This window comes from Streptomyces noursei (genome assembly GCF_001646665.1).
Lineage (GTDB): Bacteria > Actinomycetota > Actinomycetes > Streptomycetales > Streptomycetaceae > Streptomyces > Streptomyces lavendulocolor.
Genome location: NZ_LWBU01000279.1, coordinates 368,431 through 426,101, shown reverse-complemented (window position 1 = coordinate 426,101; position 57,671 = coordinate 368,431). Strand labels below are relative to the sequence as shown.

Annotated in this window: 45 protein-coding genes and 1 pseudogene (1 of these 46 running past the window's edge); 25 read left to right on the top strand and 21 right to left on the bottom strand. The window is 75.1% G+C overall.

What is annotated here, in order from left to right:
• A protein-coding gene (locus A4V12_RS20555; protein ID WP_079137184.1) for a Moenomycin biosynthesis protein MoeN5 crosses the window boundary here: on the top strand, positions 1-252 show its end. 609 nt of this gene lie to the left of the window's left edge; 252 of the gene's 861 nt are visible here — the last part of the coding sequence; the start codon falls outside the window, past its left edge; the stop codon is at positions 250-252.
• On the opposite strand, the gene A4V12_RS20550 is transcribed toward A4V12_RS20555, so the two are convergent.
• The 7 genes from A4V12_RS20550 to A4V12_RS20520 are packed head-to-tail and all read right to left on the bottom strand — an operon-like array spanning position 253 to position 10,387.
• Positions 253-1,839: a carbamoyltransferase C-terminal domain-containing protein gene (locus tag A4V12_RS20550; protein WP_064070973.1), complete on the bottom strand. Its 1,587-nt coding sequence runs from the start codon at positions 1,837-1,839 to the stop codon at positions 253-255. It abuts the gene before it with no gap.
• Complete coding sequence (locus A4V12_RS20545) at positions 1,836-3,116, bottom strand: glycosyltransferase (protein WP_079137183.1); 1,281 nt, start codon at positions 3,114-3,116, stop codon at positions 1,836-1,838. Before A4V12_RS20545 ends, A4V12_RS20550 begins: the two co-directional genes overlap by 4 nt.
• Complete coding sequence (locus tag A4V12_RS20540; protein WP_064070796.1) at positions 3,106-4,638, bottom strand: B12-binding domain-containing radical SAM protein; 1,533 nt, start codon at positions 4,636-4,638, stop codon at positions 3,106-3,108. The genes A4V12_RS20545 and A4V12_RS20540 overlap by 11 nt, the downstream gene beginning before the upstream one ends.
• A gap of 35 nt (positions 4,639-4,673) precedes the next feature.
• Positions 4,674-6,191 (bottom strand): asparagine synthase-related protein, encoded by a 1,518-nt coding sequence (locus tag A4V12_RS20535; protein WP_234372260.1) that lies wholly within the window; start codon positions 6,189-6,191, stop codon positions 4,674-4,676.
• Positions 6,188-7,405 (bottom strand): hypothetical protein, encoded by a 1,218-nt coding sequence (locus tag A4V12_RS20530; RefSeq protein WP_064070795.1) that lies wholly within the window; start codon positions 7,403-7,405, stop codon positions 6,188-6,190. The genes A4V12_RS20535 and A4V12_RS20530 overlap by 4 nt, the downstream gene beginning before the upstream one ends.
• Positions 7,395-9,356, bottom strand: a complete 1,962-nt coding sequence (gene asnB, locus A4V12_RS20525; RefSeq protein WP_064070970.1) for an asparagine synthase (glutamine-hydrolyzing) — start codon at positions 9,354-9,356, stop codon at positions 7,395-7,397. Before asnB ends, A4V12_RS20530 begins: the two co-directional genes overlap by 11 nt.
• 5 nt (positions 9,357-9,361) lie before the next feature.
• On the bottom strand, positions 9,362-10,387 hold the full coding sequence (locus A4V12_RS20520) for an NAD-dependent epimerase/dehydratase family protein (RefSeq protein ID WP_199831331.1): 1,026 nt from the start codon (positions 10,385-10,387) through the stop codon (positions 9,362-9,364).
• 302 nt (positions 10,388-10,689) lie between these two features.
• Between A4V12_RS20520 and A4V12_RS20515 the strand changes: the two genes are divergently transcribed.
• Together A4V12_RS20515 and A4V12_RS20510 are read left to right on the top strand one after the other, a co-directional pair.
• Positions 10,690-12,486: an ABC transporter ATP-binding protein gene (locus A4V12_RS20515; RefSeq protein WP_064070794.1), complete on the top strand. Its 1,797-nt coding sequence runs from the start codon at positions 10,690-10,692 to the stop codon at positions 12,484-12,486.
• Positions 12,486-14,270 carry an ATP-binding cassette domain-containing protein gene (locus A4V12_RS20510; RefSeq protein WP_079137181.1) on the top strand — a complete coding sequence of 595 codons (1,785 nt, stop codon included), beginning with the start codon at positions 12,486-12,488 and terminating at the stop codon, positions 14,268-14,270. Before A4V12_RS20515 ends, A4V12_RS20510 begins: the two co-directional genes overlap by 1 nt.
• An 81-nt stretch (positions 14,271-14,351) precedes the next feature.
• Here A4V12_RS20510 and hemA read toward each other — a convergent pair whose 3' ends face one another.
• On the bottom strand, positions 14,352-15,563 hold the full coding sequence (gene hemA, locus A4V12_RS20505) for a 5-aminolevulinate synthase (protein ID WP_064070793.1): 1,212 nt from the start codon (positions 15,561-15,563) through the stop codon (positions 14,352-14,354).
• Between the two features lie 262 nt (positions 15,564-15,825).
• Here hemA and A4V12_RS20500 point away from each other — a divergent pair, with 262 nt between their 5' ends.
• From A4V12_RS20500 to A4V12_RS20490, 3 genes are all read left to right on the top strand, one after another.
• On the top strand, positions 15,826-17,439 hold the full coding sequence (locus A4V12_RS20500) for a long-chain-fatty-acid--CoA ligase (protein ID WP_064070792.1): 1,614 nt from the start codon (positions 15,826-15,828) through the stop codon (positions 17,437-17,439).
• Positions 17,440-17,650: 211 nt separating this feature from the next.
• The gene (locus A4V12_RS20495; protein WP_064070967.1) at positions 17,651-18,427 is read left to right on the top strand and encodes an alpha/beta fold hydrolase; all 777 of its coding nucleotides are present in this window, start codon (positions 17,651-17,653) and stop codon (positions 18,425-18,427) included.
• Positions 18,424-19,674, top strand: a complete 1,251-nt coding sequence (locus tag A4V12_RS20490; protein WP_064070791.1) for a cytochrome P450 — start codon at positions 18,424-18,426, stop codon at positions 19,672-19,674. Before A4V12_RS20495 ends, A4V12_RS20490 begins: the two co-directional genes overlap by 4 nt.
• Here A4V12_RS20490 and A4V12_RS20485 read toward each other — a convergent pair.
• The gene (locus tag A4V12_RS20485; protein WP_079137180.1) at positions 19,648-20,421 is read right to left on the bottom strand and encodes a class E sortase; all 774 of its coding nucleotides are present in this window, start codon (positions 20,419-20,421) and stop codon (positions 19,648-19,650) included. The genes A4V12_RS20490 and A4V12_RS20485 overlap by 27 nt on opposite strands.
• 190 nt (positions 20,422-20,611) lie before the next feature.
• Here A4V12_RS20485 and A4V12_RS20480 point away from each other — a divergent pair, with 190 nt between their 5' ends.
• Positions 20,612-21,895: a HEAT repeat domain-containing protein gene (locus A4V12_RS20480; protein ID WP_064070790.1), complete on the top strand. Its 1,284-nt coding sequence runs from the start codon at positions 20,612-20,614 to the stop codon at positions 21,893-21,895.
• 111 nt (positions 21,896-22,006) lie between these two features.
• Here the strand turns inward: A4V12_RS20480 and A4V12_RS20475 are convergent, their stop codons facing one another.
• The 4 genes from A4V12_RS20475 to A4V12_RS20460 all read right to left on the bottom strand — a co-directional run bounded on the left by A4V12_RS20475 (position 22,007) and on the right by A4V12_RS20460 (position 25,766).
• Positions 22,007-22,273, bottom strand: a complete 267-nt coding sequence (locus A4V12_RS20475) for a WhiB family transcriptional regulator (RefSeq protein WP_064070789.1) — start codon at positions 22,271-22,273, stop codon at positions 22,007-22,009.
• A gap of 84 nt (positions 22,274-22,357) precedes the next feature.
• On the bottom strand, positions 22,358-23,536 hold the full coding sequence (locus A4V12_RS20470) for an anhydro-N-acetylmuramic acid kinase (protein ID WP_064070788.1): 1,179 nt from the start codon (positions 23,534-23,536) through the stop codon (positions 22,358-22,360).
• A 13-nt stretch (positions 23,537-23,549) separates the two neighbouring features.
• Complete coding sequence (locus A4V12_RS20465) at positions 23,550-24,995, bottom strand: MFS transporter (protein ID WP_079137179.1); 1,446 nt, start codon at positions 24,993-24,995, stop codon at positions 23,550-23,552.
• A gap of 24 nt (positions 24,996-25,019) precedes the next feature.
• Positions 25,020-25,766: a TetR/AcrR family transcriptional regulator gene (locus A4V12_RS20460; protein WP_064070787.1), complete on the bottom strand. Its 747-nt coding sequence runs from the start codon at positions 25,764-25,766 to the stop codon at positions 25,020-25,022.
• A 184-nt stretch (positions 25,767-25,950) separates the two neighbouring features.
• Between A4V12_RS20460 and A4V12_RS20455 the strand changes: the two genes are divergently transcribed.
• Positions 25,951-30,699: an aminotransferase class I/II-fold pyridoxal phosphate-dependent enzyme gene (locus A4V12_RS20455; protein WP_234372259.1), complete on the top strand. Its 4,749-nt coding sequence runs from the start codon at positions 25,951-25,953 to the stop codon at positions 30,697-30,699.
• A 175-nt stretch (positions 30,700-30,874) separates the two neighbouring features.
• On the opposite strand, the gene A4V12_RS20450 is transcribed toward A4V12_RS20455, so the two are convergent.
• Positions 30,875-31,060 carry a hypothetical protein gene (locus tag A4V12_RS20450; protein ID WP_064070786.1) on the bottom strand — a complete coding sequence of 62 codons (186 nt, stop codon included), beginning with the start codon at positions 31,058-31,060 and terminating at the stop codon, positions 30,875-30,877.
• 199 nt (positions 31,061-31,259) lie between these two features.
• A complete protein-coding gene (locus A4V12_RS20445) occupies positions 31,260-32,360 on the bottom strand; it encodes a glycosyltransferase (RefSeq protein WP_064070785.1) in 1,101 nt (366 codons plus the stop codon).
• 1,257 nt (positions 32,361-33,617) lie between these two features.
• On the opposite strand from A4V12_RS20445, the gene A4V12_RS20435 reads away from it, so the two are divergent.
• Positions 33,618-35,492, top strand: a complete 1,875-nt coding sequence (locus tag A4V12_RS20435) for a glycoside hydrolase family 15 protein (protein WP_064070783.1) — start codon at positions 33,618-33,620, stop codon at positions 35,490-35,492.
• Positions 35,493-35,504: 12 nt separating this feature from the next.
• Here the strand turns inward: A4V12_RS20435 and A4V12_RS35360 are convergent, their stop codons facing one another.
• On the bottom strand, positions 35,505-37,253 hold the full coding sequence (locus tag A4V12_RS35360; protein ID WP_079137177.1) for a hypothetical protein: 1,749 nt from the start codon (positions 37,251-37,253) through the stop codon (positions 35,505-35,507).
• A gap of 286 nt (positions 37,254-37,539) precedes the next feature.
• Between A4V12_RS35360 and A4V12_RS20425 the strand changes: the two genes are divergently transcribed.
• The 8 genes from A4V12_RS20425 (at position 37,540) to A4V12_RS20390 (ending at position 44,162) form a co-directional block, all read left to right on the top strand.
• Positions 37,540-37,728 (top strand): hypothetical protein, encoded by a 189-nt coding sequence (locus A4V12_RS20425; protein ID WP_064070782.1) that lies wholly within the window; start codon positions 37,540-37,542, stop codon positions 37,726-37,728.
• Between the two features lie 268 nt (positions 37,729-37,996).
• Positions 37,997-38,185 carry a hypothetical protein gene (locus tag A4V12_RS20420; protein WP_064070781.1) on the top strand — a complete coding sequence of 63 codons (189 nt, stop codon included), beginning with the start codon at positions 37,997-37,999 and terminating at the stop codon, positions 38,183-38,185.
• 12 nt (positions 38,186-38,197) lie between these two features.
• Positions 38,198-38,908, top strand: a complete 711-nt coding sequence (locus A4V12_RS20415) for a hypothetical protein (RefSeq protein ID WP_064070780.1) — start codon at positions 38,198-38,200, stop codon at positions 38,906-38,908.
• 29 nt (positions 38,909-38,937) lie between these two features.
• Complete coding sequence (locus A4V12_RS20410) at positions 38,938-39,876, top strand: DUF6895 family protein (RefSeq protein WP_199831330.1); 939 nt, start codon at positions 38,938-38,940, stop codon at positions 39,874-39,876.
• Positions 39,873-40,802, top strand: a complete 930-nt coding sequence (locus tag A4V12_RS36965; RefSeq protein WP_064070778.1) for a DUF6895 family protein — start codon at positions 39,873-39,875, stop codon at positions 40,800-40,802. The genes A4V12_RS20410 and A4V12_RS36965 overlap by 4 nt, the downstream gene beginning before the upstream one ends.
• The gene (locus tag A4V12_RS36960) at positions 40,799-41,818 is read left to right on the top strand and encodes a serine hydrolase (protein WP_107415449.1); all 1,020 of its coding nucleotides are present in this window, start codon (positions 40,799-40,801) and stop codon (positions 41,816-41,818) included. The genes A4V12_RS36965 and A4V12_RS36960 overlap by 4 nt, the downstream gene beginning before the upstream one ends.
• Positions 41,812-42,612, top strand: a complete 801-nt coding sequence (locus A4V12_RS20395; protein WP_064070777.1) for a VOC family protein — start codon at positions 41,812-41,814, stop codon at positions 42,610-42,612. The genes A4V12_RS36960 and A4V12_RS20395 overlap by 7 nt, the downstream gene beginning before the upstream one ends.
• A 275-nt stretch (positions 42,613-42,887) precedes the next feature.
• Entirely contained in the window at positions 42,888-44,162 is a 1,275-nt protein-coding gene (locus A4V12_RS20390) for an arylamine N-acetyltransferase family protein (protein ID WP_199831329.1), read from the top strand.
• Between the two features lie 265 nt (positions 44,163-44,427).
• Here the strand turns inward: A4V12_RS20390 and A4V12_RS20385 are convergent.
• Positions 44,428-45,474: pseudogene (locus A4V12_RS20385) on the bottom strand (MGDG synthase family glycosyltransferase); the annotation flags it as partial.
• A 184-nt stretch (positions 45,475-45,658) separates the two neighbouring features.
• On the opposite strand from A4V12_RS20385, the gene A4V12_RS20380 reads away from it, so the two are divergent.
• Genes A4V12_RS20380 through A4V12_RS20365 form a run of 4 tightly spaced genes read left to right on the top strand, consistent with a single transcriptional unit; the run spans position 45,659 to position 48,785 of the window.
• Positions 45,659-46,486 (top strand): SDR family NAD(P)-dependent oxidoreductase, encoded by an 828-nt coding sequence (locus A4V12_RS20380; protein WP_079137176.1) that lies wholly within the window; start codon positions 45,659-45,661, stop codon positions 46,484-46,486.
• Between the two features lie 6 nt (positions 46,487-46,492).
• Positions 46,493-47,371, top strand: coding sequence for a DMT family transporter (locus tag A4V12_RS20375; protein WP_064070774.1), 879 nt, complete (start codon positions 46,493-46,495; stop codon positions 47,369-47,371).
• The gene (locus A4V12_RS20370) at positions 47,365-48,162 is read left to right on the top strand and encodes a polysaccharide deacetylase family protein (RefSeq protein ID WP_064070773.1); all 798 of its coding nucleotides are present in this window, start codon (positions 47,365-47,367) and stop codon (positions 48,160-48,162) included. Before A4V12_RS20375 ends, A4V12_RS20370 begins: the two co-directional genes overlap by 7 nt.
• Positions 48,159-48,785, top strand: coding sequence for an alpha-ketoglutarate-dependent dioxygenase AlkB (locus A4V12_RS20365; RefSeq protein ID WP_064070772.1), 627 nt, complete (start codon positions 48,159-48,161; stop codon positions 48,783-48,785). Before A4V12_RS20370 ends, A4V12_RS20365 begins: the two co-directional genes overlap by 4 nt.
• Positions 48,786-48,874: 89 nt before the next feature.
• Here A4V12_RS20365 and A4V12_RS20360 read toward each other — a convergent pair whose 3' ends face one another.
• On the bottom strand, positions 48,875-49,573 hold the full coding sequence (locus tag A4V12_RS20360; RefSeq protein WP_107415465.1) for a carbonic anhydrase: 699 nt from the start codon (positions 49,571-49,573) through the stop codon (positions 48,875-48,877).
• A gap of 247 nt (positions 49,574-49,820) precedes the next feature.
• Between A4V12_RS20360 and A4V12_RS20355 the strand changes: the two genes are divergently transcribed.
• The 3 genes from A4V12_RS20355 (at position 49,821) to A4V12_RS20345 (ending at position 55,126) form a co-directional block, all read left to right on the top strand.
• A complete protein-coding gene (locus A4V12_RS20355) occupies positions 49,821-52,691 on the top strand; it encodes a SpoIIE family protein phosphatase (RefSeq protein ID WP_079137174.1) in 2,871 nt (956 codons plus the stop codon).
• A 27-nt stretch (positions 52,692-52,718) separates the two neighbouring features.
• A complete protein-coding gene (locus tag A4V12_RS20350; protein ID WP_064070769.1) occupies positions 52,719-53,450 on the top strand; it encodes a class I SAM-dependent methyltransferase in 732 nt (243 codons plus the stop codon).
• Between the two features lie 161 nt (positions 53,451-53,611).
• Positions 53,612-55,126: a DUF6056 family protein gene (locus tag A4V12_RS20345; protein ID WP_064070768.1), complete on the top strand. Its 1,515-nt coding sequence runs from the start codon at positions 53,612-53,614 to the stop codon at positions 55,124-55,126.
• On the opposite strand, the gene A4V12_RS35350 is transcribed toward A4V12_RS20345, so the two are convergent.
• From A4V12_RS35350 to A4V12_RS20335, 3 genes are all read right to left on the bottom strand, one after another.
• Positions 55,101-55,550, bottom strand: coding sequence for a GtrA family protein (locus tag A4V12_RS35350; RefSeq protein WP_079137173.1), 450 nt, complete (start codon positions 55,548-55,550; stop codon positions 55,101-55,103). The genes A4V12_RS20345 and A4V12_RS35350 overlap by 26 nt on opposite strands.
• Positions 55,547-56,539, bottom strand: a complete 993-nt coding sequence (locus tag A4V12_RS20340; RefSeq protein ID WP_079137172.1) for a glycosyltransferase family 2 protein — start codon at positions 56,537-56,539, stop codon at positions 55,547-55,549. Before A4V12_RS20340 ends, A4V12_RS35350 begins: the two co-directional genes overlap by 4 nt.
• A 271-nt stretch (positions 56,540-56,810) precedes the next feature.
• A complete protein-coding gene (locus A4V12_RS20335) occupies positions 56,811-57,002 on the bottom strand; it encodes a DUF2795 domain-containing protein (protein ID WP_064070960.1) in 192 nt (63 codons plus the stop codon).
• A 277-nt stretch (positions 57,003-57,279) separates the two neighbouring features.
• Between A4V12_RS20335 and A4V12_RS20330 the strand changes: the two genes are divergently transcribed.
• Entirely contained in the window at positions 57,280-57,573 is a 294-nt protein-coding gene (locus A4V12_RS20330) for a DUF5133 domain-containing protein (RefSeq protein WP_064070767.1), read from the top strand.
• The last annotated feature ends 98 nt before the right edge of the window (positions 57,574-57,671 follow it).

Sequence of the window (57,671 nt, the reverse complement as noted above, 5' to 3'; positions counted from 1 at the left end):
ACCGACTACGCCCGCGACGGCGAACGGGACGGCAACCTCGGCCACCTGCTGCGCACCCGGGCCGTCACCGGCGGACAGGTCGTCAGCCTGCTGGAGCGCCTGCGCGCCCGCGCCCACGCGGCCGTACGGGAACAGCCGGCCTCCCGGGCCCTCGGCCCGGTCGTTGACCTCTACACCGACGACGTGCTCGACCGGCTGGTCCCGCCGCACGTGCCGCTCCCGCCCGGCCCCTCCACCGCGGCGACGGCGTGATCAGCCGCGCCGCCGCGCCATCACGTCGTCCATGACGAACAGGTCGACCCCACAGCCGGCGAAGTCGTCGAGCACGTCGCCGGCCGTGTGGGCGATCGCCCTGCCCGGGCCGTTGAGCGAGGTGTTGATCAGCGCCGGGGTGCCGCTCAGCGCCTCGAACTCGGCCAGCAGGGCGTGCAGCCGCGACTCCTCCGGGCCGAGGGTCTGGATCCGGCACGTCCCGTTCACATGGCGGGCCTCCGGAGCGACGCCCTCGGGGACGTCGTACTCGAACAGCATGTACGGCGAGCCGTACTGCCCCGGGTACAGCTCCGCGAACCGCTCGCCGCGCATCACGGCGCCCAGCGGCCGGTACCACTCGCGCTGCTTCAGCTCCTCGCTCATCCGCTTGCGCATCCCCGGCACCGCCGGACTGCCCAGCAGCGACCGGTGCCCCAGCGCCCGGGGGCCGAGCTCCGCCGCGCCCTGCAACAGCGCGACGACGCCGCCCCCGGCCAGCGTCCCGGCCACCGCGGCCCGGTCGTACGGAACCGGCTCCAGACCCGCGCCGGCCAGCGCCCGCAGCGCCGCCTCCCGGGACTCGCCGGCCCCGTTGGCGTACACGCCCAGCGGCGCCACGTCCTGGCCCGCCAGGTACCTCAGGGCGTAGATCCCCGGCCCCGCGAGGTGCCCGGCGTCACCGCACGCCGGCGGCACCGCGACGTCCCGGCCGAAGCGGCGCCGCAGCTCCGAGTTGGCCACGATGTTCAGTGCGCACCCGCCGCCCAGGGCGAGCGGGCCCCAACCGGCCCCCGTCCGTGTGACATGACGGCTCAGCAGCTCGTACACCGTCTCCGTGAACAGCTCCTGGAAGGACGCCACCACCCGCGCCATCGTCCCGAAGTCCCGGCCGAACTCGGGCCGCGCGGCCAGCTCGGCCCGCACCCGCTCGGCCACCGCCAAGTCGTCCATCACCCGCCGGTCGACCGCCAGCAGGGCGTCCCGCACCCGGGCGCTCGGCTCCCCGTACCCGCCCAGCGCCATCACCTTCCCCGCGACGCTCGGGCTCTTGCCGAACCCCAGCAGGTGACCGATCGCGGTCCACCCGAAACCGTTGCCGTACCAGGGCAGCGGATCCTTCTCCACCCACTCCAGGCGCCCGCCCGCCACCCTGAACAGCGAACTGCGGCTCACCTGGCCGCGCCCCTCGTTGACGAGCACCACCGTGCCGTCCTCGTGGCCCGCGTAGTGCGCGGCGAGGGCCGCGTGCGACACCTCGTGCGTGACCACCACGCAGTCCACGGTGCGCCCCAGCAGCTCGCACGTCGTGCGGTGGTGCGTGGCGCCCGCGGCCACCCGCTCCATCGCCACGTCCAGGTCCGGAATGCCCAGCAGCGCGCCGCGCACCGGGGTGGACACCGCCACCAGGTCGATCCCGCCCGCGTCCACGCACTCCTGGGCCAGCACGTGCCGCAGCGCGACGTCGGCCCGGTGGTCGTGCTTGGTGCGGGTGAGCCGCTCGGTCTCCACCGCGAACCGCAAGCGCCCGTCCTCGAAGTAGCCGACACCCGTGTCGTGTCCGGCGGAGTGGAGTGACAGGACCTTCATCGGCTCTCCTCGGGTGCGGGTGCGGGTGCGGGTGCGGGTGCGGGTGCGGGTGCGGACGCGGACGCGGGGGCCGGATTGCGGACGGTGGAGTACGCGGCCCACCGCACCTCGCGCAGGGGCCGGCGCACCAGCCCGCGCACGTACAGCTCCGTGCCCACCCCGCAGAACCAGCAGAAGTAGAGCCACTTGATCGCCGCCTCGGCGATCCCGTGGCGCACGCCCTTCGCGCGGTGGAAGCCGGTCAGCGGCCACATGCCGCCGAACAGGACGTGCCGGAAGTAGTGACGGGCGACCGGCAGCGGCCAGTCGGCCAGGTCGATCAGGTGGTTGAGCAGCAGCCGGCGGATCCGGCGGCGCGTCTCACCGGCCGGGCCGGCCACGACGTAGTGGCAGCGCGCCTCCGGCACCAGCCGCAGGTACCGCAGCGGGTCGGGCAGCCGGGGGTCCAGCAGCCGGAAGCACACGTAGCCGTCGTCCGACACGTACCGGTCCGGCATGCCCCCGGCCATCACCTCGGTCGCCACCAGGATGCAGCAGCCGTGCGGATAGTCGGTGGCGGGCGCGGCCACCGCCTTCGCCCGGGCGAGCGTGCGGGAGGTGGCGTACGCGGCCGTGTGCGGGACCTTCGTCGCGCCCACCGCGCCCCGGCAGCCGCCCGCCACGAAGGCCCCCACCAGGTGGGCCAGGCAGTCCGGCTCCAGCGTCACGTCGTCGTCGAACCAGCCGACCCCCGCGCACCCCAGCAGTTCCGCCACCGCCACGGCGGCGTTGAGGGTCCTGGGCTTGCCCGGCCCGCGCAGCGACAGACCGCACACCCGCACGCCCGGCTCCCGCTCCGCCGCACGCCGCAGCAGTGCCTCCAGCCGCAGCAGGGCCTCCTTCTCCTGTGCCGCGTCCCGCCACTGCATGCCCACGAAGAGCAGCACCCCGACGTCCGGGTGCGCGCGCACCGCCTCCGCGACCCGGTCCAGCAGGGCGTCGAGCCGCTCCGCCTGCTCCGCGAGGGTGCCCCGCCCCACGTAGGTCGGCGCGACCAGTGCCACGGCCGTCCCGCTGGGGCGGGCCGGGCGCAGCGCGTCGGCCGCCTCCCGGGCTCCGCGCGGCTCGGGCCGGCCGTCGAGCACGTACCGCACGGGGGTCGACCAGGTGGTGCCGGGGCGGTACCCGCGCGAGACGGTGGCGCGCAGGTGCCCGAGCGGGAACGGCTCCGGCGCACCGGCCGGGCCGGGGCGCACCGGCCGGTTGAGCCGCACCGGTGCCGCCCGTTCAGAAGTCACGGTCGGTGTTGGAGGTGGAGCGGGCCAGGCTGCGCAGTCCGTCCAGGGTGTTGCGCCACTGACCGGTCTCGGCCATGTGCGACAGCAGCGGCCGGGCCATCTCGCGGCGCAGGAAGAACTTCCGGTACGCGATCTGGGCGCGCTGCTGGGCGTCCGGCACCAGGTAGCCGATCCGCTGGTCGAACTCGCCGCGCACGAACCGGTCCCAGTAGTCGGCCGGGATGCGCCCCGCGGCCACCGACTCGGTGTGCAGCGGCGTACCGGGCAGGGGCGTCGCGGTGTAGAAGCTCGCGTAGTCCAGCGGGATCCGGCAGGCCAGGTCCAGCGTGCGGCGGAACTGCTCGCGCGTCTCGTCGAGCCAGCCCACGATGAAGTAGCCGAAGCCCTTGATCCCCGCCTCGTGGGCGTCGGTCACGGCCCGTTCGATCTTGCCGATGTCGCTCTCCTTTCGCATCCGCCGCAGGATCTCCGGGTCCCCGTGCTCGATGCCGAACCTCAGCCGTACGCAGCCGGCGCCGGCCATCGCCTCCAGCAGCTTCACCGGCACCAGGTCCACCCGGGTCGGCGCCTCCCAGCGGACCTTCAGCCCCGTCTCGCCGATGAGTTCGCAGATCTCCCGCACCCGGCCGCGGTGCAGGGTGAACACGTCGTCGTAGAACATGATCTCCTTGACGCCCCAGCGCTTCTTCAGCTCGGCCATCTCGCCGACGACGTCCTCGGGCGTCCGGTACATCGACTTCTTGTCCACCGCCTGCTTGAAGCAGAAACTGCACTTGAAGGGGCACCCGCGGCTGGAGATCATCGTCGCGAACGGGCGCGGCGCCATGATGGAGAAGTAGTTGCGCATGGGCAGCCCCCCGCGCTCCGGCCAGCCCACGTCCTCCAGGTTCACCATGGGCGCGGCGCCGCCGTCCCACTCGCGGCTCACCAGGCCCCGGATACCGGTGGGCTCCTCGCCCTGCTCCAGCGCCTCCGCGAGCTCCGGCATGATCGTGACGCCCTCGCCCACGCCGACGTAGTCGATGCTCTTGTGGAAGAGGTTCTCCCGGGCGTACACCTCGGTGTGCGGGCCGCCGAGGATGACCTTCGCGCCGGTGCTCTTGGCCGCCTCGCACGCCTCGACGGCGCCCGGCAGTCCCGGCGTCGTGGTGCTCACGCCCACCAGGTCGGGCCGGAAGTCGGCGAGCAGCGCGCGCAGCCCCTCGCTGTCCAGGCCGAGCGCGGGGGTGTCGATCTGGACGACGTCCTGGAACCCGGCCGCCTTGAGCGCCGTGTGGATGTAGCCGAGGCCCAGGTGCGGCAGCACACCGGCGCGCTTCTGGATCTGGGTGATCTGACGGGTGTTCAGGCACAGGTCGTGATGGCGCACGAGCGCGATCCGCAGTTTCCGCCTGCGCCAGCGCGGCAGGGCCGGCCGGGCGCCCGCCGCGGCGGTGGTGCCCGCGGGCGCGGCCGGCGAGCAGCCGCCCCCGCCGGTCCCGGGCGGCTCGCCCGTGCTGATCAGGGGCAGTGACTTCCGCATGGTTCCCCCTCGGTGGATGTGTGGGTGACCGGTGGTCACCACGGTCCGGCGCCGGTCCGCCGGCCGGTCAGCGCCTCCAGCTGGAGCAGGTACACCGCGATCGGCAGCAGCCGGCTGACCCGCCGCCCGGCGCCCTCGCCGCGGGTCGCCGCGAGCAGCCGCCCGAGCACCCGGTCGCCGCCCCTGCGCCAGTCCCGCTCGGCCCACGCCGCGTGCCCCAGCAGACGCAGCAGGTAGCCCAGCCGGTGCCGCACCAGGACCGGCGTGGGCGGCGGCGGGGCGGCGGACGCGAAACCGAGCCCGGCGTGCTCCGGATAGGCCCGGCGCAATGCCTCGTCGTGGAACGTCCCGTCGGTCAGGAAGCGTCCGGGCACCGAGGACAGGTGGTCGAACAGCGCGTGGTCCAGGTACGGCGCGTGCAGCACCGGGCCGTCGCGCAGCAGCCCGTACGGCGTCATCGCGATCGCCCTGCGGGTGCGGTTCCAGAAGTAGAACGACGCGTACGGGAACGCCGCCCCGGCGTGCCGCTCCAGCTCGGCGACGAGGTGCGCCCGTGCCCGCTCCCGGCTCCACAGCCCGGCCAGCCGGGGGCTGAGGAGGTGCTCCACGTGCGGGCCCGTCCGGCCCGCGAGCAGCATCCGGTCGGCGACGCCCGGCAGGTCGTCCGGGTCGAACGGGTTGGCGCGGATCAGCTCCATGCTCGGGTTCTGGGCCAGCTCGCCGCCGCCGATGCCGTCGAACGACACCCGGGTGCGGGCGCGCAGGTACGCCAGGACCGGCAGCGCCCACGCCCCCTCCACGGTGCACATGCTCTGCGCCGGGTTGGCGGCCAGCTCGGCGCGGAACTGCGAACGGCGCCCGCGCAGCACCCGGTGCTCCACGCCCAGCCGGGCCGCCAGCACGGCGGCGACCTTCGCGTCCGCCCCGGGGTCGGGTGGGAACTTCGCACCGCTCACGCACAGCCGCGGCGGTGCGCCCTGCCGGTGCAGCTCCAGCAGGATGTGGCGGGAGTCCCGGCCGCCGCTGAGCGGCAGGACGTACGGCTCGTCGGGCAGCCGGCGGGCGACGGCGTCCCGGAACAGCTCGACGAACCCGTCGACGGCCGCCCTCCGGGTCGTGGCGGCGGGCCCGGCGGGCGGCATCCGGCCGGACGCCAGCCCCAGCCGCCCCGCGGACCAGGTGAGCGTGGCGGCCGGCGGCAGCGCCCGTACCCCGGCGAACGGCGTGTCCTCGGCGAGGAAGAAGCCCAGCCGCAGGAAGACGGCGAGGGCGTCGTGGTCCGGCTCGGCCGGACCGCCCAGCGCCAGCAGCACCCGCACGTCCGGCGACACCGTGAGGGCGGACCCCTCGTGCCGGTAGAACAGCGGCCACATCCCGTACCGGTCGTTGCGGACCAGCAGCCGCTCGCCGTCCCACCGCCACCGGGCGAACACCCCCTGCCCGTCGGCCGATTCGTGCCCGAAGACGGCCTCCGTACGCCCCCGGACGCGCACCCCGCCGGGCCGCGGCTCCAGGCGCAGGTACGGCGCCACCGTGCCGAGGTCCGCGCTCACCGGGCCTCCAGCACGGTCCGTACCGCCTCGCCGATGCGGCGGGCCACGGCCTCCTGGTCGAGCACGGTGCGGGCGAAGGACTGCGCCCGCCGCTTGTGCCGCTCGATCGCGGCCGGATCCGCCAGCCAGCCGTCGAGCACCCCGGTCAGCTCCTGCGGCGAGGCGCACGCACGGCCCAGACCGTGCTCGGCGATCAGTCCGGGCACCCAGGCCTCCATCGGCAGCCCCGACTCCAGCATGAGCACCGGGATGCCGAAGTAGGCGGCCTCCAGCGTGGTGTTGGGCCCCGCCTTGGACACCAGCAGGCCGTACGGGGACCTCGACGCCTGGTCGATGCAGTCGAAGTACTCGGCCTGGGTGAGACGGCTGTGGAACCGCCAGTGCGGGACGCGCGAGGCGGCCGCCGAAGCCGCCGCCCGGCGGGCCAGCTCCGCGTCGTCGTACCCGACGAAGACCAGGTCGATGTGCGGGTGCCGTTCGGCGAGGTGCTCCAGCAGCCGCAGATAGGTGTCACCGCCCCGGTTGCAGAACACGATCAGCCTGGGCACCGTGCGGTCGCCGCCCCACGGGCCGGTCCCCGACGCACCGCCCCCGCCCCCGGTCGTCATGAAGTCCCGCAGATCGTGCTGGGCGACCAGCGGCCCCACCACCCGGATGCGGTCGGGGTCCCCGCCCTCCTCGGCCAGCAGCCGCTCCTTGGCCCGCTCCAGGCCCACCAGCGTCAGGTCAGGGTGACGGCTGCGGTGCAGCGGCAGGTCCATCAGCCCCGGGTTCGTCACATGGCTCACCACCCGCGTCCGCAGCCCCGCCAGCCGCACCGCGGCCACGCACAGCCGGGCGACGATCCCCTTGGTGCCCACCACGACGTCGGGCGTCGTCTCCCGCAGGTGCTTCACCAGCCCCGACAGCGCCTCCGCCTGCCGCAGCCCCGGATCCACCTCGAAGCCCGCCGGGAACCGCTCCTGCAGCCGTGACATCAGCGCCATGTACCGCTCGGTGCGGGTCGCCGCGTCCGGACTCCCCAGCGATATCGCCCGGATCTCCGCACCGGCCTCACCCAGCCACGGCACGATCGGCTCGGCCTCCAGCAGCGTCACCTCCGCGTCGACCGCCCCGCGCAGCACGCGGGAGAAACTGGTCGCCGCCAGATAGTTGCCGAACTCCCCCCACGTACGGGGGGACAGCACCTGGATACGGGCGTGGTCAGACGGCACGGCGCATCTCCTCGGTCAGGGCCTCGGGGGCGGACGGGGCGGGGGTGCGGGAGGCGGCGGACAGGCCGTCGGACCAGAGCTGGAAGCACAGCAGCGCCCACAGCCCCCGCGACGTGTCCCGCCGCCCCTCCAGGTGGTCGTCGAGCAGGACCCGCACCGCGCGGGTGTCGAACAGGCCGCCGCGGTCCAGCGCGGCAGGTGCGAGGGTGTCGCGCAGCAGCTCCCGCAGCTCGCCGCGGAGCAGCCCCGCCAGCGGCGCGCGGAACCCCAGCTTCGTACGCCGGACCGTGCTGCGCGGCAGCCACGGGGCCGCCGCCCGGCGCAGCAGGTACTTGCCGGTGAGACCGCGCAGCTTCAGGCCGGGCGGCAGGGAGTCGACGTACTCCACGAGGTCCAGGTCGAGGAAGGGCGACCGCAGCTCCAGCGCGCTGCGCATACCGCCCCGGTCGGTCTTGGTGAGGATCACGTCCCGCAGGAAGTGGCAGACGACGGCGAGCTGGCTCCGCTCCAGGGGCGTCAGCCCCGGGCGCCCCTCCAGCACCCGGGTCACCTCGGCGAACGGATCGTGCCCCGTCAGCGCCCCCGCCGCCTCCGGGCGGAACAGGGCGGGGAGCCGGGCCGGCGCGAACGGCGCCGTGGCCAGGTAGAAGCGGTGCTCGGGCGCGGCCCGCAGCCCCCGGGCCAGCTGCCCGAGCGCGGCCCGCACCGGCAGGTTCCCCGACCGCTGCGGAAGCCTGCGCACCGCGGCGCCCACCAGGGCCTCCACCCGGTGCGCCGGCATCACCCGCAGCAGCGCCTCCATCGCCCGCTCGGCCTGGAAGAACCGGTACCCGAGCAGCAGTTCGTCCGCCCCGTCCCCGGTCAGCGCCCCGCGCACCCGCCGCCGCGCCGCCCGGCAGACGATCCGCGTCGGCAGCAGCGACGGGTCGGCCAGCGGTTCGTCGGCCCGGCCGTACTCGGACTCGACCACCTCCGCCAGCTCCCGCCCGCCGATCCGCACCACGTGGTGCTCGGTCCCCAGATGCCGGGCGACCAGCAGCGCGTGGGCCGACTCGTCGAAGTCCGCGTCGGCGAAGGAGGCACTGAACGTGGGCACCGGCCCGTGCGGGGACACCTCCTGCGCGACGGCCGCCACCGCACTGGAGTCCAGACCGCCGCTGAGCAGCACCCCCAGCGGCCGGCCCGTGCTGTGCACCCGCCGTTCCACGGCCGACCGGAACAGTGCCGTGAACCGCGCCTCGGCGGCCCGGACGGGCGTGCGCGCCGCCCCGCCCCGCAGGACGGGCCGCCAGTGCTCCACCTCGGTCACCGTGCCCCGCTCGTGGCGCACGTAGCACCCGGGGCGCACCTTGTGGACACCGGCGACCGCCGAACCCGGGGCGGGGAAGGCCTGGAGGACCAGGTAGTCGGCGACCGCCCGCGGGTCGGGCGTCCGCGGCGCGTCCGGGTGCCGCAGCAGCGCCGCCAGTTCGGAGGCGAAGGCCACCCCCTGCGCGGTACGGGTCCAGTACAGCGGCTTCTTGCCCATCGGGTCGCGGGCCAGCACCGTGGCGCCGGTACGGGCGTCGTGCAGCGCGAAGGCGTACATGCCGCGCAGCCGCTCCAGCATCCCCATCCCGTGCCGCTCGTACAGCTCCACCAGCACCTCGGTGTCGCTCCCGGTGCGCGAGCACGCGCCCGAGGCCCGCAACTCCCGCCGCAGTTCGGCGTGGTTGTAGATCTCGCCGTTGAACACGACGGCGGTGCGGCCCGAGGCGGAGAGGAACGGCTGGCGGGCCCGCTCCGGGTCGACGAACGTCAGCGCGCAGTGCGCCAGGGTCACGCCCCGGTGGTGGCACCAGCCGGACCCGTCCGTGCCCCGGTGCGCCACGGCCGCCAGCATCCGCCCCGCGGTGGCGCGCGAGGCGTCGCCGCCACCGTCGCGGTCGGTGAAGCCAACGAAGCCGCACACGCCGGTTACGCCCGTCGGCCGGTGGTGGCGGTGCCGGGCGCCGTCCGGGGCCGCTGCGGGCCGTCGGTCCGCCGGCGGGTCCACTCGATCTGGGCGGCCAGGCCGGTGCGCAGGTCCGTGGCGGGGCGGAAGCCGAGCCGGTCCCGGGCCCGGGTGACGTCGGCCGTGGTGGCGCCCACGTCACCGACCCGGATGGGGCCGTAGCGGGCGTCCGGGCGGCGCCCGGTCAGCTCGGCGGTCAGCGACAGGAGCCGGTTCAGCGAGACGGACGAGCCGGTGCCCACGTTCAGCACCTCGGCCCGGTCGCCGGCGCGCCGGGTCGGCGCGCCGGCCAGCAGCAGGGCGCGGACGACGTCCTCGACGTACACGAAGTCCCGGATCTGCGACCCGTCGCCGTAGACCTCGATGGGCTCCCCGCGCAGCACCGCGCGGATCATCCGCGAGATGAACATGTCCGGCCGCTGCCCGGGGCCGTAGACGGTGAAGAAGCGCAGCGCGGCCACCGACAGCGCGGCGTCCGGGCGGGCGGCGAACGCCAGGGCGAGCCGCTCGGCGGCCAGTTTCGTCACGCCGTAGGGGGAGGTGGGGCGGGGGAGCATGCCCTCGTCCATGGCGCCGTCGACGCCTCCGTACACGCTCGACGACGACGCCACCACGACCCGTCCGACGCCCGCCTGCACACAGGCGTCCAGCAGCCGCTGGGTGGCCAGGACATTGCAGTGGAGATACTCCGGGAATTCCGTCCACGAAGGCCGTACGCCGGGTAACGCGGCCAGGTGGAACACCAGGTCCACGCCTTTCAGGCAGGAACTGAGGTCCATGGTCGCGAGATCACCGGTCCGCGCCCGGAAGGCGCCTTCCCCCGGTGCCGGGACGGCTCCGGTGTGGACGCCCATGTCCCGGCGGTCCACCCCCACCACATTCCGGCCGCTCTGGCGCAAAGCTTTCACCAGATGCGACCCGATGAAACCCGCTGCACCGGTCACCACGACATCTCCGGCGATGGCCGGAACATGTGCGTCGCTTGGCATGAAGTCCCCCTTGTTCCGTTGCGCATACGGCTGTTCAAGGCGGTGCGACGTGCTGGTATTCGGCCCCGGACAGGCGGACAAAGGGGACCTGAAAGACGCGCCGGAGTCTAACAGCGCGTTCTTTCCGCGAGCAATGGCGCCCGATGGCGACGGGCGAAAACCGGAAACACCACCGTCGCCACGGATAAGCGGACGGCGGGAAGGATTCCGCAACTGACGTATATCAGCCATCCCATTCCCAACCGCATGGCCGCTCCTTATGCTGTCGGGGTTCCGGCGTCGAGACGGACGGAGGGGCCGCGTTGGCAGACACCCCATGGCGCCGGCTTCGCGGACTCGGCCGGCACCTGCGCGGCGAACGCCGGTCCCTGGCACTCCTCGCTGCGGTCGTCCCCCTGGGCGTCGGACTCCAGTTGGTCGCACCCGAGATGCTGCGCCGCTTCGTCGACGGCGCCCTGTCCGGCTCGCCCGACGCGGTGCTGCTCACCGTCGCCGCCTGGTACTGCGCGGCGGCACTCGGCCAGACGGCCGTCTCCATCGGCGGCGACCACCTCGCCGCCCGCCTCGCCTGGCGCACCACCAACCGGCTCCGCGCCGAGCTGGTGGCCCACTGCCTGCGCCGCCCCTCGGCGTTCTACCAGCGCCACCCGCCCGGCGAACTCGTCGACCGGGTCGACGGCGACGTGACCCGCCTGGCCGGCGTCATGTCCTCGCTCCTGCTCGAGGTGGCCGCCCAGGCCCTGCTCGTCGTCGGCATCCTCGCCGCGCTGTTCCGGCTCGACCAGGTGCTCGCCCTCGTGTTCGCCCCGTTCACCCTGTGCACCCTGCTGCTCCTGCGGCGGCTCGTCGGCCGGGCGGTCCCCTTCGTCACCGCCCGCCAGGCCTCCGTCGCCGACCTCCTGGGCTTCCTGGAGGAACGGCTCGCCGGCGCCGAGGACCTCACGGCCAACGGGGCGGCCCGCCACACCATGCGGGCGCTGGAGGACCGGCTCGGCACCCTGTACGACCGGGCCCGGCGCGCGGCGCGGGTCTCCGTGCTGTGGCCCGCCACCGTCCAGGGCCTGTCGGCGGCGAGCGTGGTGCTCGCCCTGGTGGTGAGCGTCTGGCTGCACGCCCGCGGACAGCTCACCACCGGCACCGCGTTCGCCGCGCTGTCGTACGCCATGCTGCTGCGCCGCCCGCTGCTCGCCCTCACCGCCCGCTTCCAGGAACTGGAGGGCGCGATCGTGAGCGTCGGACGCCTGGCCGAACTGGTGCGGGAGCGGGACGGGCACGACGGGCCGCCGCCCGGGGCGCGGCCGCCGGGGGCGGGCGGACCGCCGGCCCGGGCACTGCCGCCGAAGGGCGCCCGGCCGTGGCGGGACGGGCCGCTGGACCTGCGCTTCGAAGGCGTCTTCTTCCACTACGACCCCGGCGAACCCGTCCTCACGGACGTCTCCTTCCACCTGCGCCCCGGTGAACGGCTCGGCGTGGTCGGACGCACCGGCAGCGGCAAGTCCACCGTCGTCCGGCTGCTGTTCGGGCTGCACCGGCCGGTCCGCGGCACGATCACCGTCGGCGGCCGGGAGATCCGCCCGCCGGACGTCCCCGCCCTGCGTGGCAGGGTCGCCCTGATCACCCAGGAGGTCCACGTCTTCCACGCCACCCTCCGCGACAACCTCGCCTTCTTCGACCGCTCGGTCGGCGACTCCCGCATCCTCGACGCCCTCGGACAGGCCGGTCTCGACGGCTGGCTGCGGCAGCTGCCCGACGGCCTCGACACGGTCCTCGGCTCCGGCGCGCGCGGCATGTCCGCGGGGGAGGAACAACTCGTCGCCCTGGCCCGGGCCTTCCTCCGCGACCCCGCCGTCGTGCTGATGGACGAGCCCACCGCCCGCCTCGACCCGCACACCGAGGAACTCCTCGCCCCCGCCATGGAACGCCTGCTGCGCGACCGTACCGCCGTCGTGGTCCAGCACCGGCCGCACGCGCTGCGCCACGTCGACCGGATACTGGTGCTCGACGGCGGCCGGGTGGTCGAGCACGGTGAGCGGACCGCCCTCGCCGCCGACCCCGCGTCCCGCTTCCACGGCCTGCTCCGCACCGGCCGGGCGGCCTGATGGGCGCGACCCTCTCCCGCCTGCGGAGCGTGCTGCGCGGCTCGTCGGGCGCCTACTGGACGCTGACCGCGCTGTGGGTGCTGCTCCGGGCCGGAACCCTGGCGGTGGGGCTCCTCTTCCAGCGCCTCTTCGACGGCATCGGCGCCGCCGGGGGCGGCCGCGGCGACGGGCTGATCCTCCTGATCGCCTGGGTGGCCGCCATAGAGGGCGCCCGGCTGGTGCTCCAGTTCGGCGTGATGCTCAGCCGCCTGGAGCCGCGCCTCCAGTACGGCGCCACCGCGGGACTGCGCCGGTCGCTGCTCGGCACGGTCCTGCGACGGCCGGACGTCACCGCCCGCGTCCCGCCGGGCGAGGCGCTCCGCGCGGTGGGCGAGGACGTGGAGGAGGTCGGCTTCTTCCTGGCGTGGGCGCCCACGAACCTCGCGCACTGGCTGTTCGTCGTCGCGTCCGTCGGCGTGATGCTCAGCGTCGACGTGCTCGTCACCGTCGCGCTCGTCGGGCTCCTGCTGGCCGTCACCCTGCTGACGGCCCTCGTGCACGGCCGGTTCCTCGTCCACCGCAGGGCCACCCGCACCGCCTCCGCCGAGGTGGCCGGCGCCCTCGGGGAGGCCGTGGGCGCGGTGAAGGCCGTGCAGGCCGCCGCCGCCGAGGACCACGTCGCCGCGCACATCGGACGGCTGAACGAGGCACGGGGGCGGGCCGCCGTGCGGGAGGCGCTGTTCGCCGGCGTCCAGCGCAACGTCATCGGCAACGCCGCCCCGATCGGCGTGGGGCTCGTCCTGCTGCTGACCGCCGGGCGGGCGCGGGACACCTTCGGCGTCGGCGACCTGGCACTGTTCACCTTCTACCTCCAGATCCTCGCCGAGGCCCTCGCCTCCATCGGCATCCTCTCCATCCGGCTGCAAAGGGTGTCGGTGGCCCTGGAACGCATCACCGGCTTCCTCGGCGCAGGCCGGGACCCCGCCCCGGCACCGCGCGAGCCGGAACCACGCGCCGCGCCCGTGCCCCGCCCCGCGCCCCCGGCCGGATCCGGACCCCCACCGCACCGCGACGCCCCGCGCCTGCTGGAGGTGCGCCACCTGACGGCCCACCACCCCGGGACGCGCCGCGGCGTCGAGGACGTCCACCTCTCGGTCGCCGGGGGCACCCTCACGGTCGTCACGGGAGGCGTGGGAGCGGGCAAGACCACGCTGCTGCGCGCCGTGCTGGGCCTCATGCCCGCGCCCGCGGCCGGCGAGGTCCGGTGGAACGGCGAGCCGCGGGACGACCGGGCGGCCTTCCTCGTGCCGCCGCGCTGCGGCTACGTCCCGCAGGCCCCCAGGCTGTTCAGCGGCTCGGTACGGGAGAACGTGCTGCTGGGGCTGGACGACGAACGGGCGCTCACCGCGGCGCTGCGCACCGCCGTGCTGGAGCCCGACGTCGCCGCCATGCGGGACGGCGTGGACACCGTGGTCGGGCCGCGCGGGCTGCGGCTGTCCGGTGGCCAGATCCAGCGCCTCGCCATCGCCCGCATGCTCGTCCGGCGGCCGCAGCTCATGGTGGTGGACGACATCTCCAGCGCGCTCGACCCGGAGACCGAGCGCACCCTGTGGAGCCGGCTGCTCGACGGTTCGTCGGCCGTGCTCGCGGTCTCCCACCGGCCCGCCGTGCTGCGGGCGGCGGCGCGGGTGGTGGTGGTGAAGGACGGCCGGGTGGACGCCTCGGGACCGCTCGACGAGGTGCTCGCCGCCTCGGCGGAGATGCGCGGGCTGTGGTCCACGGCGACGGCCGCGGCCCCGGACTGACGCGCACGGGCGCGGGCGCGGGACGGGTGCGGGTGCGGACCGGCACGTACGGGTGCGGGCGCGGACCGCCGGCCGGGGGGCTCAGCCGCGCTCGGTCCGGCCGCGCGGGACGCCCAGCTCGGTCCAGATGCCGTCCAGCGCGGTCACGAAGTCCCGTACGTCGGCGGGGGAGTGCACGGCGCCCGGCGCCACCCGCAGGATCTCCTCACCGGCCCGTACGCTCGGCGCGTTGATCGCCTGGACGTACATCCCGTGACGCTCCAGCAGGAGCGCGGAGATCCGCTTGCACAGCGCGTCCTCGCCCACCCGTACCGACACGATGTGGGAGTGGTCCGACAGGAACGGGATCCGCCGCTCCGCCAGCATCCGGTGCATCGTCCTGGCGTTGGTCCTCAGCCGCTCCCGCTCGACGTCCGAGCCCCGCAGGTGCCGGACCGCCGCCAGCCCGCCGGCCGCGACGGACGGCGGGAGCGCGGTGGTGAAGATGAACGAGCGGGAGAAGGCCCGTACCGCGTCGATGAGGAGCGACGGCCCGGCGACGTAACCGCCCGTGGTGCCGAACGCCTTGGCCAGGGTCCCCATGACCAGGTCGAACTCGCCCGCCAGCCCCCGCTCGGCGGCGATCCCGGCGCCCTGCGGCCCGTACATCCCCACCGCGTGCACCTCGTCCAGGAACGTGAGCATCCCGTACCGCTTCGCGATGTCGGCGAGCTCCGCGAGCGGCGCCATGTCCCCGCCCATCGAGTGGACGGACTCCGTGACCAGCAGCTTCGGACGGCGCGGATCGACCGCCGCCACCAACTCCTCCAGATGCGCGGGGTCGTTGTGGCGGAAAATGCGCTTCTCCGCCCGGCTGTGGCGTAAGCCGTCGATGATCGAGGCGTGGTTCAGCTCGTCGGAGAAGGCGACGCAGCCGTCCATGCGGCCCGCCAGCACCGACAGGGCGCCCTCATTGGCCGAGTAGCCGGAGGTGAAGACCAGCGCGTCCTCCTTGCCGTGCAGGTCGGCCAGTTCCCGCTCCAGCAGCACGTGATAGTGGTTCGTCCCGCCGATGTTCCGCGAACCCCCGGAACCGGCCCCGTATTCGTCGATCGCCGTTTTCATCGCCCGGACGACGAGCGGGTGCTGCCCCATACCCAGATAGTCATTGCTGCACCAGACGGCTATTTCGCCATCCTGCCGCGTGGTGGCGGCGGGGAAACGTCCGGCGATCCTGCCGATCTCCAGGAACTCGCGCTTCCGGCTCGCGGATTCCTCCGCGAGACGTGAGAAGAAATCCGTGTACTGGATCATGGTTTCCGGCTCGCTCTCTGTCGCCCCGCGCGCTTCCGTCGGCCCGCGCGGTGATGGAGCGGTTCATCCTAGGAGCGGCCGCGCGTCCGGAACAGTGTGCAATTCCGCGCTGTCGAAAGGCGGTTCGTATGCCATGCTGGAAATCCCTCGCCGTCCCGGTCCCGCCGCACGCTTCCCGCTCCCGTGAAACCGGAGTTCCGATGCCCGGATCCGACAATTCCGTACGCGAGTCGTCGCCACGCACATCCCGCCTTCTCCCCGCATGAGCGGCACCCTCACGCCCGGTGCCGCCGAGCCCGGTGCCGCCACGCCCGGCGCGGCCCACCTCCTCGCGCACAGCGCGGCCCGTCGCCCCGACCACCCTGCGCTCGTGACCGCCGCCGGCCGCGTCACCTACCGGGAGCTGTGGGACCTCGCCCGCCGGTACGCGGCCGTCCTGCGCGAACACGGAGTCGGGCCGGGCGACCGTGTCGCCCTGCTCCTCACGAACACCCCGCACTTCCCGGCCGCCTACTTCGGGGCGCTCGCGCTCGGGGCGACCGTCGTGCCGGTCAACGCGCTGCTCAAGGCCGACGAGGCCGCCCATGTGCTGGGCGACTGCGGCGCCCGGGCCGTCGTCTGCGCCGCCCCGCTCCTCGCCGTCGGCGCCACGGCCGCCCGCCGGGCGGGCGTCCCCACCGTCCTGACCGTCCACGGGGACGGGTCGGGCGGCGTCCCGGACCTCGACGCCCTCGCCGCGCGGACGACGCCGCTCGGCACGTACGTGGAGCGCGCCCCGGACGACCTGGCCCTGGTCCTCTACACCTCGGGCACCACCGGGCGGCCCAAGGGCGCGATGATCACGCACGCCAACCTGGTCATGAACGTCACCACCACCGTGGTGTCGCCCTTCGCCCTGCGCGGCGACGACGTCCTGCTGGGCTGCCTCCCGCTGTTCCACACCTTCGGCCAGATCTGCGGGATGGCCACCTGCTTCCACGCCGGGGCCACCATGGTGCTGATGCGGCGCTTCGAGGCGGCCGAGGCGCTGCGGCTGATGACGGCCGAGCGGTGCACCGTGTTCATGGGCGTACCGACGATGTACCTGGACCTGCTGGAAGCGGCCCGCCGGGACCCTGGACGCCCGCCCCTCGACCGGGCGTACAGCGGCGGGGCGGCGCTGCCGGTGGCCGTGCTGGAGGAGTTCCGTGACACCTTCGGCTGCGAGGTGTACGAGGGGTACGGCCTCACCGAGACGTCCCCCGTCGTCGCCTACAACCAGCCCGGGCGGCCCTGCCGGCCCGGCACGGTGGGAACGCCCGTCCGGGGCGTCCGGGTGGCGATCGCCCGAGCGGACCTGGAGGGCAGGATCGAGCCGCTGCCGCCGGGGGAGACCGGCGAGATCGTCGTCCGCGGGCACAACGTCATGGCCGGCTACCTCGGCCGGCCCGAGGCCACCGCGGAGGTCATGGTCGACGGCTGGTTCCGCACGGGCGACCTCGGGGTGCTCGACGACGAGGGCGTCCTCACCGTCGTCGACCGCAAGAAGGACATGGTGGTCCGCGGCGGGTACAACGTCTACCCGCGCGAGGTGGAGGACGTCCTCGGCCGCCACCCCGCCGTCGCCGCCGTCGCGGTCGTCGGCCTGCCGGACGAGCGCCACGGGGAGGAGGTGTGCGCCGTGGTCCGGCCACGGCCCGGCACGGTCGCCGACGACGCCCTCGCGGAGGAGATCATCGCCTGGAGCCGGGCGCGCGTCGCCGCCTACAAGTACCCGCGCCGCGTGGAGTTCACCGACACCTTCCCCCTCGGCCCGAGCGGGAAGGTCCTCAAACGCGAGCTGGTCGCCCGGTACGCCGGCCGCCCCCGCCCGGCCCCCGGCCCCGGCGCCGGCTGACCACCGGGGCCCTCCGCCAGGCACCCCCGAGCCCTCCGCCAGGTGTCCCCGGGGCCCTCCGCCAGGTGTCCCGCGGCCGTGCGCGAGGCGTGCCGGGACCCGGCCGGGCGCGGCGGTCTTGTGGCGCGGCCGGGAGCGGGCCAAGGTGAAGTCGACCGGGCACGGCCTGCCGCGCCGGCCCGGCACGCCCTGCCTCACGATCGGAGCGCCCGTGGCACCCTTCCTCCTGCCCCATCAGCGGATCGGCGACGGACCCCACCACGTCGTCGCCGTCCACGGCTGGCTCGCCGACCGGGCCGCCTGGGCGCCGGTCGTCGACGACCTCGACGGCGACGCACTCGGCTACGCCCTGGTGGACCTGCGCGGCTACGGCGAGGCGAAGGACGCCCCCGGCCCGTACACGACCGCCCGGGCGGCCGCCGACATCCTCGCCCTCGCCGACCGGCTCGGCTGGGAGCGGTTCTCCGTCGTCGGGCACTCGATGGGCGGCAGCGTCGCCCAGCGGGTCCTGGCCGCCGCGCCGGAGCGGGTCCGCCGGCTGGTCGGCGTCTCGCCCGTCCCGGCGGGCGGGCTGCTCATGCCGCCCGAGCAGTGGGAGCTGTTCGCCGGCGCCGCCGAGAACCCCGCCGCCCGCCGCGCCATCATCGACGCCACCACCGGCGGGAACCGGCCGGACGCCTGGCTCGACCGCATGGTGCGCCGCTCCCTGGACCGCAGCGACCCCGCGGCGTTCCGCGCCTGGCTCGACTCCTGGGCCCGCGAGGACTTCCACGCCGAGGTCGCCGACAGCGACGTACCGGCCCTCGCGGTCGTCGGCGCGCTCGACCCGGCGCTCGGCGCCGAACTGATGCGGCGCACCTGGCTGCGCTGCTACCCCAAGGGCCGGGTCACCGAACTGCCGCGCGCCGGCCACTACGCCATGGACGAGACACCGCTGGAACTGATCCGGGTCGTCGAGGACTTCCTGCGCGCGGACGGCGACGCGTGACCGTCGTACCACCGGTCCCGGACGTGTTCGACCCCCGGCTGTACGCGCGCGGGATCCCGTACGACGCCTACCGCGAGCTGCGCGACCGGCACCCGGTGGCGTGGCAGGACGAGTACCGGGTCCTGGGCTGGCCCGCCGGACCGGGCTTCTGGGCGGTGACCCGCCACGCCGACGTCGTGCGGGTCCTCAAGGACGCCCGCCGCTACTCCTCGTACCTGGGCGCCACGCAGATCCGCGACCCCGACCCGGCCGACCTGCCGTTCATCCGGCGCATGATGCTCAATCAGGACCCGCCCGGGCACGGCAGACTGCGCCGCCTGGTCAGCCGAGCGTTCACCCCGGCGCGCGTCGACCGCTTCGCGGCCGCCGCCACCGCCAGGGCCCGTGCCCTGCTCGGCGCCGCCCGCGCCACCGCCCGCGACGGGGACGGCACCGTCGACGCCGTACGCGCCGTCACCGACGAGTACGCCCTGCTCAACCTCACCGACCTGCTCGGCGTGCCGCCCGGCGACCGGGGGCTGCTGCTCACCTGGACCGAACGCGTCATCGCCTACCAGGACCCGGACGAACCCCCGGTGCTCGGCCCGGACGGCACGCCCGTGAACCCCCGCTCGCCCGCCATGCTGGAGGAGATGTTCGGTTACGCGCGGGACCTCGCCGCGCACAAGCGGAAGCACCCCGGCGACGACGTCCTCACCTCCCTCGCACACGCCGACCTGTCCGACGGCGAACTGGAGATGTCCTTCTTCCTGCTGACCGTCGCCGGGAACGACACCGTCCGCAGCGCCGCCCCCGGCGGACTGCTCGCCCTCGCCGGCCACCCCGAGGAGCAGCGGGCCCTGCGGGAGGGCCGGTTCGCCGTCACCACCGCCGTCGAGGAGCTGCTGCGCTTCCACCCGCCGGTGCTGCACTTCCGCCGCACGGCGGCCGAGGACCACGTGCTGCACGGCCGGCGGGTGCGCCGCGGCGACAAGGTGGTCGTCTTCCACGCCTCGGCCAACCACGACGAGCGGGTCTTCCCCGACCCCCACCGCCTCGACCTGGGCCGTTCGCCCAACCCGCACGTGTCGTTCGGCGACGGCCCGCACGTCTGCCTGGGCGCCCACTTCGCCCGGCTCCAGCTGCGGGTGCTGCACGAGGAGGTGCTGCGCGCGCTGCCGCCCTACGAGGCCGCCACCCCGCCCCGGCGGCTGGTGTCCCACTTCATCAACGGGCTGAAGTCACTGCCCCTGTGTCTTCTCCGATGACACCAGTACGCCGACCTTGTCGATCCGGTGCTCGGGGTTGCCCTTGGCGTCGCGCCAGTGATTCCCAGCCGCGTCGTCCTCGGGCGTCGCGCAGGTGGAGATCGTGATCATCGCCTTGACCGGCCGCTCACCCGGCTTGCCCGGCACCGGGGCACGCTGCTCGGCGAGGGAGGCGGGGGAGCGGAACGACGTACTGCGGGTCTCCGTGATCCGGTACTCGTGGACCGTGCCGCCCGAGGTGACGAACACCGCGTCGCCGACGTCGAGGGCGGGCAGGTCGAGCAGCGGGCCGCCGGCGGCCAGCCGGTGCGCCGTGACCAGGTAGTTCCCCACCTCTCCCGGCCCCACGCCGCCCTTCGGGCCGTACGGGCTGGCCGCGAGGCCCCGGTCCTGTATCCGGGTGCCCGGCCAGTCGTCCGGCGTCCCCTCGTACGGCACGACGCGCAGGTCCCGGACGCCGATGTCCGGAATGGCGAGCACCGCGCTCCGGGTCCGCGCCGTCTCGTCGGGCGTGGGCTCGGGCGACGGCGCGAGGGGCAGGGCGGCGGGGCCGGACGCGGCGGGCCCGCCGGGCGCCGCCGACGCCCCGGACGCGGGTCCCGCGCCCACCGGCCCGGTGGCGGCGCTCACGGCGGCTGCGGGTGCCGCGGGACGCTCGACGGCACCACTGCCGCCGGTTGCGCAGCCGACGAGGGCCACGACGAGGGCGCCGGTCAGCGCGGCGGAAGCGGTGCGGGGGCTCGGCATGGCACTCCGGATCGATGGCCGGGAGGAGTCGGCCGCCGGGGTGGACAACGGCGGCCGCTTGCGACCCAACCACCATAAACCGGCCAGGTGTGGCCTGAACAGACCCGTCGACGCAGCGTGACGGACGGCGGCCCGGGGTGAAGCGGCCGGGCACGGACCGGGGCCCTGCCGAGGTCTACAGTCCTTGATCATGGATCAGGACGAACTCATATCCGCGTTGGACGCCGCCCGGTTCGACAAGGCGGCCACGGCGGACCTCGTGCGCAGGCTGGCCGAGCCCGGCGCGGCCGCCGTCCCCGGGCTGCTGGCCGTGCTGCACACGGTGGAGCGGCACGTGTTCTTCGCCCTCCGGGACGCCCTGCGGCTGATCGGACCTCCCGCCTTCGACGCGGCGATGGCCGCCCGGGAGCGCGCCGAGGACGTCCCCGGCCGGTGGGAGCTGGAGCACGTCCTGCGGGCTTTCGACGAGCGGTGCCTCGACCGGTACACCGCCGCACTCGGGCATCCCATGGAGGACATCCGGAGGCAGGCGCTCGGGGGCCTGGAGAACCTCGGCCCCGCCGCCGCCCCGGCGGTCCTGGCGGTGATCCCGTTCCTCGCCGACCGGGACCGGTACGTCCGCCACACCGCCACCCGGACCGTCCGGGCCATCGGTCCGGCGGCGGTGCCCGCGCTCGGAGCCGTCCGCCGCCACGGCCCGGGCCGGCTGCGCAGGCACGCGCTGACCGCCCTGGCCGTCATCGGCGGCGAGGCGGCGCTCGACGAGCGGGACGTACGGGCCTGGGAGCGGCTCGTCCGCATCAAGGTCACCGAACCGGACGGCGTCGTCCACGGCGACCTGCCGGACCACTGCTGGCTGGCGGTCCCCGGCGAGACGTACGAGGAACTGTTCCCGGCCATGGGTCTCCACGATCGGCGGCCCTGCACCATCACGATGGGCCTGTCCGCCATGGGCGACGACACGGCGACCGTGACGGGCGAGGACGGCGCGAGGCGCACGGCCCACCGGGTGTTCGTGACCCCCGAACTGGACGGCTGGCGGCTGGTGTACGCCGACTCCCTCTTCCACGAGGAGGCGTGGGACCACCACGACCTGGTGTCCCGGATCAGCGCGCGGTGCGGGCAGGCCCAGTTCTTCTACCAGGACGACCACAGCGACTCGATGATTTGGACCCTCGCCCGGGGCGGCGAGGTGCACCGCGGCTACTGGCGCTACGGGGAGCCCGAGTGGACCGGTGAACCGATGGCCTGGGAGACACCGCTCACGGAGGGCTCCCCCCATGGTTCGGACGGACCGGACCACGACGAGGATCCCGGCGCCTCCCGGGAGTGGGCCGTCGAGAACGCGGCGCGGGCCCTGTCGCTCTTCCCGGGCGAGGTCGGTGAGGAGACGCATGTGCGCGGCCACGGCTGGCTCGCCGTGACGCGGCCCGGCATCGGCCACGGCCCGTTCACCGGCGCCCTGCGGATCTGACGCCGGGCCGGCGAACGGCCGCCCGCGAAACGGCCCGCCCGCCCGGTGAAGGCGGGCGGGCGGTCTGCTCCGTGGGCGGCCGGTGCGGCGTGGCCCGGCTGCGTGGCGGCCTCAGCCGGTGCTCCGCGACGCGGCTGCCCGGCGGGCGGCGCGGCGGCGCTTGAGGGCGCGGCGCTCCTCCTCGCTGGTGCCGCCCCATACGCCCGCCTCCTGCCCGGACTCCAGCGCCCACTCCAGGCACGGCTCCCGCACGGGGCAGCGGCGGCACACGGCCTTGGCCTCCTCCGCCTGGAGAACCGCCGGCCCCGTGTTCCCGATGGGGAAGAAGAGGTCGGGGTCCTCGTCGCGGCAGACCGCCTGCTGGCGCCAGTCACTCATGGAACTCTCCCAATCCGTCGTACGGTTCGTCCCCTTCGGGTCGCCGGGAGAGGGGGGTTCGAAACGGATAGCCGCGAAATGATGTCAATTGCCCTGCGGGGAAAGCCGCATGCGGACGGGCGCGACGGCGGCCGGCTCGGGCAGCCGCAGCCCGTGCCGGCCGGGCGTGAGCGACCCGAGGACGCTCGCGTGCCGGGCCCCGGTGCACGCCGGGACCGTCCCGGCGATGCCATGGACGGTCAGGAACCCGAGCACCGCGAAGGCGTACGCCTCCTTGGCGGCCGACGGCAGCCCCAGTTCGCCGGAGCCGCGCACCGGGACGCCGTCGAGTTCCGTACGGAGCATGGCCATCAGCACCGGGTTGCGGGTGCCGCCTCCCGAGGCGAACACCTCGGTCGCCCGTACCGCGCGGGCGGCGTCCGCCACGGTCCGGGCGGTGAGCCGCGTGAGCGTGGCGACGACGTCCTCGGCGGACAGCGCCTCATGACCGGCCAGAGCGGCGCGCAGGTAGGGGAGGTGGAACACCTCCTTGCCGGTGGACTTGGGAGGCGGCTGCGCGTAGTACGGCTCGTCCAGCAGCCGCCGCAGCAGCGCCTCGTCGACCCGGCCGCGGCCCGCCAGGGCGCCGTCCACGTCGTACCGGAGCCGGCCACCGGTGAGGTGCCGCACGGCCGCGTCGATCAGCGCGTTCGCCGGCCCGGTGTCGAACGCGGCCGGGGAACCCGCCCCGGCGGCCACCGTGATGTTGGCGATCCCGCCCAGGTTGAGGGCCACCGGGACGCCCGGGCGCCCGCGCAGCCACAGCACGTCCACGATGCTGACGAGCGGCGCCCCCTGGCCGCCCGCGGCGACGTCACGGGTACGCAGGCCGGACACGACGGGACGGCCGGTCGCCTCGGCGATCCACGCGGCCTCGCCGAGCTGGAGCGTGCCGTGCACCGTGCCGCCCTCGGACCAGTGGTACACCGTCTGCCCGTGCGAGACGACGAGGTCGGCGCGCCCGCCGCACAGCTCCTCGTCGGCCCGTACGGCGAGCGACGCGAAGGCCCGGCCGATGCTCGTGTCCAGCCGGCACACCTCCTCCATGGTGGTGGCCGCCGGCGGCAGGGCCGCGGCCAGGGCGGCCCGCAGCCCGGCGGGGTAGGGCGCGCTCACCATGCCGAGGGGCGCCAGGACGAGCGTGTCCGCGTCCAGCCACAGGTCGGCGGCCGCGGCGTCCACGGCGTCGTACGACGTCCCCGACATCAGCCCGATGACCCGCACGGCCCCTCCCGCCTCAGTCACGCAGCGCACGGCGGTGGCCGTCGCCCCGCAGGCCGGCGAGCGCCAGGGCACTGGCCGCGCACGTGACGGCCACGTAGTACGCCGGGATGTCCGCCTCGCCGGTCCGCTCGACGGCGTACGTGATGACGAGCCCCGCGCAGCCGGCGAAGACGGCGTTGGACAGCGCGTACGCCAGGCCCAGACCGGTGTACCGCACCCCGGTCGGGAACATCTCGGCGAGCATCGCGGGCCCCGGCCCCGCCATCAGCCCGACGACCGCCCCCGCGGCGCACACGGCGAGACCCTTGGCGGCCGTCGGCGCCGCGGGGTCCTGCACCAGGTCCAGCAGCGGGAACGCCGTCACCGCGGCCGCCACGGCGCCGGTGACCATCACCGCGCGCCGCCCCACCCGGTCGCTCAGCGCGCCCGCCGGGAGGATCGCCGCCGCGAACCCCGCGTTGGCGAGCACGGTGGCGGTCAGCGCCTGCCGGAACGAGGCGTCCAGCACGCTCTGCAGGTACGACGGCAGCACGACCAGGAACGTGTAACCCGCCGCCGACCAGCCCATCAGCCGCCCCGCGCCCAGCACGATCGCCCGCGCCGTCTCCCCGGCCGACGCACGCACGGCGCGCCCGGCCCCCGGCACTCCCGGCACCGCCGCCCCGTCCGCTGCCGCGCCGGCCGCCGCCCCACGCCCGTCCCCCCGCCCGCCGTCCGGTCCGCCCCCCGGCGCGCCGGCGGCATCCGGCACCGCGGGCCCGCGGCGGAACGACGGCGACTCCTCCAGCCGCAGCCGCAGCCACAACGCCCCCAGGCCCATGGGCAGCGCCAGCAGGAACGGCACACGCCAGCCCCACGACGCCAGCTGCGCCTCGCTCAGCACGGTCGCGAGCCCCGCCGCCGCCCCCACCCCGCCGAGCAGGCCCAGCGCCACGGTGAACGACTGCCATGCCCCGTACAGGCCGCGCCTGCCCGGCGGGGCGAACTCCGTCATCAGGGACACGGCGCCGCCGAACTCCCCGCCGGCCGACAGGCCCTGCACGATCCGCAGCAGCGTCAGCAGCCAGGGCGCCGCGGCGCCGATCACGGCGTACGACGGGAGCAGACCGATCAGTGTGGTGGCGGCCGTCATCAGCAGCACCACCAGGATCAGGGTGGGCCGCCGCCCGGCCCGGTCGCCGAGCCGGCCGAAGAGCGCCGCGCCCACCGGCCGGAAGAAGAACGCCAGCGCGAACGACGCGTACGTCCTGACCAGCGCCTCCGCCTCGCCGCCGCCCTCCGGCGTGAAGAAGGTGGCGGCGATGACCGTGGCGAAGCAGCCGTACACGCCGAACTCGTACCACTCGATGAAGTTGCCCACCGAGCCCGCGACGAGCGCCCTGCGCGAGCGCGGCGGCCCGGTGGGCGGCCCCTGGGGCCCCGCGGCCTCCTCTGCGGGGCCGTGCACGGAGGTCGTCATGCGGTGCCCTTCCGGCGAGGTCGACTACCGCATGGCTTCCCTCTCCGGCCCGCCGAGGAAACGATCCAGCAGGGCGTCGAGGCCGACCGCGAGCACCTCCTCGCCCGCGGGCCCGGCGAGGGCCGGGGCGGCGGCGCGCAGGAGGGGCATCTCGTGCGCGGGCATCCGGTGCAGGCCCAGCCGGATGGCCGGTTCGGGCTCGTCCGGGTTCTCCACCACGGCGGTCAGCTCCACGAAGACGTACCCGAGGGCCCAGGCCATCACGGCCCGGTACGCCAGCCGCGTACGGCCGTCGTCGAGCCCCGCGCCGGCGAGGAGGGCCAGCACCCGCTCCTGGGCGAGCAGTACCGTCCGCGGGCGGCCGGCCAGCGGCACGGCGAGCATCCGGGTGGCGTAGAGCGGCACCACGCGCGGGTGCCGCAGCGAGACCCGGTGGATCTCGCGGACCGTGCGGTGCAGTTCGCCGCGCCAGTCGCCGGCGCGGGCCTGCGGGATCAGCGGTTGCCCGGGCGTGTCCGGCGGGGCCTCCCGGAGGGTGGCCAGGAACTCCCCGAAGACCGCCTCGACCAGCCCGTCGAGCAGCGCGTCCTTCCCCGCCGCGTACCGGTACAGGGCCATCGCCTCCACACCCAGCTCCGCCGCCAGCCGCCGCATGCTGAGCCCCGACAGGCCGTCCCGGTCGACCAGGGCGAGGGCGGTGGTCATCACCAGTTCCCGGCTCAGCCGGCCGCGCCGGCGGCCGGACCGGTCGGAACCCGCATGTTCGGGCATCCCTTGACCTACGTCCCTTATAGCCACAAGGTGTACATATACGACGTAAACACAAATGGTTCGGCGTATCTAGACCCACCGGCAGGTCACCTTGGAGCCGATCACCCGTCTGGACAAGTGGCTTCGACCGAACGGCGGAGCGGTGTCCGCCCGCCGCGGGGCACCGCCCGGCGGAAGGCCATCCGTGTCCGTTCACCGGCTGATGGTGGTGTACCTGCTCGTCGTGGCCCCGTTCACCGTCGTCTGCCTGACGGTCCCGGAACGGCACACCAGCAGCTGGGCCGTCATCGGACTCGCCGGCGTCGTGGCGATCCTCGTCGGCATCCGCGTCCACCGTCCCGCGAGACGCTGGCCCTGGCTGATGCTCGCCGCCGCGAACCTCACCTTCACGGCAGGGGACACCACCTACAACACCCTCGAGTCGGTCTTCGGCCTCACCAACCCGTTCCCTTCCCTCGCGGACGTCTTCTACCTCGCCACCTATCCGCTGTTCGCGGCCGGGTTCTTCGGCTTCATCCGCTACCGCACCGAGGCGCGCGACCTCGCCAGCCTGCTGGACGCGCTCATCCTCACGGCGGGCCTCGCCCTGCTCTCGTGGGTGCACCTGATCAACCCGCTCACCATGGCCGGCGACACCTGGAGCCAGCGTGCGGTCGCCATCGCCTACCCGCTCGGCGACGTGCTGATCCTCGCCATGACGGTCCGCCTGCTCACCCTCGGCGGCCTGCGCGAACGGGCCGTGCAACTGCTCGCCCTCGGCACGTTCGGCATCCTCACCTCGGACGTCCTCCACGGGCTGCTGCAACTCCAGGGCACCTGGCGCGTCGGCACCTACATGGACCTCGGGTGGGTGGTGTTCTTCACCGCCTGGGGCCTCGCGGCCCTCCACCCCTCCATGGTGCGGCTCACCGAACGGGCGCCCCAGCCCGCACCCGGACTCGCCAAGCGCCGGCTCGCCGTCCTCGCCTGCGCGTCGCTGATCGCCCCGGTCATGCTGCTGGTCGAGGCCCTCCTGGGCACCGTCCGGGACGCCGCGGTCATCGCCGTGTTCTCCGCCCTGATGTTCCTGCTGGTCATGGCCCGGCTGTGGGAGCTGGTCTCCGAGCACCGCCGGGCGGTCACCCGGGAGCGGAGCCTGCGCGTCGCCGCCGCGTCGCTCGTCGGCGCCGTGACGCCCAGCGACGTGGCGCGCTGCGTCGAGGCGGCCGCCACCACCCTGTTCGGCCCCGGCGTCCGGCACGAGGCGGTGCTGCTCTCGGTGGGGGCCGACCGGCGGCTCCGCCCGATGGCCCCGTCCGGCCGGCCCTGGCCGCCGGGCATCGACATCCCCGCCGACGTCCTGGCCCCGCCCGCGCCCTCCGGGGAGCCGGGCTCCCGCCCCGCCCCCGCGCCCACCACCGGGGAGCCACGCGCCGGGGCACCTCCCCCCGGGGCACCTCCCCCCGGGGCACCTCTCCCCGGGGCGCCTCGCCCCGGGGAGCCTGCCCCCAAGGAGGCACCCCCCGAGGCGTCACCCGCAGGGGACCCGCGCCCCGAGGCGCCACCCGCCAGGGAGCCGCCCGCCGACCGCACCGCCCTGGCCCCCGACAAGCAGCCGGAAGCCTCTGGAGGCCACCACGGAGAACCTCCTGGAGGCGCCGCGGGAGGAGCACCCGGAGGCCTGTCCGGCGGTCCGGCGGCCGGCCATGTGCCCGGCGGGCCCTGCGACGGCACACGGTTCCTGGACGCCGCCGTGCTCGGGCCCGAGGCGGCCGCCGCGCTCGGCCCGGCGACGCGCGTGGTGCTCAGCCCCCTGACCCTGGAGGACCCGCAGGCCGGCCACCCGCTGATCGGCGCCCTGCTGGTCGCCGGGCCGCGCCGCCGGCTGGAGCGGCTCGGCGCGTCGGTCGAGTCCCTCGCCTCCCAGGCCGCCCTGGCACTCGAACGCGTCGGCCTCAGCGAGGAGATCAACCGGCGCCGCAGCGAGGCGTACTTCCGCACCCTCGTGCACAACGCCTCCGACGTGATCCTGATCCTCGACGACGACGGCACCGTCCGCTACGCCAGCCCGTCCGCCCGGGGCATGTTCGGCGGCGCCCTCCTCGGCGGCACCCCCCTGGCCCGGCTCGTGTCCGCGAAGGACCGCGCCCGGGCCGCCCGCACCCTCCGGCGGGTCCGGGCCGACGAGGTGCGGGACGTCCACGACGACTGGCGCATGCTGCGCTCCGACGACCAGCGGCTCGACGTGGAGGTCCGGTGCAACAACCTCCGCGACGAGCAGACCGTCCACGGCATCGTGCTCACCCTCCGGGACGTCACCGAACAGCGGGAACTGGAACGCGAGCTCACCCACCGCGCCTTCCACGACGCGCTGACCGGACTGCCCAACCGGGTCCTGCTGCTGGAGCGCATCGAACGCGCCCTGCTGCGCGGGCGCCGCGACGCCACCCTCACCGGTGTCCTCTTCGTCGACCTCGACGACTTCAAGGTCGTCAACGACATGATGGGGCACTCCGTCGGAGACGAACTGCTCGTCGCCGTCGCCCGCCGGCTGACCGCCGCACTGCGGCGCACCGACACCGCCGCCCGGATCGGCGGCGACGAGTTCGCCGTCCTGATGGAGGGCGCCAGGGAACCCGAGGACGCCGAGAGGCTCGCCGCGCAGGTCGTCCGCGCCCTCGACGAACCGTTCCGGCTCACCACCGGATCGACCAGCGTCTCCGCCTGCGTGGGCATGGCCACGGCCCACGACAGCGACGAGGCAGAGGAACTCCTCGGCCACGCCGACCTCGCCCTGTACGCGGCGAAGACCGCCGGCAAGGGCCAGTGGCAGCGCTACCGGCCCGACCTGCACGCCGGCATGGTCGAGCGGCACGCACTCCAGGCGGGCCTCGACAGCGCCCTCGACGAGCAGGCCTTCGCCCTGCGCTACCAGCCGATCGTGGAGATAGACGGCGGTGCCGTCGCCGGGTACGAGGCGCTGATCCGCTGGCCGCGGGGGCGGGGAGTCGTACCGCCGGACCAGTTCATCAGCCTCGCCGAGGAGACCGGACACATCATGCGGCTCGGCGCCTGGGTCCTCGAACGCGCCGCCGGCGACGTCGCCGGCTGGCAGCGCGACCACCCCCGCAACCCGCCCCTGCACCTCAACGTGAACGTCTCCGCGCGCCAGTTCATCGACCCCGGCTTCGTCGAGGACGTACGGCGCATCCTCGACACCTCGGGCCTCGCGCGCGGCTCCCTCGTCCTGGAGATCACCGAATCGGTCCTGATGCGCCGCGACGAACAGATCCGCGCCGCCATGCGCACGCTGAAACGCCTGGGCGTCTCCATCGCGATCGACGACTTCGGCACCGGGTTCTCCTCGCTCAGCTACCTCCGCGAGTTCCCCATCGACGTGCTCAAGGTCGACAAGTCGTTCATCGACGACATCATCACGGACGGTCAGCAGGTCGCCCTCGTGGAAGGCATCGTCCGCATCGCCGACGTCCTCGGCCTCCAGGTCATCGCCGAGGGCATCGAGAACGCCGGCCAGCGCGACCTGCTCGCCGCCATGGGCTGCCGCTTCGGCCAGGGCTACCTCTTCGCCCGGCCCATGACCGCCGACGAGGCCCGCGGGTTCCTGCACGACTCCGGCGAACGGCAGGCGGCGCCCCTCACCGGCGTAGGCGGAGCGCACCGCACCGTGGCCCATCCCGCGGCCCGCGGCGAGCAGCGCCTCGGCGACCTCCAGCGTCTGCAGAAGAGCAGCCGGATGTGCGACGCCGTCATCGACGAGGTGCACGGCCGGCGCATCCGCTGCGGCGACCACTGGCTGGCCGACTTCGCCTCCAGCAACTACCTCGGGTTCGACTTCGACCCCGAGATCATGGACGCCATCGGCCCCCACGTACGCCGCTGGGGCACCCACCCCAGCTGGTCGCGGTTCATCGGCAACCCGCGCCTCTACTCCGACATCGAGGAACGGCTCGCCGGCCTCCTCGGCGCCCCGGACACGCTTCTGCTGCCGACCATCACCCTCATCCACTCCTCCGTGATCCCGGTCCTCGCGGCGGGCGGCCAGGTGTGCGTCGAGGCCCGCGCCCACCGCACCGTGCACGACGGCTGCATGGTCGCCCGCGGCCAGGGCGCGTCGGTACGGCGCTTCCACGGCGACCGCCCCGACGAGCTCGAACAGCTGCTCGCCGCCGCGCCGACCGGCGCCGCCCGGCTGGTCTGCGTCGACGGCGTCGACAGCATGACCGGCAACCTCCCCGACCTGTCCCGGCTGGCCGCCGTCTGCCGCGCGCACGAGGCCCTGCTGTACATCGACGACGCCCACGGCTTCGGGGTCATCGGCGAACGCGGACCCGCCGAGAGCTCGCCCTACGGGTCGCGGGGCAACAGCATCGTGCGCCACCTGGCCGAGTCGTACGAGGGCGTCGTCCTGGTCGGCGGGTTCTCCAAGGCGTACTCCTCGCTCCTGGCGTTCGTCACCGCGCCCCCCGACCTCAAGGAGCACCTGAAGGTGGCGGCCGGGCCCTACCTGTACTCCGGCCCCTCGCCGACCGCGTCGCTCGCGACCGTGCTCGCCGGACTCGACGTCAACGACCGGCGCGGTGACGCCATCCGCGCCGACCTGTACGACAGGACGCGGCGCGTGCTCGACCATGTGCGCGGGCTGGACATCGCCACCCCCAACACCGGCGGCCTGCCCATCATCGAGATCCCGCTCGCCGACAGCTGGGACCTCGACGCCGTCGGCGACTTCCTGTGGGACCACGGCATCTACGTCACCCTCGCCGGCTACCCGCTCGTACCCCGCAAACAGGTCGGTTTCCGCATCCAGGTCACCGCCCTCAACACCGACGAGGAGATCGAACAGCTCCTCCACACACTCACCGAGCTGGCCGACCGGTTCCCGCTCCAGCAGCGGCTCCCGGACGCGGGTCCCGCCGAGAGGCCGCAACCGTGACTGGTCCCCGGGGCGGCGGGCCGGGCCCCGACCCGGCGCGCGACGACCCGCGGGCGCCCGGGGACAGGGAGCGGCGCCGCCGCGACGCCGACGCGGTCTGGGGCCGGTGGCCCGTCTCCGCGTACCTCGCCGAGAACTACCGGGGGATGCACGCCTCCGACGCGGCCGTCATCCGTCACCACTCCGCCTTCCACCGGCGGCTGCCCGCCGGCCTCACCGACGCCCCGTCCCGGGTCCGGGTGCTGCACGGCGAGGCGGCCGCCGTCCCGCACAGCACGTACGAGCCCGCCTCGATGAACTTGATCGCCGAGAGCGTCGCCGAGAACGCCGCCGAATTCGCCGAGCAGTGGGGCATGTTCATCCACTCCGTACGGCCCGGGGACACCTCGTCGCCGCGTTCGTGGAGAACATGCCGAGCTACCGGATCGGAACCGGCCCGGTCTGGCCCGCGTTCCCCGTCCGCACCCCCCGCGGCACGGACGCCGACGCGGACGCGTGACGCGCCCCGGCCGCGACCGGCACGCGGGGCGCGGTGTGCGGGGTGGGGGTGCGGGGCGGCTTCAGCCGAGCAACTCCGTGTAGATGCGGGTGTACTGCTCCGCGAAGGCCCGGGGGCCGAAACGGTCCTCGACCCTCGCCCGGCCCTGTTCCGACAGCACCTGCCACCAGTGCGGCCGGTCCAGCAACTGCCGCAGCAGGTGGCCGGTGCGGTGCGCGTCCCCGACCGGTGCCCGCAGCACGGTGTCGCCGAGGGCGGCGAACTGCGGGTGGTCGTCGCCGAGGATCACCGGGCGGCCGGTGCTCAGGGCCTCCAGCACGGTCATCGGAACCTCCGGCTTGATGCCCGGCACGCCCGGCATGAACAGCACCACGTCCGCCGACGCGATCAGTGGCCGCATGTCGGCCACGTGCCCGAGGACCTCCACGTTCCGCAGCCCCTCCCGCCCGGCGAGGGCGAGTACGGACGAGTCGTCCGCCCGCGGGCGGTGACCGGGGCGCGGGCGCAGCAGCGTCAGGCGGAACCGTGCGCCGGCCCGGACGGCAACCCCCGCCGCCATGACGGCCTCCTCGGCGCCGCCGTGCGGGCCGTCGTAGCCGACCACGAGCACCCGCGGCGTGGGCCCGGACGGGCGCGGCATGTACGGCCACCGCTCCAGGCGCACCACCGGGGGGACGACCGGCACCCGGCCGAATCCCGCGGCGCTCAACTCCCCGGCGGTGGCCTCCGACTGCGCCACCGTCCGGCCGAGGGGGCGCGACCGGCGCAACAGCCGCGGGTCCCGCACCCCCGTGACGGTGTGCAGCACGGGCCTGCCGCGCAGCAGCGGCGGCCACAGGCGGGAGAGCGGCGGGAAGGCGTCGTCGACGGGCAGCACGGCGTGGACGAGGTCGACGCGGCGCGCCACGACGGCACCCGCGACGGCCGTCAGGGGCAGCCGGACGAGCCGGGGCAGCCCGTGCGGGACGGCCAGGGGGACAGGACGGCCGCACTCGGCGGGAAGCCCGCCGCCCCGGTGGGGCCGGCGGGCGAACCAGGTGAAGTCCACGTCCGCCACCGCCTCCGCGACGGCCGCCGCCAGTTGGGTGTCGGCCGTGTCCTGGCGGTCGAGGGGGCCTCCGGCGAACAGCAGGACGCGCGGACGGCGCGCTCCGGCGTTCATGGCGGGCCCGCACGCGAGCAGACCGGCGCCGCCGGCCCGGAGGGGCGCCGACCGGCCCGCCGGCGGACGCGCGGTCCGGGGCGCGCACCGGTGCGGCGCCGCCGGGCACTTGGTACGGCGGTGCGTTTCGCGGTGGTTCGGGCCGCGGGCCCGGTGCCTGGTACGGCGCTGGGGTCCGCGGTGGTTCGGGCGTCGCGCGGGTCGTCCGGTACGGCTGGGTGTTCTGCGGGGGTCCGGGTGTCCTGCCGGGCATCCCGCACGGCGGCCTGCTCCGCGGGTGTTCGGCCGCTGCGCGGGCTGTCAGGCGGCGGGGTGTGCCCCGCGGTGGTTCCGGCGCCGTGCCCGGCGTCCCGTACGGGTGGGCGGTCCGTGGTGGTCGCGGTGACGCGTCCGGCGTTCCCGGACCGGTGGGGCGAGCACCGTTCCGGGAACGCCTGCGCCGCGATGCCGGGGGGCGCCGGCGCGCGGGTGGCGCGCGGCACCGGCGCGTCCTCCCGCAGCGGCTCGGCGGCCCGTTCCGGCACCGCTTCCCCGGGGAAGGTGGTCGCAGAGCGGGACGTCCGCATCCGCCCGCTGCCCTGCGGCCACCCGACATGGAACGTGGTCACGTGGCCGTGCGCCGCACCGGTGGCGGGGACGGGGCCGGACACGCGGAAGAGGCCGAACACGCCGACGGGCGGTGTCCGGTGGGACGGCCCGGAGGCCGTGCGAGGGGGCTCCGACGGGGCTGGACCGCCGTCGGAATCGTCGTCCCGGCGGCGTCCCGCGGCGTGCGCGGCGACGACACGGCCGCGCCGGCGGCGGGGTGCGGCACAGGGCCTGCGCACGGCGACGTGCCGTACGGCCGGGGCGGGACGCAGGCGGTCGGACATCCGGCGCGCGGGATGGCGCGCGGGACGGCGCGTGGAGCGGGAGGGGCCCTGACGGGAATCAGCGGACGCTCCGGCGGCAGGCCAGTCGGTCACCCGCCGCAGCGGGTGAGGGACGAAAGGCGCCGCGTCGCGGCGCGCCTGGACGGAGGACACGGGGACCTCTTCCTGCGGAATGCCTGCCAGAAATGGCCTGCTCACCTTCCATCGGTAGCACACCCCTCCGGGGCAGTCAATGAGAAGTGGAAGGCCATGGGAAGCGCCGGTTGGTCATCCGCACAGCGCCGGTGACGGAAACGCCGGAAAGGTCCCGTGCCGCGATCGGGAAAAACCCCGGGGGAGTTCGGCCGGCGCCCTCGCGTCGGCGACCCGGATTACAATTCTCTGTATGGTCGGACGAATCGAGGACTACGCCCTCATCGGAGACCTTGAAACGGCGGCCCTCGTCGGCGAGGACGGGGCGATCGACTGGATGTGTGTGCCACGTTTCGATTCGCCCGCCTGTTTCGCGGCCTTGCTCGGGGACGAGGACAACGGGTGCTGGCGCATCGCGCCCGCCGGTGCCGGCGCCTGCAACCGGCGCTCCTACCTGCCCGACACCCTGGTGCTCGAATCGGTCTGGGAAACCACCGGCGGCACCGTGCGGGTCACCGACCTCATGCCGCCCCGCGGCGGATATCCCCAGGTCGTGCGGCGTGTCGAAGGCGTCTCCGGACGGGTCGCGATGCGCACCGACCTCCGGCTCCGCTTCGACAACGGGCGGATCGTCCCCTGGACCCGTACGGTCGACGGCCGCACCGTGGCCGCGGTCGCCGGACCGGACTCGGCGGTCCTGCGCACCGACGCCGCCCTCGACATGTCCGTCACCAACTCCCGTACCTCCGCCGACTTCTCCGTGGCGGCCGGTGAACGGGTCACCTTCGTCCTCCGCTGGAACCCGTCGCACGTCCCCACCACCGCCGGGCCGGACACCGAACGCCTCCTCGCCGGCACCGTGGAATTCTGGCGGGACTGGGCGGGAAAATGCCTCTACCAAGGGCCCTGGCGCGATGTCGTGGTCCGTTCCCTGATCACTCTCAAGGCGCTCACCTACGAGCCCACGGGCGGAATAGTCGCGGCCGTCACCTCGTCCCTCCCGGAATGCCTGGGAGGGGAGCGCAATTGGGACTACCGGTTCTGCTGGCTGCGCGATTCCACGTTCACCCTCTCGTGCCTGCTGCGCTCCGGGTACCGCGAGGAGGCCGTCGCGTGGAAGGACTGGCTGGTCCGCGCCGTCGCGGGGGAGCCCTCCGACCTCCAGCCGCTGTACGGAGTGGCCGGCCAGCGGCGGCTGGTGGAGACCATCGCCCCCTGGCTGCCCGGCTACGAGGGGTCCCTGCCCGTGCGGTTCGGCAACGCCGCCGTCGGTCAGCTCCAGCTCGACGTGTACGGGGAGGTCCTCAACACCATCTACTCGGCACTGCGCGCCGGGGTCGCCATCGACGTCCAGGTGTGGCGCCTGATCGCCTCGTTCATGGAGTACCTGGAGAAGCACTGGCGCGAGCCGGACGCGGGGCTGTGGGAAGTACGCGGCCCGCAGCGGCACTTCGTCCACTCCAAGATCATGTCGTGGGTCGCCGCCGACCGTGCCCTGCGCATGGCCAGGGTGGCGGGGCTGCGCGGCTCGGCGGAGCGGTGGCGGGCCATGCGCCAGGAGATCCGCAAGGACGTGCTGCGCCACGGCTGGGACGAGGAACAGGGTTGTTTCGTGCAGTACTACGGCTCGCGGCGGATCGACGCGTCGGCGCTGCTGCTGCCCAGGCTGGGCTTCCTCCCGCCGGGCGACCGCCGGCTGCACGGCACGCTGGAGGCCGCCCGGCGCCTGGACCACCACGGCTTCCTGCGCCGGTACGCCGACGCGGGTGAAACCGACCGCGTGCACGCGGTGGACGGACTGTACGGCGACGAGGGCACGTTCCTGGCGTGCTCACTGTGGTTCGCGGACTGCCTGGCCGTCACCGGCCACCGGGACGAGGGCCGCGAGATGTTCGAGCGCGTCCTGGACGTCCGCAACGACGTGGGACTGCTGTCGGAGGAGTGGGACCCGGTGTCCCGCCGCCAACTCGGCAACCTTCCACAGGCGTTCAGCCACGTGGCCCTGGTCAACACGGCCTTCGCCCTGCACGGCACGCGCACGGGCAGCCGCAACGGCAACGGCGACGGCCGGCACGCGGACGGGAGCCGCGCGGCGAGGAGCGGCTCCCGTGCGTGGGTGGCCCGCTGAGGGCAGCGCCCGTCATGTGCCGTTGGTCGCGTCGGGCTCTCTCTGCCTGCGCAGCAGCGCCGAACCCGCCAGGAGCGCCGTGAGCATCGCACACGTCACCGCGGCGGCGCCGGACCACGCCCAGGAGCGTCCCAGACTGCTGTCCAGCAGGCCGAACCCGCTGCTGCCCGCGATGCCGTGGAGCGCCACCACGCCGACGGACGTCGCGGCCGCGAACCCCCACACCCGGGCGGAGTCCCGCACGATCAGCCACTCGCCGAGCACCAGGCAGAGCACGGTCACGACGAGGGCCAGGGTGTCGGCGTAGCCGCCGGAGCGCAGGCCCGCGAGGTCGGTGGGCAGGTGGATGAGGCCGCAGGCGAACAGGGCCGCGGCCGCCGGCCAGCGGAGCGGGGACCGCGACGGCGCGGTGGTCTCACCGTCGGTGGCCGGGCCGCGGTCGAGAACCTTGGTCTCCTGGACCGGCGCGGCCGCGGCCGACACGGACCGGGGCGGCCGGACATGGGGGTTCTCGGGCACCGTGGGGAGCGGGGTGGACGGCGACGCGCCCGTCGTCCCGGCGGGTGCCCCGTCCGGTGCGCCCTCCGGTGTCCCGCCGGGCGTCAGCACCGGGGGCTCGGCGTCGGCGGCGCCCAGGATGCTCACCAGCTGGACGACGTCCTCGATGGGCCTGCCGACGGCGGCGGCGCGCAGGGTCGTGTCGCTGTCGTCGAGCGTGTGCCCGGCCGCGTTCAGCATCGCGACCAGCTGCCGCACCTCGTCCAGCGGCCGGGCGACGGCGGCCGCGCGCAGGGCCTCGTCCGCGGGGCTGTCGACCGCGTTGGTGTTCTTCAGCTGGGTCACCAGCGCGGCGACCTCTTCGAGCGGGCGGTACGTGGCCGCCGTCCAGATGAGTGTCCGTATGCGCTCGTCGCTGTCCTCGTCGTCCGCGCCGGCCCCCGCCGACTCGCCGAGGACGGCGTCGACGAGTGCGGTGTCGGCCGCCGGGGCCGGGTCGCCGTCGTGGGGCGCGGAACCGGCGGTGGCGCCCTCCGCGGGCACGCCGTCGTCCGTCGCCGTGCCGTCGGGTGCCCTGCCGGGGGGCGTGGCGCCCAGGGTGGGTACGTCGCCGTGTGCCGTGCCGGGGCCGTCCGCGGGCCGCTCGGCGCTCCACCCGCCGTCGGCGGGCGCGGCCTCGCCGGGCGCAGTCTCCGCGGCGGGGGGCTCGACGGCCGGGACGTCGTCGTACGCGGGCTCTTCGCGCCGGGCGGGCTCGTCGCGGTGCACGGGAGCGTCCCCGTACCCGGGCTCGGGGTGTCCCGGCTCGCGGTACGCCGTGTCGCGGTACACCGTTCCGACCGGGGCGGTGGGCGCCCCGGGCGCGGTCGGCGTGGTGGGGTACACGGCCGTGCCGTCGGCCCGCGCCGTGCCGGCGGCCCCGGGCGGCGGGGCGGATGCCGGGGTCCCGTTCGTGTACGTCCCGTTCGGGTGCGTCCCGTTCGCGGGCGCCGCCGCGGAGGGCGTGACGTGCGTGGAGGTGCCGTTCGTGTGCGTCGTCCCCGCGGGGGGCGCGGGCGGCGCGGGGGGCGCCGCTCCCAGGCGTACGGCCTCGGCGTGCACCGGGTCGACGGGCACCGTGCCGAACGGCGGCGCCTCGGTGTGCGTCGCGTCGACCGGCACGCCGGCGGCGCCGGGCCGGTCGGGCCGGTCGGGCGGGCGGGGCGGCTGCGCCCGGTCGGGGCCCCCTGCCGCGGGGCGGGTCGTGGGGTCGTCGGTTGTCATGGCGTGGCTCCGTTCGCCGGACTCCGGTGAGGCACACACCGTGTCGGTCGTCGTGCGCCGACTTGGGCGCGCGGTTTGCACCATCTAATGGGCAATGCGGTCAATTGCGCCATCCGGGATGGGCAGATGGGCGACCCCCGCCCCGCGCCGCACCCGATCGCCCAGCGGGAGCCGGTGGTTCGAGCTTGTACCACATGGTGGGATTTCTGCCATTTGCGGCTCAGGGGCGACTGCGGTCCACTGGAAGTGGAAGCAAGCATTCCTTTCCGCATGAAGGGATGGTGGCATGACGTCCATCGAGCCTGAACTCCGCGACCGCACCAAGGTGTCGGACATCGAGGTCGAAGCAGCCCTCAACCCGGGTGAAGCCGAGGGCTTCCACCGCGACACCCGCGAATGCGGGATCCTGGCCCTGCAGGCCGGGGCGGGGCAGGTGCTGCTGGCGCCTCCGACGCCGCGGCCCAAGAAGGGTTGAACGGTCAACTCATAGGCACCGTCCGGCCCCGCCGGCCGAGAGGCCGCGCCGGCGCGGACGCCCGACAAGGCCCCCGCCCTGCCAGGGCGGGGGCCGATTTTTCGTCATGGAGGCAAGGGGCGCCCGGAGTGCGCCGTGCCACGGAGAACCGCCGCTCGAGACCGCGAGGTTCGTCCGAAAGATTCCGTCTGCCGTTTGCATCCCCTTTCCGGCTGGGTTCCACTGGAAGTGGAAGCAGACATTCCTTTCCGCATGAGGGGATGAAGGCATGACGTCCTACGAGTACGAGCTCCGCGACCGCACCAAGATCTCGGACACCGACATCGAAGCGGCCCTCGACCCGGGCGAGGCCCAGGGCTTCTACCGCGACACCCGCGAATGCGCGGCACTGGCCCTGCAGGCGGGCGCGGGGCAGGTCCTCCTGGCGCCTCCGGCGCCGCGCCCCAAGAAGGGTTGAGGGACTGACCGAATGGAACAGCCCGGCACGACGACGCCCTTGACGGGCGCGGTGCGGGAACTCGCGACCCAGGTGGTCTCCGCTCTCACGAGTGGGGGCCACTCCCCGATGTCCGCGCACACGCCGGTCACCGTCGGGGACGACGAACTCGGCCTGGCGGCCGTACGCGTCCTGGGCGCCGACGTCCTGCTCCCCGCCGTCCTCCACCGCACGCTCCCGGCCCCCGCCGACCTGGCCGTCTGCGAGAAGGCGGTGCTCGCCTACCCTCCCGGCCCGGACGCCTCCCCGGCCTCCCGCTGGAGCCACTGGGCCATGGTCCGCACCCTCGCCGACCTCGGGGCACCCACCGCCCACACGTCCTTCGAGAACCCCGAGCCGGACGCCGCCTGGCTGGAGGACCTCCCCTGGCAGGGCCTCGCCCACCAACTCGCCCTCCTGGCCGCACTCGCGGTGCCCGGGGCGGACAGCGCCGTGGCCGGCATCGCCCGGCGCCGTACCGTGGACGTCGCCCGGGGCTTCGTACGGGCCGTCAGGCGACGCGGCTGGCTCCAGGCGGCCGCCACCGGCCGCTGGCTGACGCTCCTCGATGACGTCCCCGACACCCTCGGCCTGGACGCCGGGCTCGCGTTCGTCGCCCTGATGGGCGGCGACGACCCGCGTGTGGCCCTGCACCTGCAAGCCGCGCGTCCGGTGCTCCCCGGCGCGGCGGCGGGACGGACATGACGGCGGCGACGGCGGTCACCGTGGCCTCCGTGACCCGGATCGCGGAGAAGGCCATGGGCTGGCTGTCCGACCACCGCGACGGCTTCGACCTGGACGACGGCGCCCTGGATCCGGCCGCCGACGTCGACAAGTCCTGGAAACCGCTGGGCGAACTGGCGCAGATGTGCAGCTGCGTCCGCCGGAACACCCGCCCCGGCACCTTCCTGCACGACACGGCGTCCGACCTCCTCCGCCACGCCTGGCGCCAGACGGACGACGGATCGCTGTTCCTGACCCTGCAACGGCTCGAACCCCACGCCACCTACCCCCTCGAGGTATACGCGGCGTTCGCCGCCGGGGGACTGCGGCACCCCGGATACGAGGACTTCGCCGCGGGTCTCGTCCGCTCCCGCAGCTGGCGCACCGCCGAAATGCTGCCCAACCGGCGCTTGAGCGTCGTCAACTCGGAGCGCCGCGCCGGACTCCCGCCCTCCCACGACACGGCCACCGTCCTGCGCCGCACCTGGCTCGGCGCACTGCCCGAGCCGTGGGCCTTCGAACGGTTCGCCGGCTACACGCTCACCCACGTCGTCTACCACCTCACCGACTGGGGCCACGACGTGCACCGCGTACCGGCGGACGTCGCCGACTACCTGACCACCTGGCTCCCGGCCTGGCTCGACGGCTGCGTCGAGGCCCAGGCCTGGGACCTGTGCGGCGAGCTGCTCGCCGTCGCGGCCGGCCTGCCCGAGCCCCCGCCGCCGGAGTCCACCGAGCACGCCTGGCAGGCCCTCGCCCTGGCGCAGGACGCCGACGGAGCACTCCCGGAGGCGGGGCGCGGCCCCCACGGCGAGGACGTCCCGCGGGTCTTCGCCAACTGCTACCACTCCACGCTCGTCGTGGCGTTCGCCGCCGCGCTGACCGCCGGCCGGCGGACCCGGAACGGCGACGGCGGCGGCGACGACACCGGTCGAGGAGCATCCGTATGACGCCCGCAGCCACCCGCCTCGTCCACACCGTCGGCGTCGGGGCCCTCGAATGGCTCCACGCCCACCGAGACGGGTTCCGGCTGGAACCCGACCCGCCCCCCGACACCGGCTTCCTGGAGCGCTTCAAGCCCGTCGGCGAACTGGCCGTCATCTGCAAGGTGCTCTTCCGCGAGGGCGTCGCCGGGTCCCGCCAGGCGGACCTCGCCCGCCGCCTGCTCGACCACGCCTGGCGCGAGGTCCTGGACGGCGGCCGCATGCTGGTGCGCGGCCAGCGCACCGAACCGCTCTCCCCGATCCCGTTCGAGGTCTACGTCCCGTTCCGCGAACTCGGCTACAGCCAGCCGGAGCTGGAGGACGCGATCCGGCTGAACCACCGCCTCGACTCCTGGGCGGGGCTGGAGGTGCTCCCCGTACGCAGGCTCGGCCTCGGCGCGTTCGAACGCCGTTTCGGGCTGGCGCCGAGCCTTCCCCAGGAGGAGGCGTTCGGCCGTACGTGGCTGGCCCGTTCACCGGAACCGTGGACCGTGGACACACGCGTCGGCTACGACATCACCCACACCATCTTCCACCTCACCGACTGGGGCGAGAACCCCGGCGGACTGCCCGCCGCCGTCACCGAACACCTCCGCCTCTGGCTGCCGGTCTGGCTGGACGACTGGCTGGACCTCGAACGCTGGGACCTCCTCGGCGAACTGCTCGTCGTCGACGCCTGCCTGCCGGACCCCACGCTCGACGCCGCCGCCTGGGAGGGCTTCGCGGCCGCCCAGCAGGCCGACGGCGCCATGCCCGCCCTCGGCCCGATGCCGGACGGCGACCCCGACGACGTCTTCGACGTGGTGTACCACTCCACCCTGGTCGCCGCCTTCGCCTCCGTACTGGCCACGTCCCGCGCCCTCGCGCGGCTCACCGCCGAAGCCTCCGCGTGACGACCGGCGACGAGGAACTCCTCGACGAGGCCGTACGGGCCGTGGCCGCGCCCGACGTCGTCCTCGGCCTCTCCCGGGACGGCCACCGGACCGTCCGCTGCGGCGGCACCGCGCCACCCCCCGCCGTGCCCCGGGACCGGCTGCGCTACGAGATCGGATCGGCGTCCAAGACCTTCACCGGCCTGCTGCTGGCCGACCTCGTCGCCTCCGGCACCCTCTCCGGCAACGACCCGGCCGCCGCGCTCCTCGACCCCGCGCGACCACCCGGCCGGCGCCCCGTCACCCTGACGCACCTGATCACCCACACCTCCGGACTGCCGCCGCTGCCCGCCGACTTCTACCCCGGGGCCCTGCCCCGCTGGACCACCAACCCCTACGCCCACTACCCGCCCGAACGGGTCGTCCGCGCCTTCTTCCGCGCCCGCCTCCGCCACCGCCCCGGCACCCGCTGGCGCTACTCCAACTTCGCGGTCGCCGTCCTCGGGCACACCCTCGCCGCGGCCACCGCCACCCCCTGGGAACGGCTCCTGACCGACCGGGTCCTGCGCCCCCTCGGGCTCGACGGCACCGCGCTGCGCCCCACCGGACCGGGCACCGACGCCACCGGCCACGGGGAGGACGGCACCACACCCACCCCGCCCCTGCACATCGGCGGCTTCCAGGCGGCGGGCGCCGTGCGGGCCACCCCCCACGACCTGCTCACCTTCCTCGACGCCCACCTGCGGCCCGACGGCTCCCCGCTGGCCGCGGCGCTGCGGGAGGTGCGCCGCCCCGTGCTGCGCCGGGGGTTCGGGCACGTGCACACGCACACCCTGACCTGGTTCCACCACCCGGCGGAGGGCGGCTCGATGTACTTCCACATCGGCGCCACCAGCGGCCAGACCGCCTTCATCGGATTCCGGCCCGACAGCGGCACCGCGCTCGTGGCCCTCGCCACCCGCCGCTACAGCCGCAAGGACACCCTCGTCCCGGCCGCGTACACGCTGCTCAGCTCCCTGGAGGCCCGACCGTGCTGACGACCGACTTCGTGCCCGGCACCCCAAACTGGATCGACCTGGGAGCCGCCGACACCGACGCCGCCGTGGCCTTCTACGCGGCGGTGTTCGGCTGGACGTTCCAGTCGGCCGGCCCGGACGCCGGCGGCTACGGCTTCTTCCAGCGCGACGGCGGGACCGTCGCCGCCCTCGGCCCGCTCACGGAGGAGGGGGCGAGCCCGTCCTGGACGCCCTACTTCCACACCCGCGACGCCGACGCCACCGCCGAGGCGGTACGACGGGCGGGCGGCTCGGTCCGCGTACCTCCCATGGAGGTGTTCACCGCCGGGCGGATGGCCGCCTTCACCGACCCCATGGGCGCCGAATTCGCCGTGTGGCAGCCCGGCGACACCAAGGGCGTCGACACGGTGATGGAGCCCGCCACCCTGTGCTGGACCGAGCTCTACACCACCGACGCGGCGGCGGCCAAGGACTTCTACCGCTCGGTGTTCTCCTGGGAGTACCAGGACATGGACACCGGCGGCGGCCCCGCCTACGCCGTCGTCCACGCCCCCGGCGGCGGCGCCGGCGAGGACACCGGACAGGGCGGCATCCTGGAACTCCCGGCGGAGAACCTGGCGGCGGGCTCCGGCCCGGAGTGGCACCCGTACTTCGGCGTGCTCGACTGCGACGCCTCCTTCGCCACCGCCACCGACCACGGCGCCACGGTCCTGATCCCTCCGTCCGACGTGCCCGGTGTCGGACGGCTCGCCATGCTGAAGGATCCCGCGGGCGCCGTCTTCGCCCTCATCACGGGCGACCCGTCCCGGACCTGACGGCCGCCCGGCCGTGTGACGCCCCTCGCCGGCGCCGGCGCCGTACGTCCGTGTCGGCGCCCGTCCGCGCCGGCCCGCCCCGCCCGGCCCGCCGCGGTGCGCGCCGGTGGGAGGGGAGGGGACAACGGCACGCCCGCGTACCCCAGTTGATCGTGTGACTAGCTTTGCCGTGCCTGGCTCCACGCCCGGTCGTACGTCGACGCCCGCGGCCTGCGCAGCTGGCCCGGCGCCGCCCCCGGCGGCCCGCCTCCCGAGGGCACCGATCCGCGCCAGGCGTGGTGCTACGGGACCCCGGCGTCGCCTGGGCCCTGTGGGACGCCGCGGACGCGCTGGGCGACCACGAGGCGGCCGGCCGGGCGCTGGCGGCGTTCACCACGCTCGCCGACCGGTACGACGAGGACTTCCACCTCTTCGGCCACACCCCCGGCGACCTCCTCGGGCTCTGCCCCGGCGCGGCGGGCGTCCTCGCGGTCGCCGACGCCCTGGACCGCCACGCCCGCCTGCCCGCGGCGGCCGCCCTGGCCGCCCGCCTGCGCGCCCGGCTGCTGGACCGGCTGCCCGACGCGCTGGCCGGGCCCTGGCCGGGCGGGCTGCTGACCGGTGCCCCCGGCGGGCTGAGCGCCCTGCTCACGGCCGGTGGCGCATCGCGCGACTGGCTGCCCTGCCTCGGCCTGCGCCGACGGGGCTCGCTAGGGTGGACGCTCATGATCGTCAAGGGTTTCGAGGGGTATCTCGCCCGCCTGGGCGTCACCGATCCCGGTGCGCCGTCCGCGGAGGCGCTGAGCGCGCTTCAGCGGGCCCACCTGGAACGCGTCCCGTACGACAACATCGACATCCAGCTCGGCCGGCCGCCCGGGATCGAACCGGAGCTGTCCGCGCGCCGGTTCGCCGCGGGGCGGGGCGGCTACTGCTTCCACCTCAACGGCGGCTTCGCCGCGCTGCTCGAAGCGCTCGGGTACGACGTCACCCGCCATGCCGGGGGCGTCCACCACGAGCCGGACGGACGCGGCGCCGGCGGCAACCACCTGGCGCTGACGGTACGGGTCGGCGGCGAGGCGTGGTTCGTCGACGCCGGTCTCGGCGACGGGCCGTACGAGCCGCTGCCGCTGCGGGCCGGCACGTACCGGCAGGGCCCGTTCACGTACCGGATGGAGCCGTCGGCCACCGACCCGGGCGGCTGGATCTTCCACAACGACCCGGGAAGTTCGTTCCCCGTCATGGAGTTCGCCGGCCGCCCCGTCTCCATGGCCGACTTCGCCGACGAACACCTGCGGCTGTCCACCGCGCCGGACTCGCCGTTCCTCAACGCGTTCGCCGCCCTGCGCCGGGACGCCAAGGGGATCGACCTGCTGAGGGGACGCGTCCTCACCCGCATCGACGCGGCCGGCCGCGCGGAGCGCACGCTGGACACCCCACAGGAGTGGTTCACCGCGCTCACCGACGTCTTCGGCCGGAACCTCGACGGGATCGACGCCGACGACCGGAGCCTGCTGTGGGACCGGGTGACGCGCGCCCACGAGAAGTGGCTGGCCGACCGCTCCCGGTCCTGACTCAGCCCTCGGAATCCCGGTCCGCGAGGCCGCTGAGGTCGATGGGGCCCCTGCGATCGGTGGGACCGGCAGGGCCACCGGGTCCACCAGGGCCGACAGGTCCGCTGTCGTCCTCCCGACCGGTCGCGTCGTCGACCGGGGGAGTGCGGCCGACGGAACCCGCGCGGTCCGGACCCCCAAGGCCCTCCAGCCCGTCCAATCCCTCCGGGTCGCCGGGGCCGCCCGGCTCGCCCCGGCACTCCGCCAGGCCGGCGACCAGCCGGGCGGCGTCGGCGTCGGCCCGGAAGAGCGCCGAGCCGGCCGCCGTGCGCCGGTCGCGGGCGGCGCCCGGGCGGGCCAGCTCGCCGACGGCCGCCAGCAGGCCCGGCAGGTCGTCGGCGTACACGGTCAGGCCCTCGGCGGCCATCTCCCGCACCCCGGCCGCACCGTGCCCGGCGATGGGCCGGAACCCGACGACCGGTACCCCGGCCGCGAGGGCCTGCACCGCCGTCTGGCCGGCCGCGTTGTCCACCAGGACCCGCGCCGACGCCAAGAGCCCCGGCATGTCGTCCGTCCAGCCGAGCGCCCGCACCCCGGGCAGCCGGCCCGCCCGCCGGCGCAGCCGCTCGTCCCGCCCGCACAGCAGCACCGGCTCGAACCCGTGCCGGGCGAGCGCCCCGGCCGTCCGGGCCAGCCCCGGCCCGACGCCCCACGCACCGCCCGACAGGAGCACCACCGGCCGCCCGCCCGCGCCCCGCCCCGCCCCCGCCCGGGACCGGTGGAACTCCGGCGGCACGACCGGCCCCGTGGCGACCGCGGCGCGCCCCGTGCCCTCCCGGGCCGCCCGGGCGGCCGCCTCGCTGACGCACAGGTACAGGTCGTTGCCCGGGTCCAGCCAGGCGCGGTGCACCGCGAAGTCGGTGACGAACACCGCGCACGGCACCCGCAGCGCCCCCTGGCCGCGCATCCGCCCGGTGACCTGGCCCGCCAGGTGGAAGGTGGAGACGACCACGTCGGGCCGCCACGCCGCCACCAGCGCGCCCAGCCGCCGCTCGGCGAGCACCGCCATCGGCGAGACGTCCGCGCCCCGCCCCCGGCCCGGCCGGGGCGCGAGGAACATTGCGTGGATCGCCGCGTACACCGGGGGCAACCGCCGCACCACGAACCGGTAGAAGCCCCGCACCGCCGGGCCGGCACCGGGCGGGAGCAGCGTCAGCACGTCCCGGACCAGGACGTCGTGCCCGCCGGCGCGCAGCCGGCGTGCCAGTTCCCCGGCCACCGCGTCGTGTCCGGCGCCCATGCTCGCGCTCAGGACCAGGCATCGCCGCCCCATGGGGAGCCCTCCGTTTCCGTGCCGTTCCATCCTGTTCCCTCCGGCCCGCCGGCGCGGCCCGGAGGCGGCCGGAGCGGACTGTTCGGGTGGATCGGCGGGCGGGGCGGCGGCTGCCGGGAGGCGAACCGGCGGGAAACCGGGACGCTGGAAGGGCACGGTCGACGACAGTTCCGGAGGATCCGCCATGGCCCCTACGCCGCGTCCCGAGGCCACGCCCCGCCACGAGACCCGGCCGGGAGGGGCCCGTCCGGCGAGCGGCCCGGTGGCGCGTCCGGTGGTGCTCGTCACGGGGGCGTCGTCCGGGATCGGCGAGGCGGTGGCCGACAGGTTCGCCGCCGACGGCAGGTGGCGGCTGCTGCTCGGCGGCCGGGACGAGGAGCGGCTCGCGGCGGTGGCGCGCCGCACGGGCGGCGGAGCGCTCCGGGCGGACCTGGGGGAGCGGGCCGGGGTGGAGCGGCTGGCCGCCGGTGCCCTGGAGCGGGAAGGGCGGGTGGACACGCTGGTCGCGGCCGCGGGCATCGGCTGGGCCGGGCCGTTCACCCGGATGCCGGCCGACGACATCGACCGGCTGATCACGCTGAACCTCACCTCGGTCGTCCACCTGGTGCGGCTGCTGCTGCCGGGCATGGCGGAACGCGGCGCCGGGCGGGTGGTGATGATCGGCTCCATGGCCGGGCGGGTGGGGGTGGGCAACGAGGCCGTGTACGCCGCCACCAAGGGCGGGCTGCTGGCCTTCGCCGACAGCCTGCGCTACGAACTGGCCGGGACCCGCGTGGGGGTGACCGTCGTCCTGCCGGGGGCGGTGGACACCCCGTTCTTCGCCCGGCGGGGCGCCCCCTACCACCGCGACCGTCCGCGCCCGGTGCCGGCCGAACGGGTGGCGGAGGTGGTGTGGCAGGCGGTCGTGCGGGGCCGTGACGACGTGTTCGTACCGTCCTGGCTCGGCATGCCGGCCCGGCTGCACGGGGCCGTCCCGGGCTTCTTCCGCGCCATGGCCAAGCGGTTCGGCTGACCGCCGGTGCTCGCCCTCTCGATCTGCCTCGCGCTGCTGGCGGCCCTCGGCAACGCCGGGGCGTCGGTCCTCCAGCGGCGGGGCGCGGCCGCGGCCGGCCCGGAGCCGGACTCGGCACGGCGGGGCGCGTGGATGGCGGGGCTGGTGCACCGCCGGGTGTGGGTGTGGGGCGCGGCCCTGCTGGCGGTCTCCGGCATCCTCCAGGCGCTCGCCCTCGCCACCGGTCCGCTGTCCGTGGTGCAGCCGGTGATGAGCACGGAGCTGATGTTCACCCTGGTCGTCGGGGGGCTGGTGTTCCGCCGCCGACCGGACACCCGCACCCGGTGGGCGTTCGCCGCCATGGCCCTCGGCCTGGCGGTATTCCTGGCGCTGGCCGACCCCTCGGGCGGCCGCACCTTCGTGCCGCTCGCCGACTGGGTGTGGACGGCCCTGGGCGCCGGCCTCTTCGTGGCGGTGCTGGGCCTGGTGTCGCTGCGGCTGGCGCCGGCGCCCAGGGCCGCGGTGCTGGGCACGGCGACGGCGACCGGCTTCGCGTGCACGGCCGCGCTGCTCAAGGACGCGCTGGGGCGGCTGCCGGACGGCGTCGGCGCGGTGCTGACGACGTGGCAGCCGTACGCCGCCGTGGCGGTGGGACTGGCGAGCTTCCTCCTGCTCCAGGTGACGCTGCGGGCGGGCAGCCTGGTGGCCTCGCAGCCCGCGCTGACCCTGGGCGACGCGCTGCTGAGCGTGGTGCTGGGCGTGACGCTGTTCGCGGAGCGGGTGCACCTGGGCTGGCGGGTGGTGTTCGAGGTCCTGGCGCTCGCGCTGCTGGTGGCCGGGTGCGTCCAGCTGGCCCGGTCGCCGCTCGTGACGGACGACCCCGAGCACCCGGAGGACCGATGGTGAGCGCCGTCCCCGCAAACCTGACCGCCGTCCCCGCGGGCCTGCTGGCCGCGGCGGCCGCCTGGCACATCGGGCCCGCCGCGACCTGGCTGCCGGGCGTGCGGGCCGCGCTGTGCCCGGGGCTCGACGGCCGCGGCGACCGGTCGCACGTGGCCCTGACCTTCGACGACGGCCCCGACCCGGTCACCACGCCGCGGTTCCTCCGCGCCCTGGACGCGCTGTCCGTGCGCGCCACCTTCTTCGTGCTCGGCGGCCGGCTGGCGCGGCACCCCGCGCTGGGCCGGCTGATCGCGGCGGAGGGCCACGAACTGGCCGTCCACGGCTGGCGGCACGACCGGCCCTGGTGCCCCCGGCCGCTGCGCGACGCCCGGGACCTGGCGCGTGCGGTGGACCTGGTCGCCGAGGCCGCCGGGCGGCCGCCGCTGTGGTACCGCCCGCCGTACGGCATCCTCACCGGCGGGCGGTGGGCCGCCGCCCGGGCCGCCGGGCTGCGTACGGTGCTCTGGTCGGCGTGGGGCCGCGACTGGACGGCCGGGGCGACGCCGTGGAGCGTGTACGCCGAGGTCACCCGGACGCTGCGCGGCGGCGCGACGGTGCTGCTGCACGACTCCGACGTGGTCAGCGCTCCGGGCGCGTGGCGGGCGGCGCTGGGCGCGGTGCCGCAACTGGTCGCCGAGTGCCGGCGGCGCGGCCTCGCCGTCGGCAGGCTGGACGAGCACGGACTGGTACCCGCCCGGCAGAGTCCGAACACTGATGGCACAAATATTCGATTTTCTCGTACGCTGGAGCCATGACCGCGCATCTTCAGGGCTCGCTCTTCGACCAGGCCGACGAGATCCGCCTCGGCCCGCTGACCGGGGTCCGCCGGACCGTGCTCGGCGACGGGGCGTGGATCGACCTGCTGCCCGGCTGGCTGCACGGCGCGGACGCCCTGTTCGACGAACTCGCCGGGCACGTCCCGTGGCGGGCCGAACGGCGCACGATGTACGACCACGAGATCGAGGTGCCCCGCCTGCTGGCGCACTACGGCGAGCGGGACCGCCTGCCGCACCCCGTGCTCGACGAGGCCCGCGACGCCCTGTCCGCGCACTACGCCGCCGAGCTGCACGACCCGTTCACCACCGCCGGGCTCTGCTACTACCGGGACGGCCGGGACAGCGTCGCCTGGCACGGCGACCGCGGCGGGCGCGCCTCGCGCCAGGACACCATGGTCGCCATCCTCTCGGTCGGCGAACCCCGCGACCTCGCCCTGCGCCCCCGGCGGGGCGGTCCCTCGACCCGCGTGCCCCTCGGCCACGGCGACCTGATCGTGATGGGCGGCTCCTGCCAGCGGACGTGGGACCACGCCGTACCGAAGACCGCCAGGGCGGTCGGCCCCCGGATCAGCGTCCAGTTCCGCCCCCGGGGAGTGCGCTGACGGACCCTGACGGGCGTCCCGCCGACCGGGGCCGGGGCCGATGGCCCCGCCCCCCCCCGGCCGGACCGCCAGGGGCCGCAGGACACGCCCTAGGCGACCCGGTGCACCCGCTGGCTGCCCAGCTCGTACCGCGCACCCACGATGGCCAGCCGGCCCGCCGCCACCCGGGCCGCCAGGTCCGGCTCGGCCGCCAGCAGCCCCCGCACATGCCGTACGTTCGCCGTGATCGTCGCGTCGATCCGCGCGGGCCCCGTGTGGCCGTGGTCGATCACCGGCCGTATCCGGTCGGCGATGTAGTCGATGTGGGCCGGCGGCCGCTCGCCGCTCTCCTCCGCCCGCACCGCTGCCGCGACCGCCCCGCACGACTGGTGGCCCAGCACCATGACCAGCGGTATCCCCAGCTCCAGGACGCCGTACGCGATGCTGCCGAGCACCGCCTCGTCCAGCACCTCGCCCGCCGACCGGACCGTCATCAGGTCGCCGAGGCCCTGGTCGAAGACCAGCTCCGGCGGGACGCGGGAGTCGATGCAGCCGAGGATCAGCGCGAACGGATGCTGCCCCGACACGGCCGCCACCCGGTCGGTGGCGCCCTCGTGCGGATGGGCCTGGTGCTCCGCCCGCCACCGCCCGTTGCCGCGCGCCAGCTCGCGCAGCGCCGCCGCGGGGGTCGTGGGACGCCCCCCGCCGGTCCGCGGCGCCGCCACCGCCGGTGCCGGGGCGAGACCCAGCCCGGCCCCCAGCCCGGCCCCCACGGCGGCCGCCGTGCCGCCGAGCGCCGCGCGCAGCATCGCCCGGCGGCCGCGCCCGGCGGCCGGGGTCCCGACCGCGGCCGTCACCGGTCCCGGGGCCGGCGGCGGGCGACGCGTGGTCACCGAGGCGGACGGGGCAGCTGAGGGCGGGGGAGCGGGGACCGCGAGGGCCGCCGCGCCACCGACGGAAGGCGTCGTCACGTCGAGCAAACCTAGGGCCGGCACCTCCGCGACCGTTCGGGTTTGATCCCTGTTGGCCCACCGATGGCGGACCCATGGACGGGCCATGGGTGAACGATGGATTCCCCCGCCCGCGCGCGCCGTCGGGCACCCCGGGGGCCGCACACCCTGCGTCGCCGTCCGGCGACCGGCGGTCACTCATGGTCGCCACGGGCCTTACGGTGTTAGAAAGGGGAGCGTGGTCCACTTCTTCGACCGATTCCGGGGCGTCTCGGTCCGGTCACTGGCCGGAAGGCTCCCACGGAGCGTCGCAGGGCAGGTCTTCGTCCTGCAGGTGGCGCTCGTCCTCCTGCTGGTGCTGGGAGCGGTCCTGGCACTCCTCCTCCAGTCGCGCAGCGACAGCGACCGGGAGGCCCGCAACCGCTCCATCGCGGTGGCGGAGACGTTCGCCCACTCCCCGGGCCTCGAGGACACCCTGGAGAACGACCCGGACCCGTCGAGCGTCCTCCAGCCCCTGACCGAAGAGGCCCGCAGGGCGGCCGGGGTCGACTTCATCGTCGTGATGGACACCAACGGCATCCGCTACACCCACCCCCAGCCGGAGCGCATCGGCGGGAAGTTCGTCGGCACCATCGAACCGGCCCTCCAGGGCGAGGTCATCACCGAGAGCGTCGACGGCCCCCTCGGTGAGGAAGTACAGGCCGTCGTACCCGTCAGGGGCTCCGACGACGCGATCATCGGCCTCGTCTCCGCCGGCCTGGAAGTCCGCAACGTGACCGGCGTCGTCGAGCGCCAGCTGCCCGTCATCCTCGCCACCAGCGCCGCCGGGCTCGCCGTCGCCACCGCCGGCACCGCCCTCGTCGCACGCCGGCTGCGCCGCCAGACGCACGGCCTCGGCCCCACCGAGATGACCAGGGTCTACGAGCACCACGACGCCGTGCTCCACGCGGTGCGCGAGGGCGTCGTCATCATCGGCGGCGACGGCAAGCTGCTGCTCGCCAACGACGAGGCCGAACGGCTGCTGCAACTGCCCCCCGACGCGGAGGGCCGCAGCGTCCGCGACCTGCCCGGCCTCGACCCCGGCATGGCCGACCTGCTCTGCTCCGGGCGCGTCGCCACCGACGAGGTCGTCCCCGCCGCCGACCGGCTGCTCGCCGTCAACCAGCGCCACACCGACCGGCACGGCGGCCCCGCAGGGACCGTCGCCACCATCCGCGACACCACCGAGCTGCGCTCCCTCACCGGCCGCGCCGAGGGCGCCCGCAGGCGCCTCAACCTGCTGTATGACGCGGGCGTCGGCATCGGCACCACCCTGGACGTCGTCCGCACCGCCGAGGAACTCGCCGAGGTCACCGTCCAGCGCTTCGCCGACTTCGTCACCGTCGACCTCGCCGACCCCGTCCTGCGCGGCGAGGAGCCCAGCGGCACGGCCGCCGACATGCGCCGCACCGCCGTCGCCGGCATCCGCGACGACCACCCGCTCTACCCGCGCGGCAAAATGATTGGCTTCGTACCCTCCACACCGCAGGCACGCGGCTTCGGCAGCGGCCGGGCCGAACTCGTCCCCCACCTCTCCGAGGCCCTTGGCTGGCAGGCCCAGGACCCCGAGCGGGCCGGCCGCATCGTCGAGTACGGCATCCACTCCCTCATCGCCGTCCCCCTCAAGGCCCGCGGCGTCGTCCTCGGCGTCGCCAACTTCTGGCGCATGGAGAAGCCGGAACCCTTCGAGGACGAGGACCTCGAACTGGCCGAGGAACTCGTCGCCCGCGCCGCCGTGAGCATCGACAACGCCCGCCGCTACACCCGCGAGCACGCCATGGCCGTCACCCTCCAGCGCAGCCTGCTGCCCCGCGCCCTTCCCGAACAGAGCGCCCTGGAGGTGGCCCACCGCTACCTGCCCGCCCAGTCCGGCGTCGGCGGCGACTGGTTCGACGTCATCCCGCTGCCCGGCAGCCGGGTCGCTCTCGTCGTCGGCGACGTCGTCGGACACGGCCTGCACGCGGCCGCCACCATGGGCCGGCTGCGCACCGCGGTGCACAACTTCTCCACCCTCGACCTGCCGCCCGACGAACTCCTCGGCCGCCTCGACGACCTCGTCGGCCGCATCGACCAGGACGAGGACGACGCCGGCGGCGGCGCCGGCATGACCGGCGCCACCTGCCTGTACGCGGTGTACGACCCCGTCTCCCGGCGCTGCTCCATGGCCCGCGCCGGACACCCGCTGCCCGCGCTGGTCCACCCCGGCGGCGACGTCGAGTTCCCCGACCTCCCGGCCGGCCCGCCGCTCGGCCTGGGCGGCATACCCTTCGAGACCCGCGAACTGGAACTCGCCGAGGGCAGCCAGATCGTGTTCTACACCGACGGCCTGATCGAGGACCGCACCCGCGACATCGACGTGGGCATCGAACTGCTCCGCGAGGCCCTCGGCAGGCCCGCCGCCGGCCCCGAGGAACGCTGCCGCCTGGTCCTCGACGCCCTGCTCCCCGCCCACCCCAAGGACGACGTGGCCCTCCTCGTCGCCCGCACCCGCGCCCTCGGCCCCGACCGCGTCGCCGACTGGGACGTGCCCTTCCACCCCGGCGCCGTCGGCGGCATCCGCTCCGCCGCCGTGCGCAAGCTCGCCGAATGGGGCCTGGACGACCTGTCCTTCGCCGCCGAACTGATCCTCAGCGAGCTCATCACCAACGCCATCCGCTACGGCGCCGCCCCCGTCCGCGTACGCCTCCTCCACGACCGCGGCCTGACCTGCGAAGTCGCCGACAACAACAGCACCTCGCCCCACCTGCGGTACGCCGCCACCACCGACGAGGGCGGCCGCGGGCTCTTCCTCGTCGCCCAGCTGGCCGAACGCTGGGGCACCAGGTACACCGCCCAGGGGAAGGTCATCTGGGCCGAGCTCCCGCTCCCGGGCGCCGGGGCGACCGGTGACGGCACCGGGACCCTGCCGTTCGACGTCTTCAACGCCGGCCTCCTCTGACGCCCCGGCCCGACCCGAGAGGGGACCATGTCCACCCCGCACGGCCCGACGTTCCGCGAACTCGCCACCCAGGCGCTCTCCTCGACCCGGACCGGCTACGACCTGCTGGCCCCCAAGTTCGACCACACCCCCTACCGCACCTCCGACCGGGTGCTCGGCGCCGTCACCGGCGCGCTGCGGCCGCTGGGACCGTTCCGCGCCGGACTCGACGTGTGCTGCGGCACCGGGGCCGGCGTCGGCGTGCTGCGCGAGCTGTGCCGCGAGCACGTCACCGGCACCGACTTCAGCGCCGGCATGCTCGCCCGCGCCCGCGCCGCCCACGCGCGGACGCCCGCCGGCTCCCCCGAGGTCCACTGGGTGCGCGCCGACGCCCGCGCCCTGCCCTTCGGGCCCGCCTTCGACCTGGCCGTGAGCTTCGGCGCATTCGGGCACTTCCTCCCGGCCGAACGCCCCGCCCTGTTCGCCGGTGTGCACCGGGCGCTGCGCCCCGGCGGCCGGTTCGTCTTCCCCCTCCCCGCCCCGCCCCCGGTCGGCTCCCGCCCCTACTGGGAGATGTGGGCGTTCGACGCCGCCATGCGGGTGCGCAACCTGCTGTGGCGGCCGCGGTTCATCATGTACTACCGCACCTTCCGCCTCACCGACGTGGTCGCCGAACTCACCCGCACCGGCTTCCGGGTGGAACTGGCCCCGCTGGAGGAGTTCGGCCGCGGCCCCGACGGGGCGCCCCGGTGCCGGATGGTGACCGCGCTGCGCACGTGAGCCGTCCGGACGACGGCCGGTTGCGCGCACCCCCGGCAGCCGGTCGAGTGGGAGACAGCCCACACCTCGCCGAATCGGGCCCGGCGCGCGGACAACGGCACCGCCCCGAAACACCTCTTCGGTGGCGTACCAGTGGTTTCCCGAGAGGCAGTGAAGAAGACATGGCCGTCGGCGCATCGAGTGTCACCGTCCCCCCGGACCCGGGCGGAGGACCCGGGTCCGCCCACGAGGAGGAGGGCGGCGAGGCGCGCGGGTCCCGGACGGCCGCGTGGACGACGGGCCTGGCCCTGCTGCCGCTTGGCCTGCTCGCCGCCGCCGCCTGGCTCGGCCGGTACGTCAGACCCAGCGCCGACGAGTGGTGCTTCCTGCCCGTCGTGCGCGACGAGGGCGTCTCGGGGCTGGTCGGCCGGTTCTACTTCACCGACAACGGACGCGTCGGCAACGGACTGCTCGTCGGGCTGTACGCGAAGTTCCCCGTCGCCGGGCACCAGTGGTACGGCCTGGTCAGCGGCGCCCTCGTCCTCGGCCTGCTGTGGGCGCTGACCGCGGCGCTGCTGCGCCGGGCCGGGCAGCGCGTGCCGCGCGGGGTGCCGCTGCTCGTCGCCGCCATGATCACGGCGGTGTTCCTGTTCGCCACGCCCAACACGTACAAGACGTTCTACTGGCCCGCCGCGTCCGTCTCGCACACCCTCGCCCCCGTCCTCGCCTGCGCCGCGGCGATCCCGCTGCTGCGCTCCCGCGGCCGGCGCGGCCGGATCGCCGCCCTCGTCGTCGTCGTGCTCGCGGGCGTGTTCATGGGCACCCTCTCCGAGGAGGCGTCCGTGGTGGCCCTGGTGGTGCTCTCCGGCGTCGTGCTCTTCGCCGGCCGGCTCTTCACCGAACGGGCCAGGGCGTTCGCCCGCGGCTGGTGCCTCGCCGGCATGGCCGGCGTCGCCGCCGGCACGCTCCTGCTGGTGACCTCCCCCGGCTCGCGCAACCGGCGCGAACGGTTCGGCGCGGAGACCACCTCCATGCTCGCCCCCGAATCGCTGATCGCCTCGCTGCGCGGGTACGTCCGCATCCTGGAGACGGTGCTGACCACCTGGCAGTACGCCGGGGCCGTCGCCGCCGGAGTGCTCCTCGGCCTGCTCGCCTCCCGCCGCCCCGGCCCCCGCGGGCGGCGGGTCCTGCTGCCGTGCCGGCCGCTGCTGCTGACCGGCCTCGGGGCGGCCGCCTTCCTGGTCTCCGGCTACCTGTGCACGGTCATCACCTACCCGGTCTTCGGCCCCCGCGTGGTGACGGCCGCCCGCACCTGGAACGACTACCTCCTGCTGTACGTGCTGCTGCTGGTCGCCGCCGGCGCGTTCCTCGGGCGGGCGCTGCGGCTGCGCGGCGCCGCCACGGGCGCCGTCACCGGCCTCGCCGCCGCCCTCTGCGCCGTCACCGTCCTGGGGCTCGCCGCCCCGCTGTACGAACTGGGCCACGACATGCGGGTGCGGGCGCAGAAGTGGGACCGCCAGGACCGGTGGCTGCGGGAGCGGGCGGCCGAGGGCGCCAGGGTGCTGCCGTACACCCCGGTGTCGGTGAGCGGGATGCTGGAGCCGTTCAGCGCGAACGGCACCCGGATCTGGCCCGCCCAGTGCGTGGCCGACTACTACCGGCTTGACCGGGTCACTCGCGGGACGCGCCTTCCGTGACCCGCTCCTCCCCGGGCGGCCGCCGCGCCGCGGAGCGGCGGGTGGCGGCCGCCCCGGAGGTGATGGCCCAGCGGGCCAGGACGAAGGAGAGCGGCGTGACGAGGAGCCCGGCGGCGATCGCCGCGGCGTTCTCGTCCATGCCCAGCCGGCTGACGCCGAGGTGCAGCAGGATTCCGCTGCCCACGGCGTTCGCCGCGCCCGACAGGGGATAGCGGGCGAAGGCCCGCCAGGTGGGCCGGGTGCGGACGGTGACGTACGAGTTCAGCAGGAACGAGCCGACGACGCTCACCGCGTACCCGACGACGTGGGCGGCCAGGTAGGGCAGCCAGACGTTGAGCGCGGCGTACACCCCGAAGTAGACGGCGGTGTTCGCCAGCCCGATGAGGCAGAAGGAGACGAACTGCCGGAGGACGGCGGGCTTCACGGCTTCGGCCGCGCCCGTCCCGCGGGCTCCAGCGGCACGTCCCGGGGGTCGTGCCGGTGGACGGCCGCCGACCGGTCGGTCTCCCGCACCACGTAGTGCGGGCGCCGTTTCGCCTCGTGGTAGATCCGCCCCACGTACTCGCCGATGACGCCGAGCGTCGCGAGCTGGATGCCGCTGAGCCCGACGATGGCGGTGATGAGGGTCGCGTAGCCGGGGGTGTCGACCCCGTCGAGGACCGCGTTGGCGATGATCCACAGCGCGTAGACGAGCGCGGACAGGAACAGCCACAGCCCGGTGTGGATGGCCAGCCGCAGCGGCCGGCTGTTGAAGGACAGCAGCCCGTCGATGCCGTAGTTGAGCAGCCGGCGGCCACCCCACTTGGAGCGCCCGGCGGCCCGCTCCACGTTCTGGTACGTGAAGCTGACGGTGTCGAACCCGATCCAGGAGAACAGGCCCTTGGAGAAGCGGTTGCTCTCCGGCAGCGACAGCAGGGAGTCGACCGCGCGGCGCGACAGCAGCCGGAAGTCGCCGGCGCCGTCGACGATCTCGACGTCCATGAACCGGCGCACCAGGCGGTAGTAGGCGCGGCTGAGCGCGGTCCGCACGGCGCCCTCGCCGGTGCGGTCGCGCCGGGCGACGACCTGGTCGTAGCCGTGCCGGTGCAGCTCCAGCATGCGGGGGAGCAGTTCCGGCGGGTGCTGGAGGTCGGCGTCCATGAGCACGACCACCTCGCCCCGGGCCATCCGCATCCCCGCGAGCAGCGCCGACTCCTTGCCGAAGTTCCGGCTGAAGGACGTGTAGCGCACGCGCGGGTCGACCGCCGCCAGGTACCGCAGCCGCTCCACGGTCCGGTCGCCGCTGCCGTCGTCGACGTAGGCGACCTCGAAGGTCACGCCGGTCGGTTCGAGGGCGGCGACGAGCGCGGTGTGGAAGGCGTCGACGACCTCGCTCTCGTCGAAGCAGGGGACGACGACCGACATTTGGACCATGGGCTGCTCACTCCATGCACTGGTGTGCGGGGCGGCGTCCGGGAGTTCGGGCCGCCGCATAGGGAGGATGGCCATGGGGCCACCGGGGTTGCCTGGACAGGGCGGCGGACTTCGCCCTGTCCAGCCAGTGGAGCGCGAGGGCGCCGGGTGCACAGCCCCACGCCGTCCACTCGGGTGAGCCGCCGCCCGCGGGCGGGCATGCGTCCGCCCCGTCACCCGGGCTGCGGGGACGGGGCGGTGGGGGAGTGGGGCGGGCCGGGCGGGACGGGTGTCAGTCGCCCCTGCCGACCTCCTTGTTGATCGCGGCGGGGGACTCGTACTCCTTGTCGGGCAGGGAGTCCAGGGCCTTCATGACCTCCTGGCCGGCCTTGTGCTTCGACGCCTGATCGACGATGTCCTTCTTCGACGCCGGGTAGTTGACGCCGCCGAGGGCCTTCTGCATTTCGATGGGGTTCACAGCCATGGTCGGAGGCGTACCCCCGTGCCGGAACGGGTTACCGGCGCCGCGGTCCATGTCACGACAATGGAGCACAGGTGCCCTTTCACCCCACGCAGCGCGGATCCGTCACGGTTGCATCACAATGTCGTGTGAGGACCGGAGAGCGCGGGCACATCCATGTGCGGGAGGGCGTCCCGGTCCGGGGACCGGCGCATCGCCCGGTCCCGGGGAGGCCGGCCCGGAGAAGGCATCGGCGTCCCCTCTCTCCTTGCTTCGTGGCGTGGGAAAGGCAGGTACGTTCATGCTGTTGGCGCATCCCGCGGTGCTTCGTGAGCTCGTGGCCCGTTACGAATCCCTGTGCACCGCCTCCCGGGAGCCGGCCCTCGCGCCCGACCTGAAGCGACGGCTCGACGATGTCGCGTACACGCTCTGCGTGACCACCGGAACGCGGCACCTGGACCAGGCACTGGCCGCCGCGCGGGCCCGGCTGGCCGCCACCGCCTCGGCGGCGACGGCCACGGTGGCCTCCGCGACGGCGGCCGCCACGGCGGCGGTGTCCACGGCCGCGGTCTCCACGGCGGTCACCGCCACCTGAGGGTGGACTTTCGGCGGCCCCGGCCCAGGGGTTGACCGGGGCCGCCACGGGTGTCCGCGGGGAGTGCGGAGCGCCCGGCCGGAACACCAGGGGCGGCG

Coding starts and splice junctions, on each gene's coding strand:
- A4V12_RS20360 (WP_107415465.1), bottom strand. CDS start 49,573: ATGCTGCGCGCGGCGCTCGGCGGCACGGCGGCCGCCGTGGGGGCCGGG.
- A4V12_RS35360 (WP_079137177.1), bottom strand. CDS start 37,253: ATGACAACCGACGACCCCACGACCCGCCCCGCGGCAGGGGGCCCCGAC.
- A4V12_RS20425 (WP_064070782.1), top strand. CDS start 37,540: ATGACGTCCATCGAGCCTGAACTCCGCGACCGCACCAAGGTGTCGGAC.
- A4V12_RS20485 (WP_079137180.1), bottom strand. CDS start 20,421: ATGCCGAGCCCCCGCACCGCTTCCGCCGCGCTGACCGGCGCCCTCGTC.
- A4V12_RS20345 (WP_064070768.1), top strand. CDS start 53,612: ATGGCCGTCGGCGCATCGAGTGTCACCGTCCCCCCGGACCCGGGCGGA.
- A4V12_RS20445 (WP_064070785.1), bottom strand. CDS start 32,360: ATGAACGCCGGAGCGCGCCGTCCGCGCGTCCTGCTGTTCGCCGGAGGC.
- A4V12_RS20520 (WP_199831331.1), bottom strand. CDS start 10,387: ATGCCAAGCGACGCACATGTTCCGGCCATCGCCGGAGATGTCGTGGTG.
- A4V12_RS20335 (WP_064070960.1), bottom strand. CDS start 57,002: ATGGCTGTGAACCCCATCGAAATGCAGAAGGCCCTCGGCGGCGTCAAC.
- A4V12_RS20540 (WP_064070796.1), bottom strand. CDS start 4,638: ATGCGGAAGTCACTGCCCCTGATCAGCACGGGCGAGCCGCCCGGGACC.
- A4V12_RS20500 (WP_064070792.1), top strand. CDS start 15,826: ATGAGCGGCACCCTCACGCCCGGTGCCGCCGAGCCCGGTGCCGCCACG.
- A4V12_RS20415 (WP_064070780.1), top strand. CDS start 38,198: ATGGAACAGCCCGGCACGACGACGCCCTTGACGGGCGCGGTGCGGGAA.
- A4V12_RS20465 (WP_079137179.1), bottom strand. CDS start 24,995: ATGACGACCTCCGTGCACGGCCCCGCAGAGGAGGCCGCGGGGCCCCAG.
- A4V12_RS20460 (WP_064070787.1), bottom strand. CDS start 25,766: ATGCCCGAACATGCGGGTTCCGACCGGTCCGGCCGCCGGCGCGGCCGG.
- A4V12_RS20420 (WP_064070781.1), top strand. CDS start 37,997: ATGACGTCCTACGAGTACGAGCTCCGCGACCGCACCAAGATCTCGGAC.
- hemA (WP_064070793.1), bottom strand. CDS start 15,563: ATGATCCAGTACACGGATTTCTTCTCACGTCTCGCGGAGGAATCCGCG.
- A4V12_RS20350 (WP_064070769.1), top strand. CDS start 52,719: ATGTCCACCCCGCACGGCCCGACGTTCCGCGAACTCGCCACCCAGGCG.
- A4V12_RS36965 (WP_064070778.1), top strand. CDS start 39,873: ATGACGCCCGCAGCCACCCGCCTCGTCCACACCGTCGGCGTCGGGGCC.
- A4V12_RS20480 (WP_064070790.1), top strand. CDS start 20,612: ATGGATCAGGACGAACTCATATCCGCGTTGGACGCCGCCCGGTTCGAC.
- A4V12_RS20330 (WP_064070767.1), top strand. CDS start 57,280: ATGCTGTTGGCGCATCCCGCGGTGCTTCGTGAGCTCGTGGCCCGTTAC.
- A4V12_RS20370 (WP_064070773.1), top strand. CDS start 47,365: ATGGTGAGCGCCGTCCCCGCAAACCTGACCGCCGTCCCCGCGGGCCTG.
- A4V12_RS20450 (WP_064070786.1), bottom strand. CDS start 31,060: ATGAACATGCCCCACTGCTCGGCGAATTCGGCGGCGTTCTCGGCGACG.
- A4V12_RS20340 (WP_079137172.1), bottom strand. CDS start 56,539: ATGGTCCAAATGTCGGTCGTCGTCCCCTGCTTCGACGAGAGCGAGGTC.
- A4V12_RS20475 (WP_064070789.1), bottom strand. CDS start 22,273: ATGAGTGACTGGCGCCAGCAGGCGGTCTGCCGCGACGAGGACCCCGAC.
- A4V12_RS20435 (WP_064070783.1), top strand. CDS start 33,618: ATGGTCGGACGAATCGAGGACTACGCCCTCATCGGAGACCTTGAAACG.
- A4V12_RS20510 (WP_079137181.1), top strand. CDS start 12,486: ATGGGCGCGACCCTCTCCCGCCTGCGGAGCGTGCTGCGCGGCTCGTCG.
- A4V12_RS20380 (WP_079137176.1), top strand. CDS start 45,659: ATGGCCCCTACGCCGCGTCCCGAGGCCACGCCCCGCCACGAGACCCGG.
- A4V12_RS20355 (WP_079137174.1), top strand. CDS start 49,821: ATGGGTGAACGATGGATTCCCCCGCCCGCGCGCGCCGTCGGGCACCCC.
- A4V12_RS20550 (WP_064070973.1), bottom strand. CDS start 1,839: ATGAAGGTCCTGTCACTCCACTCCGCCGGACACGACACGGGTGTCGGC.
- A4V12_RS20365 (WP_064070772.1), top strand. CDS start 48,159: ATGACCGCGCATCTTCAGGGCTCGCTCTTCGACCAGGCCGACGAGATC.